The 57,671-nt window shown below is 58.5% G+C and carries 42 protein-coding genes (2 of these 42 running past the window's edge); 18 read left to right on the top strand and 24 right to left on the bottom strand.

The genetic code is table 11. From position 1 onward, the window contains the following. The 3 genes from ACIOMO_RS08660 to ACIOMO_RS08650 all read left to right on the top strand — a co-directional run. Positions 1-695, top strand: the end of a protein-coding gene (locus tag ACIOMO_RS08660; protein ID WP_401239957.1) for a SpvB/TcaC N-terminal domain-containing protein. The gene continues 3,913 nt to the left of window position 1, outside the view; only the last 695 of its 4,608 coding nucleotides appear in the window; its start codon lies off the left edge, out of view; it ends in the stop codon at positions 693-695. Continuing rightward, on the top strand, positions 692-3,562 hold the full coding sequence (locus tag ACIOMO_RS08655) for an RHS repeat-associated core domain-containing protein (RefSeq protein WP_401239954.1): 2,871 nt from the start codon (positions 692-694) through the stop codon (positions 3,560-3,562). The genes ACIOMO_RS08660 and ACIOMO_RS08655 overlap by 4 nt, the downstream gene beginning before the upstream one ends. A gap of 128 nt (positions 3,563-3,690) precedes the next feature. Then, entirely contained in the window at positions 3,691-6,438 is a 2,748-nt protein-coding gene (locus tag ACIOMO_RS08650) for an RHS repeat domain-containing protein (RefSeq protein ID WP_401239951.1), read from the top strand. A gap of 208 nt (positions 6,439-6,646) precedes the next feature. On the opposite strand, the gene ACIOMO_RS08645 is transcribed toward ACIOMO_RS08650, so the two are convergent. From ACIOMO_RS08645 to ACIOMO_RS08620, 6 genes are all read right to left on the bottom strand, one after another. Further along, positions 6,647-7,027, bottom strand: coding sequence for a DUF6124 family protein (locus ACIOMO_RS08645; RefSeq protein ID WP_401239948.1), 381 nt, complete (start codon positions 7,025-7,027; stop codon positions 6,647-6,649). A gap of 461 nt (positions 7,028-7,488) precedes the next feature. Next, a complete protein-coding gene (locus ACIOMO_RS08640; RefSeq protein ID WP_212551201.1) occupies positions 7,489-7,821 on the bottom strand; it encodes a DUF2790 domain-containing protein in 333 nt (110 codons plus the stop codon). Positions 7,822-7,887: 66 nt separating this feature from the next. After that, entirely contained in the window at positions 7,888-8,088 is a 201-nt protein-coding gene (locus ACIOMO_RS08635; RefSeq protein WP_212551202.1) for a co-regulatory protein PtrA N-terminal domain-containing protein, read from the bottom strand. 226 nt (positions 8,089-8,314) lie between these two features. Continuing rightward, positions 8,315-11,464, bottom strand: a complete 3,150-nt coding sequence (locus ACIOMO_RS08630; RefSeq protein ID WP_401239944.1) for a CusA/CzcA family heavy metal efflux RND transporter — start codon at positions 11,462-11,464, stop codon at positions 8,315-8,317. A 14-nt stretch (positions 11,465-11,478) separates the two neighbouring features. Continuing rightward, positions 11,479-12,666 (bottom strand): efflux RND transporter periplasmic adaptor subunit, encoded by a 1,188-nt coding sequence (locus ACIOMO_RS08625; protein ID WP_401239941.1) that lies wholly within the window; start codon positions 12,664-12,666, stop codon positions 11,479-11,481. Positions 12,667-12,715: 49 nt separating this feature from the next. Next, complete coding sequence (locus tag ACIOMO_RS08620) at positions 12,716-13,963, bottom strand: TolC family protein (protein WP_401239939.1); 1,248 nt, start codon at positions 13,961-13,963, stop codon at positions 12,716-12,718. A gap of 535 nt (positions 13,964-14,498) precedes the next feature. On the opposite strand from ACIOMO_RS08620, the gene ACIOMO_RS08615 reads away from it, so the two are divergent. The 4 genes from ACIOMO_RS08615 (at position 14,499) to ACIOMO_RS08600 (ending at position 17,546) form a co-directional block, all read left to right on the top strand. Next, positions 14,499-15,173 (top strand): heavy metal response regulator transcription factor, encoded by a 675-nt coding sequence (locus tag ACIOMO_RS08615; RefSeq protein ID WP_053121655.1) that lies wholly within the window; start codon positions 14,499-14,501, stop codon positions 15,171-15,173. Further along, complete coding sequence (locus ACIOMO_RS08610; protein ID WP_401239936.1) at positions 15,170-16,576, top strand: heavy metal sensor histidine kinase; 1,407 nt, start codon at positions 15,170-15,172, stop codon at positions 16,574-16,576. The genes ACIOMO_RS08615 and ACIOMO_RS08610 overlap by 4 nt, the downstream gene beginning before the upstream one ends. Positions 16,577-16,833: 257 nt before the next feature. After that, on the top strand, positions 16,834-17,172 hold the full coding sequence (locus tag ACIOMO_RS08605; protein WP_256671872.1) for a type II toxin-antitoxin system Phd/YefM family antitoxin: 339 nt from the start codon (positions 16,834-16,836) through the stop codon (positions 17,170-17,172). Beyond that, complete coding sequence (locus tag ACIOMO_RS08600) at positions 17,169-17,546, top strand: type II toxin-antitoxin system VapC family toxin (RefSeq protein WP_401239934.1); 378 nt, start codon at positions 17,169-17,171, stop codon at positions 17,544-17,546. The genes ACIOMO_RS08605 and ACIOMO_RS08600 overlap by 4 nt, the downstream gene beginning before the upstream one ends. A 1,026-nt stretch (positions 17,547-18,572) precedes the next feature. Here ACIOMO_RS08600 and ACIOMO_RS08595 read toward each other — a convergent pair. Genes ACIOMO_RS08595 through ACIOMO_RS08570 form a run of 6 tightly spaced genes read right to left on the bottom strand, consistent with a single transcriptional unit; the run spans position 18,573 to position 24,526 of the window. After that, positions 18,573-20,315, bottom strand: coding sequence for an ABC transporter substrate-binding protein (locus tag ACIOMO_RS08595; protein ID WP_053121662.1), 1,743 nt, complete (start codon positions 20,313-20,315; stop codon positions 18,573-18,575). A gap of 48 nt (positions 20,316-20,363) precedes the next feature. After that, entirely contained in the window at positions 20,364-20,636 is a 273-nt protein-coding gene (locus tag ACIOMO_RS08590; protein WP_053121664.1) for a DUF2160 domain-containing protein, read from the bottom strand. Positions 20,637-20,646: 10 nt separating this feature from the next. Next, positions 20,647-21,447 (bottom strand): carbohydrate ABC transporter permease, encoded by an 801-nt coding sequence (locus ACIOMO_RS08585; RefSeq protein WP_008083745.1) that lies wholly within the window; start codon positions 21,445-21,447, stop codon positions 20,647-20,649. Between the two features lie 9 nt (positions 21,448-21,456). Then, positions 21,457-22,323: a carbohydrate ABC transporter permease gene (locus ACIOMO_RS08580; protein ID WP_007912484.1), complete on the bottom strand. Its 867-nt coding sequence runs from the start codon at positions 22,321-22,323 to the stop codon at positions 21,457-21,459. Beyond that, the gene (locus tag ACIOMO_RS08575; RefSeq protein ID WP_282357960.1) at positions 22,320-23,432 is read right to left on the bottom strand and encodes an ABC transporter ATP-binding protein; all 1,113 of its coding nucleotides are present in this window, start codon (positions 23,430-23,432) and stop codon (positions 22,320-22,322) included. The genes ACIOMO_RS08580 and ACIOMO_RS08575 overlap by 4 nt, the downstream gene beginning before the upstream one ends. Further along, positions 23,432-24,526 carry an ABC transporter ATP-binding protein gene (locus ACIOMO_RS08570; RefSeq protein ID WP_401239929.1) on the bottom strand — a complete coding sequence of 365 codons (1,095 nt, stop codon included), beginning with the start codon at positions 24,524-24,526 and terminating at the stop codon, positions 23,432-23,434. Before ACIOMO_RS08570 ends, ACIOMO_RS08575 begins: the two co-directional genes overlap by 1 nt. Positions 24,527-24,908: 382 nt before the next feature. Here ACIOMO_RS08570 and ACIOMO_RS08565 point away from each other — a divergent pair, with 382 nt between their 5' ends. Further along, the gene (locus ACIOMO_RS08565) at positions 24,909-26,747 is read left to right on the top strand and encodes a sigma-54-dependent Fis family transcriptional regulator (protein WP_401239926.1); all 1,839 of its coding nucleotides are present in this window, start codon (positions 24,909-24,911) and stop codon (positions 26,745-26,747) included. Between the two features lie 84 nt (positions 26,748-26,831). Here ACIOMO_RS08565 and ACIOMO_RS08560 read toward each other — a convergent pair whose 3' ends face one another. From ACIOMO_RS08560 to ACIOMO_RS08550, 3 genes are all read right to left on the bottom strand, one after another. Continuing rightward, positions 26,832-28,037 (bottom strand): MFS transporter, encoded by a 1,206-nt coding sequence (locus ACIOMO_RS08560; protein ID WP_401239923.1) that lies wholly within the window; start codon positions 28,035-28,037, stop codon positions 26,832-26,834. A 467-nt stretch (positions 28,038-28,504) separates the two neighbouring features. Beyond that, entirely contained in the window at positions 28,505-29,887 is a 1,383-nt protein-coding gene (cysS, locus tag ACIOMO_RS08555; RefSeq protein WP_401239922.1) for a cysteine--tRNA ligase, read from the bottom strand. Between the two features lie 22 nt (positions 29,888-29,909). Beyond that, the gene (locus ACIOMO_RS08550) at positions 29,910-31,607 is read right to left on the bottom strand and encodes a glutamine--tRNA ligase/YqeY domain fusion protein (protein WP_401239919.1); all 1,698 of its coding nucleotides are present in this window, start codon (positions 31,605-31,607) and stop codon (positions 29,910-29,912) included. Between the two features lie 249 nt (positions 31,608-31,856). Here ACIOMO_RS08550 and ACIOMO_RS08545 point away from each other — a divergent pair, with 249 nt between their 5' ends. Both ACIOMO_RS08545 and lpxH read left to right on the top strand, forming a co-directional pair. Further along, positions 31,857-32,363, top strand: coding sequence for a peptidylprolyl isomerase (locus ACIOMO_RS08545; protein WP_053121679.1), 507 nt, complete (start codon positions 31,857-31,859; stop codon positions 32,361-32,363). Next, the gene (lpxH, locus tag ACIOMO_RS08540) at positions 32,360-33,106 is read left to right on the top strand and encodes a UDP-2,3-diacylglucosamine diphosphatase (RefSeq protein WP_401239916.1); all 747 of its coding nucleotides are present in this window, start codon (positions 32,360-32,362) and stop codon (positions 33,104-33,106) included. The genes ACIOMO_RS08545 and lpxH overlap by 4 nt, the downstream gene beginning before the upstream one ends. 168 nt (positions 33,107-33,274) lie before the next feature. Here the strand turns inward: lpxH and ACIOMO_RS08535 are convergent, their stop codons facing one another. The 7 genes from ACIOMO_RS08535 to ACIOMO_RS08505 all read right to left on the bottom strand — a co-directional run bounded on the left by ACIOMO_RS08535 (position 33,275) and on the right by ACIOMO_RS08505 (position 44,859). Then, on the bottom strand, positions 33,275-34,804 hold the full coding sequence (locus ACIOMO_RS08535) for a DHA2 family efflux MFS transporter permease subunit (RefSeq protein ID WP_053121684.1): 1,530 nt from the start codon (positions 34,802-34,804) through the stop codon (positions 33,275-33,277). 138 nt (positions 34,805-34,942) lie between these two features. Further along, positions 34,943-36,145 carry an efflux RND transporter periplasmic adaptor subunit gene (locus tag ACIOMO_RS08530; RefSeq protein ID WP_212544715.1) on the bottom strand — a complete coding sequence of 401 codons (1,203 nt, stop codon included), beginning with the start codon at positions 36,143-36,145 and terminating at the stop codon, positions 34,943-34,945. A gap of 15 nt (positions 36,146-36,160) precedes the next feature. After that, the gene (locus tag ACIOMO_RS08525) at positions 36,161-37,630 is read right to left on the bottom strand and encodes an efflux transporter outer membrane subunit (protein WP_401239912.1); all 1,470 of its coding nucleotides are present in this window, start codon (positions 37,628-37,630) and stop codon (positions 36,161-36,163) included. Further along, positions 37,620-38,102 (bottom strand): MarR family winged helix-turn-helix transcriptional regulator, encoded by a 483-nt coding sequence (locus tag ACIOMO_RS08520; RefSeq protein ID WP_212551215.1) that lies wholly within the window; start codon positions 38,100-38,102, stop codon positions 37,620-37,622. Before ACIOMO_RS08520 ends, ACIOMO_RS08525 begins: the two co-directional genes overlap by 11 nt. A 641-nt stretch (positions 38,103-38,743) precedes the next feature. Further along, the gene (locus tag ACIOMO_RS08515; protein ID WP_401239908.1) at positions 38,744-42,418 is read right to left on the bottom strand and encodes a translocation/assembly module TamB domain-containing protein; all 3,675 of its coding nucleotides are present in this window, start codon (positions 42,416-42,418) and stop codon (positions 38,744-38,746) included. Then, positions 42,415-44,142 carry an autotransporter assembly complex family protein gene (locus ACIOMO_RS08510; RefSeq protein ID WP_401239905.1) on the bottom strand — a complete coding sequence of 576 codons (1,728 nt, stop codon included), beginning with the start codon at positions 44,140-44,142 and terminating at the stop codon, positions 42,415-42,417. Before ACIOMO_RS08510 ends, ACIOMO_RS08515 begins: the two co-directional genes overlap by 4 nt. Before the next feature lie 66 nt (positions 44,143-44,208). Next, positions 44,209-44,859 (bottom strand): N-acetyltransferase, encoded by a 651-nt coding sequence (locus tag ACIOMO_RS08505; RefSeq protein ID WP_053121694.1) that lies wholly within the window; start codon positions 44,857-44,859, stop codon positions 44,209-44,211. Positions 44,860-45,159: 300 nt separating this feature from the next. Here ACIOMO_RS08505 and xthA point away from each other — a divergent pair, with 300 nt between their 5' ends. Both xthA and ACIOMO_RS08495 read left to right on the top strand, forming a co-directional pair. Further along, positions 45,160-45,972, top strand: coding sequence for an exodeoxyribonuclease III (gene xthA, locus ACIOMO_RS08500; RefSeq protein ID WP_401239902.1), 813 nt, complete (start codon positions 45,160-45,162; stop codon positions 45,970-45,972). 154 nt (positions 45,973-46,126) lie between these two features. Beyond that, entirely contained in the window at positions 46,127-47,461 is a 1,335-nt protein-coding gene (locus tag ACIOMO_RS08495) for a substrate-binding domain-containing protein (RefSeq protein ID WP_401239899.1), read from the top strand. Positions 47,462-47,664: 203 nt separating this feature from the next. On the opposite strand, the gene ACIOMO_RS08490 is transcribed toward ACIOMO_RS08495, so the two are convergent. Continuing rightward, a complete protein-coding gene (locus ACIOMO_RS08490; protein WP_159815580.1) occupies positions 47,665-48,894 on the bottom strand; it encodes an acyl-CoA dehydrogenase in 1,230 nt (409 codons plus the stop codon). A gap of 185 nt (positions 48,895-49,079) precedes the next feature. On the opposite strand from ACIOMO_RS08490, the gene ACIOMO_RS08485 reads away from it, so the two are divergent. From ACIOMO_RS08485 to ACIOMO_RS08475, 3 genes are all read left to right on the top strand, one after another. Further along, positions 49,080-50,015 (top strand): LysR family transcriptional regulator, encoded by a 936-nt coding sequence (locus tag ACIOMO_RS08485; RefSeq protein WP_007917233.1) that lies wholly within the window; start codon positions 49,080-49,082, stop codon positions 50,013-50,015. Positions 50,016-50,166: 151 nt separating this feature from the next. Next, on the top strand, positions 50,167-50,565 hold the full coding sequence (locus ACIOMO_RS08480; RefSeq protein WP_007917234.1) for a MerR family DNA-binding transcriptional regulator: 399 nt from the start codon (positions 50,167-50,169) through the stop codon (positions 50,563-50,565). Between the two features lie 146 nt (positions 50,566-50,711). Further along, positions 50,712-51,611 carry a hydroxymethylglutaryl-CoA lyase gene (locus ACIOMO_RS08475; RefSeq protein WP_401239895.1) on the top strand — a complete coding sequence of 300 codons (900 nt, stop codon included), beginning with the start codon at positions 50,712-50,714 and terminating at the stop codon, positions 51,609-51,611. Positions 51,612-52,279: 668 nt separating this feature from the next. Here ACIOMO_RS08475 and ACIOMO_RS08470 read toward each other — a convergent pair. After that, the gene (locus ACIOMO_RS08470) at positions 52,280-53,977 is read right to left on the bottom strand and encodes an AMP-binding protein (protein WP_401239892.1); all 1,698 of its coding nucleotides are present in this window, start codon (positions 53,975-53,977) and stop codon (positions 52,280-52,282) included. A gap of 372 nt (positions 53,978-54,349) precedes the next feature. On the opposite strand from ACIOMO_RS08470, the gene ACIOMO_RS08465 reads away from it, so the two are divergent. The 3 genes from ACIOMO_RS08465 to ACIOMO_RS08455 all read left to right on the top strand — a co-directional run. After that, positions 54,350-55,513 (top strand): isovaleryl-CoA dehydrogenase, encoded by a 1,164-nt coding sequence (locus tag ACIOMO_RS08465; protein ID WP_053121705.1) that lies wholly within the window; start codon positions 54,350-54,352, stop codon positions 55,511-55,513. Positions 55,514-55,610: 97 nt separating this feature from the next. Next, complete coding sequence (locus ACIOMO_RS08460; protein ID WP_401239889.1) at positions 55,611-57,215, top strand: carboxyl transferase domain-containing protein; 1,605 nt, start codon at positions 55,611-55,613, stop codon at positions 57,213-57,215. 118 nt (positions 57,216-57,333) lie between these two features. Further along, on the top strand, positions 57,334-57,671 hold the 5' portion of the coding sequence (locus ACIOMO_RS08455; RefSeq protein ID WP_401239886.1) for a gamma-carboxygeranoyl-CoA hydratase. It continues 478 nt past the right edge of the window; only the first 338 of its 816 coding nucleotides appear in the window; the start codon lies at positions 57,334-57,336; its stop codon lies beyond the right edge, outside the window.

Raw genomic sequence — 57,671 nt, 5'->3', positions numbered from 1 at the left:
CCTCACCGCCCTCCCCTGAATGGCAGGCATGGGCCAGACGTGAAGGATTCATCCTGCCCGGCGGCCACTTCTGCGACAGAGCGCGGCAGCATCTTGCCGCCGTGCAAACCCCAGACGCAAACGAGAAAATCCTCAAGGAACAACTCGACGCGGCCCACCGCGAACCGATCCATGCCGTCGCGATGTTGGCTGACCGCTACCCCGGTGATCCGGAGATGCAAGTGCGGGTCAGCATCGCCTGCTGGGACGGCTTCGGTCGGTCGCTGCAAACCAAACAGGAAGTCGAGCCAGGCAAGTCGTGGCAGGTCGGGGAAAACGGTGAATTAATCCTCGACTCCGACGGCAAGCCTGTCGAGGCCGATGTGCCACGCCGCTGGCGTGTCAGCGAGCCGGTCGAGTACAACAACAAGGGCGAAAAAGTACGCATCTACCGACCCTACTTTGCCGATCAACCGCGCTACATCAACGATCATTCAATGCGCGTGCATGCCTTCCATGATCAGCAGTTTTACGATGCGGCCGGTCGCCAGACCGAAACCATACTGGCGAAAAACATGCTCCAGGGTATTCCGCCGCAAATGAAGCCGTTACGGCGGGAGACGTGGTACTGGATCTGGTGCAACGTGGCGTTTGATGAAAACGATTTGTTTGAGCCGCCGCCGGAACAACCGCGCAAGAAGTTTCCATTCATATGAGTTCAGGGATTGATGCTTTTACCCCGAATCTCACTGCCACCGATAGCCGTGGTTTGCCAGTACGGCAGATTGCCTATTGGCGGCAGGATGTCAGCCAGCGTGAAGCGCGAGCCACGATTCAGCAGCATGACGCTGTTGGTCGCCTGGTGGCGCAACAGGATCCGCGACTGTTGGTGCATGCTTCGGCACCGGCCAATCTTGTGTCGATTTATTCGCTGTCCGGGAAGGTATTGAGCACGGTCAGTGTGGATGCCGGCTGGCGGCTCAGCTTGTCGGGTGAAGCGGATCAAGCGTTGTTGGGATGGGATGGTCGGGGGAGTCAGCGCTGGACGGAGTATGACGACCAAATCCGGCCAATCGCGGCGTTTGAGCACGCAGTTGATGCTGGTTTTTTGTGTGCCGAGCGTTTTGCCTATGGCGACGACGATCCGGCATTTTCCGCGCGAAACCAGTGCGGGCAACTGATTCGCCACGACGATCCCTCAGGTACGCAATTGTTCGAACAGTTCGGTTTGGCGGGTGAGGTGTTACAGCAGACACGCCATTTTTTGCAGACGCTGAAGTCCCCCGACTGGCCGGCGTCCGTTTCCGAGCGAGACACGTTGCTTGAGCCCGGTGCCGGATTCACGGCCCGCGCACGTTTTAACCCGCTGGGCGAGGCCATCGAACAAACAGACGCCAAAGGTAACCGGCAGATGATCAGCCACGCTGTCGACGGCCTGTTGCGCGAGGTTCGTTGGCAACTGGCAAAGGACGTCGCGCCGAAGGTATTGGTCAGCGCCATTCAGTACAACGCCCACGGTCAGACTGAGCGGGAAACGGCCGGCAATGGCGTGATCACCTCGCTGGAATACGCCGCGCAGAGTGGTCGCCTGACACGACTTCAGGCCAAACGTGGCAACGACGCTTTGCAAGATTTGCGCTATGGCTACGACCCGGTAGGCAACGTAGTCAGCATTGAAGACGCCGCTCTGCCCATTCGCTACTTTGCCAATCAGCAGATCGAACCGATCAACCGTTACGTTTACAACAGCCTCTATCAGTTGATCAAAGCGACGGGATGGGAGGCTGGCGGTTCTGATCAAGGCCCGGCATTTTCGCGGTTTGACGATCCGGCATCGTGTGCCAATTATTCGCAAACCTACCGCTATGACCATGGCGGTAACTTGCTGGAACTGACGCATGACGGGCCGCAAGGTCACGGTCATCGACTGGTGGCGGCTGCGCAGAGCAATCGGTGTTTGCCGGTGATCAATGGCATGGAACCGAGCGAAGAGGACTTTCGCAACAGCTTTGATAACAGCGGCAATTTGCTCAACCTGCAACCGGGGCAATCTCTACGCTGGGATCTGCGCAACCAATTGCGCGAAGTCAGCCCCGTGGCGAATGACCGTGAGCGTTACGTTTACGGCGCCGACGGTATGCGCGTTCGTAAAGTGCGCTCTACACAGACCAACGCCCGAACGCTGATTTCGGAAGTTCGTTATCTGCCAGGTCTGGAACTGCGCACCCACAGCGGCACGGGGGAAGCGTTGCAGGTGATCACCGTTCAAGCCGGACGCAGCAGCGTGAGGGTTTTGCATTGGGAATCCGAGCCACCCAAAGACATCGCCAACGATCAATATCGCTACAGCCTTAATGATTATCTCGGTTCCTGCGCGCTCGAGCTGGACAGCTCAGGCGACATCATCAGCCAGGAGCGCTATCACCCGTTTGGCACGACCGCATGGTTTGCCGGGCGCAGCGAAATCGAAGCGGGTTACAAAACCATGCGTTATTCGGGGCAAGAGCGGGATGCCACGGGGCTTTATTATTATGGGTTCAGGTATTACGTGCCGTGGTTGCAGCGCTGGCTTAATCCTGATCCGGCGGGATACATAGATGATTTAAATATGTACAAAATGGTAAGAAACAATCCTATTGCAATGGTAGATCATCAAGGCCTTCAACCGGAATACGTCGATCACGGTCATGTATGGGCCCGCGATAAATGGGACAAGGCTATTGCTGACAGGTGGCCAGTCAGGGTAAGAACGATCGCCCCTGGAATGATCTACGTGAGTATTGCTGCGCCCGAGAAGACTTTGGCTTCTATGGGTATCAATTTGGAAAGGCAAGCATTGACTTTACGTAAAATTGACTATCTTTCGATAGATTGCAGTTATCAAAGTAAACTTGCAGGTAAAGATTCGCTACTTCCCCTGAAGGCCATGACTCCGAGTGATATCCACGCCGCAACGGGTACAGGAAATTCTCAAAATATAGCTTTCATAAATGGTGCCTTTTTTAACATGTTAAACAGGGTCAGCGCTTCCGCCCCCGAACATGCCACCATCGGAAAGAGTATTATTGATGGACGGCACATGCCGGAATTGCCTATCCCCCGAGCCTATGCGGACAAATATACCTCAGTTACCATGAGCGACGGGTCGATGTTTCATTCAGCACCACAACTATCGGGTAGCGGCAGACAGTTGTTCACAAGCGACGAACTTCTAGAACCAAGATTTAAATTTGATCCCGACGACAATCTTCCAGGAAATCTTGGTCACGCGGGCGATCCCAACTCAAGATCAGCGATCAGTTTCGCGGGAACTGGCTCAACAAACCCAAGGACTCGATTGATCCTCGGGCGAGTCCCCGGAGGGAAGGAGTACGACGTTGCAGGCTACACCCTAACTGAATGGGCGCACGTCACTAATAGACTGGATTCATTGAATTCTGTTCCAGGAAGATCAGTAAATTTGGATGGCGGCGCCTCAACAGTTTTAGGTGCAATCAATCGTGACCGTGGCTTTATGGCCGACTTAAAAACAGCTCGCGACCTACAAAGAGGCATGGCTAACTTCTTGGTGTTTTACAAATAGCTATTGTGTAAAGCCCCAACATGCGCGCCACTCTTTAAGCTGTAGCAATACTCCATTGATCGATAGATTTCCGAGTGTTCTTTACGTTCGTATTATTTAGATGTGGCGCACTTCAATAAGGGTAAACGATGAGCATCGATTCAGTTACCCCAAACGTCGTAGTAAATGACAGTCGTGGCTTGCTGGTGCACCAGATTGCGTATTGGCGCCAGGATCTTAACGAGCCTGAGGCGAGGGTGACGATTCAGCAGCATGATGCAGCTGGTCGTCTGGTGGCGCAGCGGGATCCGCGGTTGATGGCGGATGCTTCGGCACCGGCCAATCTTGTGTCGATCTATTCGTTGTCCGGGAAAGTATTGAGCAGTCTCAGCGTCGATGCCGGGTGGCAAGTCAGTTTATTGGGTGGGGCCGATCAGACTGTGTCGGGATGGGATGGTCGGGGGCGTCAGCGCAGGACGGAATATGACGATCAGGTTCGACCGCTGGCGGTGTTTGAGCAGGGGGTTGATGGCGAGTTGTTGTGTACCGAGCGTTTTGACTATGGCGACGACGATCCGGCATTTTCCGCGCGTAACCAGTGCGGACAACTGATTCGCCACGATGATGCGGCGGGTACACAGCTGTTCGAACAGTTCGGTTTGGCGGGTGAGGTGTTACAGCAGACACGCCATTTTTTGCAGACGCTGGAATCACCCGACTGGCCGGAGCCCTTTGCCGAGCGTGACACGTTGCTTGAACCCGGTGCCGGATTCACGGCCCGCGCACGGTTTAACCCGCTGGGCGAGGCCATCGAACAAACAGACGCCAAAGGTAACCGGCAGATGATCAGCCACACCGTTGACGGCCCGTTGCGCGAGGTTCGTTTGCAACTGGCAAAGGACGTCGCGCCGAAGGTATTGGTCAGCGCCATCCAGTACAACGCTCACGGTCAGACTGAGCGGGAAACGGCCGGCAACGGCGTGATCACCTCGCTGGAATACGCCGCGCAGAGTGGTCGCCTGACACGACTTCAGGCCAAACGTGGCAGCAACGCTCTGCAAGATTTGCGTTACGTCTACGACCCGGTCGGCAACGTGCTCAGCATTGAAGACGCTGCCCTGCCCGTTCGCTACTGTGCTAATCAGCGGGTTGAGCCGGTTAATCGCTACGTTTACGACAGCCTCTATCATCTGATCAACGCGACAGGATGGGAGGCTGGCGGTTCTAATCAAGGCCCGACATTTTCGAGGTTTGACGATCCGGCGTCGTGCGCCAACTATTCGCAATCCTACCGCTATGACCGTGGCGGAAACCTGCTGGAACTGACGCATGACGGGCCGCAGAGTCACGGTCATCGACTGGTGGCGGCTGCGCAGAGTAATCGGTGTTTGCCGGTGCTCAATGGCGTGGAACCGAGCGAAGGGGACTTTCGCAACAGCTTTGATAGCAGCGGCAATTTGCTCAACCTGCAACCGGGGCAATCTCTACGCTGGGATCTGCGCAACCAATTGCGCGAAGTCAGCCCCGTGGCGAATGACCGTGAGCGTTACGTTTACGGCGCCGACGGTATGCGCATTCGTAAAGTGCGCTCTGTGCAAACTAACGCCCGAACGCTGATTTCGGAAGTTCGTTATCTGCCAGGTCTGGAACTGCACACCCACAGCGGAACGGGGGAAGCGTTGCAGGTGATCACCGTTCAAGCCGGAAGAAGCAGCTTGCGGGTTTTGCATTGGGAATCCGAGCCACCCAAAAACATTTCGAACGATCAATATCGTTACAGCCTTAATGATCATCTCGGTTCCTGCGCGCTCGAACTGGACAGCTCAGGCGACATCATCAGCCAGGAGCGCTATCACCCGTTTGGCACGACCGCATGGTTTGCCGGGCGCAGCGAAATCGAAGCGGGTTACAAAACCATGCGTTATTCGGGGCAAGAGCGAGATGCCACGGGGCTTTATTATTATGGTTTCAGGTATTACGCGCCGTGGTTGCAGCGATGGCTGAATCCGGATCCAGCAAAAACAGTTGACGGGCTGAATCTTTATTTATTCGCAAAGAGCAATCCCTCCAGCGGGTATGACTATCAGGGAATGGTATATATCGGAAAAGGCGACGATATTGAAAACGAGGTACTCAAAGAAGGATCCTATTCAATCAAATACAGAGGAAACAGTGACGCGCTTAAATCAGACAATACAGAGTTCGCGCAAACGAATGAAGCCGCGATGGAACTGAGCATTCATCTTATACAAAGAAGCATCAACGAGTTAGAGGCAAAACAAACACAAAAGCTAACTCGTTTTTTAAGAGGAAAAAATGCAAAAGACCACCCAAATTATTTAATCAAAGAAACGGCAAATACAGCTCTAAACATCTACAGGACTACACATCAAGAAGCACTCCGGTACCAGAAAACAGGAGATCGACACGACCAAATCGTGTACCTGGCAGGCGAGTCGGATCAATTGAAACCTAGTGCACTCACCAACCCCCGAGATCCACATGGACGAATTTTCGTGACAGAAGAGTTTGCGCAGAGGAACATAATCGGAAAGGCCTTTACTTTCATCCACGAGCTAACTCATCTTGCCGAAGATACACCGGATCATTTCCCCTACCCTGTCCACCTCAGTAAATTTGTTTCAAACAAAGAAGCACAGCTTGAGATCGCCAACCTGAAAAAAGTGTCTGACAGCGTTCATAACATTAAAAGAAATGACTTCAACACCCTTGAAGATTTTGAGCCTCACCAGATAACTAATGCCGACACATTAGCAATGTATCCACTTCTACAACTGAAAGACTCCGAAGTTAAACGCATCCTCGAAAAACCCACTTTTTCTCATAGTGGCAAGCCAACGATAATTCAAACCATCAAGAAGAACCTGAAACTGTAAACTACCGATTCGATTTTCAATCACCTCAACCTTAGTATGCCGCGCCTCCCGGCCTTGTCGTCGGCTGTACTAACGTCTTGTTACTACAGAAGCTGCAATCTGACTGCAGTTGAAGTCTGGTAGCAAGGCTGCTCGCGAATGTTTCGCACAGGCGACATCTTCATCGCCTGACGCATAGCCATCGCGAGCAGGCTCACTCCTACAGGGGTTACGCGGTGGGATCGACGTTATCCAGTGCCTTGTTTACCGCCAATTCACCGAGCATGACCAATTGCGCAATACCCAGCAGGGTCTTTCGATGCGTGCCTTCGAGCATGGCTGCGAAGTCGCCGAGCATGACGGTGGCGGAGGCGAGGGATTCGCAGGCGTTGGCCAGCAGGGATTCGGTGTCGGCTTTGGGATTGACGTAGAACATGTCGTTTGGCGTGTAGGGCGTGGACATGATCTGGGCCGCAGGATTGAGGTAGAAATCGAGCGCGCGTTCGGCGGCGGCGTGGAGCTTTTTGGTGTCGACGGCGGCGTAGGGGGATGTTGAATGCGTGTCCGGAACGGGATCGGTTTCGGGCGGGTTTGGTGTTGGTTTTATCATGATGTTTTTCTCCTTCGGAACATTGAAGCTGCCCCATTCGGTTCCACGCGAAGGGGTGGCAGCTGTACGCAGGTTGGAACCCGGGGAACGGAGAAACCCGGCAGACTCGAAAGTCTCCCGCGCACAGCCGCCATAACAAGCTGCACACCATGAAAGTGCGCAAGCATACGTCATGAAAGACGCGATGGCGCTGATACGTTCTCCGGGGTTCCAATCCCGATCGCTGAATTGGCAGCGACCGACACAGGCTAGAGGGCCGACGTCCGACGGACAACCTGAAAACAGTGTGGGAAGGTTCGACTTTTCCCAAACAGGTTTTAAACATCACGAATTGAAATACGCACCGTGATTGTGAAATCCGTCCCTGTAGGAGCTGCCGAAGGCTGCGATCTTTTGATCCTGGTTTTTAAGATCAAAAGATCGCAGCCTTCGGCAGCTCCTACAGGGGATTGTGGTTTTTTTCAGGTTCCGCCGTTGCGACACACGCCCGCCACGCTGTATTTGATTGTGTTGAGCTGTCCCTTCGAATCTTCGTATGTCATCGCCGTCGGCACCACTGCGCAGGCCGCTTCGGGCTTGACCACGCTCACCACTTTGACCACGTCGAGCTTCATCCCGTACGCGTAATCCTTCACCACCGGCGGCGCTTTGCCTTGGCTGGCGGCGTACTGTTCCATGGCTTTGGTGTTGGCGCTGAGCGCGCGTTCGAAGGTGCGATCACCGCCACCCTCGGCCAGTGCATTCACCGACACTGCCATCGCTGCAGCGAACGCCATCCGTTTAAAAATCTTCATGTCCATTGCCTCATCGAAAAGCCCGGCATCGGCAGTCGATGACAGGCTTGCTCATTTTCCGAACGCTTACAGCGCTTTGGTTTTCTCGTCTTTTTTCTCGTTCAACACGACAGGGTCGCGGGCCTGTTCCTTGGCGACGAAGAGTTCGACGGAGCGGTCGTTGGCGGCCATCATTTTTTCGAAAGTGCGGTCACCGCCACCTTCGGCCATGACCAGGGAAGACACCGCGAGCGCGGCTGCGAAGGCACTGAGTTGGGCAAGTTTCATGGTTGATTCCTCGTTTAAGTAGCTGACGGGATCAAGGTAACAAGGTGAACCTTTCGTGACGGTGGCGGGGAAATTACAGATCCGTTATCTGCCGAAACAGCCTTTTAAGTCCGCACACAAAACCAATGTGGGAGCGGGCTTGCTCGCGAATGCGGTGTGTCATTCAAATAATGTTTTGACTGATACACCGCTTTCGCGAGCAAGCCCGCTCCCACAGGGGGATTACCTATTTAGTTGGAACGTCGTCCTCATCCCGGCGATGCGCGAGCTGGTAGAGAGCCGGCAAGATCAGCAGTGTGAGGATGGTCGAGGAGAGGATCCCGCCGATCACCACGGTCGCCAGCGGACGCTGCACTTCAGCACCGGTGCCAGTCGCGAGCGCCATTGGAATGAACCCCAGCGACGCCACCAGCGCTGTCATCAACACTGGCCGCAAGCGTGTCAGTGCGCCTTCGTTAATGGCATCGGAAAGCGAACGCCCCTCCTCGCGCAAATTACGAATAAACGCGATCATCACCAACCCGTTCAACACCGCCACACCCGACAACGCGATAAACCCCACCCCCGCCGAAATCGACAGCGGAATATCCCGCAGCCACAGCGCCATCACGCCGCCGGTCAGCGCAAACGGGATCCCGGTAAACACCAGCAGACCATCCTTCAGATTTTTGAACATCATGAACAACAACCCAAACACCAACAGCAACGCCACCGGCACGACAATCTGCAAACGCTTGGCCGCCGATTGCAGTTGTTCGAACTGCCCGCCCCAACTCGTCCAGTAACCAGCGGGCACCTGCACGTCACGCTCAATCACTGCGCCGGCTTCGCTGACAAACGAACCGATGTCACGCCCACGCACGTTGGCGCTGACGATCACCAGGCGTTTACCGTTTTCGCGGCTGACCTGATTCGGGCCGAGCACCAGGTCAAGGCTGGCGACTTCCTTGAGGGCGATAAAACCAATCTGACTTGCCGAGCCGTTCACTGAAGGCACCGGAATCAGCAGCGCCGAGAGCCCGTCGATGTCCTTGCGCATCGCATCGGACAAACGCACAACCATGTCGAAACGCCGATCGCCCTCATACAAAATCCCCGCCTGACGCCCACCCACCGCAACGGCGATCGTGTCCTGCACATCCCCCACATTCAGCCCATAACGCGCCGCTTTATCGCGATCAATATTGATGGTCAGCACCGGCAAGCCAGTGGTTTGCTCGACTTTGACTTCAGACGCGCCGTTGACCTTTTGCATCGCTGCGGCAATTTTCGCGGCGGTGGCATTGAGCACGTCCATGTCATCGCCAAACACCTTCACTGCGACATCGCTGCGTACGCCGGAAATCAGTTCGTTGAAGCGCAACTGAATCGGCTGCGACAGCTCATAGTTGCTGCCCGGCAAGGTCGCGGCAGCGGCTTGCAACTCGGCCATCAAGGTTTCGCGCGACTTGCGCGGATCCGGCCACTGCTCTTTCGGCTTGAGCATCACGTAGCTGTCGGAGATGTTCGGCGGCATCGGATCGGAAGCGATTTCGGCAGTACCGGTACGGGCAAAGACGCGTTCGACTTCCGGCACTTTCGCCAGAATCACCCTCTCCAGTCGCTGCTGCATGTCCACCGATTGCGTCAGGCTGGTGCCCGGCACGCGCAGCGCTTGCAGGGCAAAATCCCCTTCGCTGAGGCTCGGCACAAACTCGCTGCCCATGCGACTGGTGAGCACGCCGCTGAGCACGATCACGGCCAACGCAGCGCTCACCGCGACAGCGCGATGACTCATCCCCCAGGCCAGCGCCGGCGCATAAACGCGGCGTGCACCGCGCATCACCGCGCCCTCTTCTTCCTTGACTTTGCCGGTCACGAACAACGCAATCGCCGCCGGCACAAAGGTCACCGACAACAGCATCGCGCCAAGCAAAGCGATGACCACGGTGAACGCCATCGGATGGAACATTTTCCCTTCGACGCCGCTCAACGCGAAGATCGGCAGGTACACGACCATGATAATCAACTGCCCGAAAATCAGCGGTCGCCGCGCTTCTTTCGCCGCCGCAAACACTTCCTTGAAACGCTCGGCGCGCGTCAATAAACGCCCATGATGCTGCTGCGCATGGGCCAATCGCCGCAGGGTGTTTTCAACGATTACCACCGCACCGTCGACAATAATCCCGAAGTCCAGTGCGCCGAGACTCATCAGGTTGGCGCTGACTTTGTTGCTGAACATCCCGGTGAAGGTGAACAGCATCGACAGCGGAATCACCATCGCAGTAATCAGCGCCGCGCGGATATTACCGAGGAACAAAAACAGAATCGCGATCACCAGAATCGCGCCTTCAATTAGGTTCTTTTTCACCGTGGCGATGGCTTTTTCGACCAGGTGTGTACGGTCGTAAACCGGCACGGCTATCACGCCTTCCGGCAGTGATTTATTGATCTGTTCAAGCTTGCTGGCCACCGCTTGCGAGACCGTTCGACTGTTCTCGCCGATCAGCATGAACACCGTGCCGAGCACCACTTCGCGACCGTTTTCCGTGGCCGCCCCGCTGCGCAGTTCACGACCAATTTCTACCGTCGCCACGTTCTTCACGCGGATCGGCGTGCCGTCGACATTGGCCATGACGATATTGGCGATGTCCTCGGTGCTCGCCACTTGCCCCGGTGCGCGAATCAGCAATTGCTCGCCGCTGCGCTCGATGTACCCGGCGCCGACGTTGGCGTTGTTGCGCTCCAGCGCGGTGACCAGATCAGTGAGCGTCAACTTGTACGCCGCCAGCCGTTTCGGATCCGGCGCGATCTGATATTCCTTGGCGAAACTGCCGATGGTGTTGATCTCGGCCACACCCGGCACGTTGCGCAATTGCGGCTTGATGATCCAGTCCTGAATCACCCGCAAATCGGTCGGCGTGTAGCTTGTGCCATCGTCCTTGAGCGCGCCCTCCTTGGCTTCAACCGTCCACAGAAAAATCTCGCCGAGCCCGGTGGAAATCGGCCCCATCATCGCTTCCGCGCCTTCGGGCAATTGCTCCTTGGCGATCTGCAAACGCTCGTTGACCAACTGACGGGCAAAGAACAGGTCGGTGCCGTCCTTGAAGATCACCGTCACCTGCGACAGGCCCGAACGCGACAGCGAACGGGTCTGTTCCAGTGCCGGCAAACCGGCCATTGCCGTTTCAATCGGGAAGGTGATGCGCTGCTCGGTTTCCAGTGGCGAGAACCCGGCAGCGCCGGTGTTGATCTGTACCTGGACGTTGGTGATGTCGGGCACGGCGTCGATCGGCAGTTTTTGATAACTGGCGATGCCGAGGCCGGCCATAAGCAGAACGGCGAGCAGGACGATGATGCGCTGCTCGATGGCAAACTGGATCAGGCGTTCGAACATGGGATTCTTCCGGATCAGTGGCTATGCTCGGCTGAGGCTTTGCCCAGTTCCGATTTGAGGACGAAGCTGCCGGCGCTGGCGACTTGCGCGCCCGGCTCCAGCCCTTGGGTGATTTCCACCTGGCCGGCTGCGCGACTGCCCAACTCCACCGGGCGCGCTTCGAAACCATCGTCGGTGCGCACGAACACCGTGGGTTTGTCCTCGACGGTCTGGATTGCGGTTTCCGGTACGGCGACTTTCGCTTCGCGGCTTTCGGTAGCGACCAGCGCGGTGACGAACAGACCGGGGCGCCATGAGCCTTGCGGGTTTTCCAGGGTCACGCGAACGGTTGCAGTGCGGGTTTGTTCGCCGAGCAAACTGCCAACATAAGCCACGCTGCCGACGACTTCCGCGTTCAATTCCGGCGCACTGACGGTGACCGCTTTACCCACTTGCACCTTGGTCAAATCCTTCGGTGAAACGCCGAACGTCACCCACACCCGCGACAAATCCGAGAGCGTGAACGCTGCCGTGGTTTCATCGACCACTTCGCCAGGCGTCAGGTGTTTTTCCACCACGACACCGTCGAACGGCGCGCGCAGTTCATAGCGATTGCCGCCGGTGGCGACCACGCTGCCGCTGAGCACGCTGATCTTTTGCCGCGCATTGCTTACGGCGATTTCGGCTTCTTGCAGAGCCTGACGCGCCTGGAGGAAATCCTGCTCGGCGGAGATCTTGTCCTGCCAGAGTTTTTTCTCCCGTTCATAGGTCGTGCGCGCCAATGCCAAACGCCGTTGCGCCGCCGCTTGTTCGCTGCGCTGATCGGAGATCTGCTGACTGGCGATCACCGCGAGCAGCTGGCCCTTCTTCACCGTCTGCCCGAGGTTGACCGAGACCGCCTCGACCACCCCCGGCACACGCGGCACCACATGAGCGGTGCGGTCTTCGTCGAAACGCACTTCGCCGGGGAACGGCAAGCCGAGGCTGATGTTTTGCGGTTTCGCTTCAGCCAATTGAATGCCGGCAGCGGTGATTTGCTCGGCGCTCAATTCGATGTGCCCTTCTTCGCCATGCTCAGCCGCAGCGCCTTCTTCAGCGTGATCGGCGTGATCCGCCGCTTCATCGGCATGCGCGTCGATGGAGGCAGTGCCCGACCACATCGAGCCCACACCAATGCCCAACGCCAATGTCGCCGCAGCGACCACAATCAATTTTTTATCCATGGAAACTCCTCTGCGCCGTGCCATCGCGCAGTGCTCAAAAAGATGAAATTCAAGGGCTGACGGCGAGCTCGCCGAAGATCCGTTCGATGCGTACGCGGGCGTCGGTGGCTTCGCTGACGGCCTGGATGTATTGGCTGCGCGCGGCGATCAGCGTGCGCTGCGCATCGAGCACATCGAGGAAGCCGAACTTGCCCATTTCAAAGCCGCGCGTGGCGCTGTCGACCGCACGTTGCGCGGCGGGCAGGATGGTCTGGTTGAACGCTTTGACTTCACCGTTAGCGGTCTGCCATTGCTCGAGACTGGTCTGGATTTCAGTGCGCAAACGCAGTTCGGTAGCGTTGCGCAGATCCCGTGCCTGATCGGTGCGACGCGCGGCGGCGAGCACGTTGCCTTGATTGCGATTGAACAGCGGAATCGGCATCGACAGCCCGACCACGTTGACCCGTTCGCGCTCCGTTTCGCTGTATTGGCTGCCCACGCTCACGGTCAGATCGGGGATGCGCTGGGACTTCTCCAATCCCAATGAGGCTTCGCGCTGATCGATCTGCAACCTGGCCAGACGCAGTTCAGCGGTCTCGTTCAGACGCTCGAGTAATCTTGTCGGCGGTGGAACAGCCATCAGGCTTTTCGTCGGTGCCTGCACCTTGGTCGATGCCGGCAAAGGCGCGCCCATCACCTGCGCCAATTGTTGGTAAGCGTTGGCCTGATCGCGCTCGGCGCGGCTCACTTCAAGACGTACTTCCGAGAGCTGCACTTGCGCCCGCGTGCCTTCAACCGGCGACGATTTACCGGCCTCAATGCGCCCGTCAGCCACGCGCAAACCCTTTTCGGCGAGTTGCAGCGATTGTCGAGACAGATCCAGGCGTTGCTGTGCGGTTTGCGCACTGTTGAATGCTTGAATCACATCGGCGCGCAAGGCATTGCGCTTGCGCTCCAGCTCGATACCGGCGGCGTCCTGCGCGCGGCTGGCGACGTCGATCCGTGCACCGCGTTTACCGCCCAGTTCAATCGGTTGGCTGAGCATGATCGTCGTGGTGCGCGAATCGCGGCGAGTGTCTTCGGCCTCCCAGGAAACTTCGGGATTGGGGATCAAACCAGCCTGCACACGATCGCCTTCAGCAATGCCGATTTCCCACTGCGCGGCGGCCAGATCGGGGTTACCGGCGAAGGCGCTTTGCAGGGCTTGATCCAGCGTCAGCGTCGAGGCATTCGCCAGGCTGGCACTGGCCAGTAACAGCAGGCCGCCGAGTGTTTTTTGCAGGCGTGATCGCGCCGTCAGTTCAATTAAACCGGGCAATGGCAGACTTCCTTTATTCAAGAATCTTTGATGCCGCCACGGTAGGGTTTTGAACTTATCGACAAGGTGACTGGAACATTACAAATCCGTTATCCACGGTTTGAACTAGTTGTTTTGTTCTAGGATGCGAAGTGCGAACGCTGTTGTCGTAATACATGGAAAAAAATGCGGGTTAGATATCTGCTGAACAGCACTTGTGTAGATCAATGTCATGGGGGTTTTGCAGTTTGTGCTGCGACAGGCTGTCGCAGAGCGCCGTTTTAAAGCGCTTGGCGGTTGACCCTGTAGCCACTACAACCTTTATTGTGCGACTTCCCCTCACCCCAGCCCTCTCCCGGAGGTAGAGGGAGCCGATCGAGTTGTCTGGCGTTATTTATCGACCTGTTACATCAAGCCGATTATGGATTCATCAAAGCTTTTTCACGTCGGCGTAGTTCTGAAATATCCCCCATTCAATCCCCTCTCCCTCCGGGAGAGGACTAGGGTGAGGGCCCTTTTAAATTAAATACCCATTAAATATAAGTGGTGAAAGATCATGCGAATCCTTGTCGTCGAGGACGAGCTCAAAGCTGCCGAATACTTGCATCAGGGATTGACCGAAAGTGGATATGTGGTGGATCACGCCGCCACCGGCGCCGATGGTTTGCACCTGGCGCAACAACAGGCCTATGACCTGATTATTCTCGATGTGAACCTGCCCGAACTGGACGGCTGGGGCGTGCTGGAACAACTGCGCAAAACCCACGCCACGCGGGTGATGATGCTCACCGCGCGGGGACGTCTGGCCGACAAGATTCGCGGCCTCGATCTGGGTGCCGATGACTATCTGGTCAAACCGTTCGAATTCCCCGAACTGCTCGCGCGGGTACGCACCTTGATGCGTCGCAGCGAAAACATTCCGCTGCCGCAGGTGCTGAAAGTCGCCGATCTGGAACTCGACCCGGGCCGCCATCGCGCATTCCGTGGCGAGCAACGCATCGACCTGACCACCAAGGAATTCGCCCTGCTGCACCTGCTGATGCGCCAGTCCGGCGAAGTGCTGACGCGTACGCAAATCATCTCGCTGGTGTGGGACATGAATTTCGACTGCGACACCAATGTGGTCGAAGTGTCGATCCGCCGCTTGCGCGCAAAAATCGACGACCCGTTCGACAGCAAACTGATCCACACCCTGCGCGGTGTCGGCTACGTGCTGGAGGCGCGCGAATGAAACCGGCCAGCCTGTCGATGCGCCTCGGTTTGACGGTGAGTATTCTCGGCGCGCTGCTGGTGGTGTTTCTGGCGATCCTTGCCTATTTCGCCCTGACCCATGAGCTGAATGCGCTTTCCAGAGACAGTCTGGAAAAGAAGATGCAACAGGTCGAGCACAGCCTGTCGTTGTACGTCGACGCCAATGAAATCAGCGGTAAACCACATATTTTGCTCGATCAGGTGATGGGCCATGACAACCTCACGCTGACCATTTACGACCGCCTCAATCAACGCTCGCCGCTGCTCAAATCCGGCTCGGGACTGGCCGAGCCACGGGTTGAATTGAAGGCGGTTCGCGCCACCACAGATCAGTTGACCTACAGCGACAGCACCGACGCTGACGGCAAGAAATTCCTCACTGCCTCGAAACTGATTCGTCTCAAGGACGGCAACAGCGTGCCCGTGCTGCTGTCGGTGGATAACGCCCACGATGAGGCGTTGCTCAGCGCCTACTTGCGCTCGACGCTGATTGCCTTGCCGCTGTTGCTGGTGTTCATCGGCCTCACGGCGTGGGGCGCGGTGCAGCGCGGACTGGCACCGATGCGCGAGTTTCGCAAGGTCGCGGCGATGGTCTCGACCCAGGATCTGGATCATCGCCTGTCGGTGGTGAACATGCCGCAGGAGTTGAGTGAACTGGCGCAAGGCATCAACTTCATGCTGCATCGACTGGACGCCGGGGTACAGCAGCTGTCGCAGTTCTCCGACGATCTGGCGCATGAATTGCGCACGCCGATCAACAACCTGATGGGCAAGGCGCAAGTGACGCTCTCACGCGAACGCAGCGTGGAGGAATACAAGGATGTGCTGGTGTCGTGCACCGAAGAACTGGAGCGCGTGGCGCGGATTGTTTCCGACATGTTGTTTCTGGCGCAAGTGAGTCATCCGTCAGCGCTGGCGCCGTTTGAATCGGTGGCGCTGGAGGTTGAAGTGACGAAGGTGGCGGAGATGTTTTCGCTGTCGGCGCAGGACAAGGGCATTCATTTGAACGTGGTCGGGAGCGCGACGGTGCTGGGTGATCGGCTGATGATTCAGCGGGCGATTTCGAATTTGTTGTCGAATGCTTTGCGGCACTGCCCGAACGGGAAAACCGTCACGTTGTTGATAGAACAAGGTGCGACGCAGACGTCGTTGCTAGTGAGCAATCCCGGCGCCGGGATCGAAGAGGCGCATTTGCCGTATCTGTTTGACCGCTTCTACCGCGTTGATAGCAGCCGCTCGAGATCGCAGGGCAGCACCGGGTTGGGGTTGGCGATCGTGCGCTCGATCATGAGCCTGCATCAGGGGGTGGCGGAGGTGAAGAGCTTGCCGGGGGTGATGACGGTGTTCCGCCTGGGCTTCCCCACCACCGAATCCTCCCTGTAGGAGTTGCCGCAGGCTGCGATCTTTGCTCTTTTTTTTTAGATCAAGATCAAAAGATCGCAGCCTGCGGCAGCGCCTACATAGATTTTCGGAGGTCGTGTCGGTCGATATTTTCGTACGACTTTTTACCGGTTTGCTCCCGTCCCTACGCAAACACCGAAAGCTCTCGCCGCAACCTCCGTTTTGTCCTACAGCCAGATTTGAGTAGGTAGTTCTATGGTGGTGGCCTTGGCAGATGGAATATCGACGAGAGGCAACAAATGAACAGGGATATCGTTTGCGAATGGGCTGAAGAAGTCTATGAATTGGCAGTGCTGAAATATTCTGGCTATATTTGTCCAGAATACAGGGGTGAGCCGATGATCATCGTTCCGCTGGCTGAAGCAAAAAACAATTTATCCAAACTCGTCGATGATGCCGCTGCTGGCAAAGTCATTACGATTGCCAAGCATGGCCGAGCGATGGCTCGCCTCGTTCCCGTAGGAAAACCCAGCGCACAGCGAATTGGCGCAATGAAAGGCAAACTGGTGTTGCCCGACGATTTCGACTCACCATTGCCCGATGACATGCTTGATGCATTTGAGGGCACTCAAGCATGAGGCTTCTGCTCGACACGCACATTTTGCTCTGGACGCTCAGTGATGACGCGAGACTGTCCGGCAAAGCCAGAAAACTGATTGAGAACGCTGCCGATGTCTACATCAGCGCCGCCACCTTTTGGGAAATGGCGATCAAGGTCGGGCTCGGCAAGCTGAATGTTGATCTGGAAGAAGTCCGCCAATCTTGCCTTGATAGCGGCTTCATCGAACTGCCGGTGACTGCAGAACACGCCATCGCCGTGAAGGATCTTGAGCACCATCACCGGGATCCGTTTGACCGCATTATCGTGGCCACAGCAATGACCGAACCGATGAAGTTGCTCACGGCTGATCCTTCGGTTGCTCGGTACACCGACCTGGCTGTTTTGGTTTGACCTGATACCCCAGAAGCCTCAGGGCAGATGGCCTGCAAGCGATAGCGGTGGGTCAGTTGATTTCGATGGTGAATGGTAGGCCGCAATCGCTTGCAGGCAAGCTCCCACAGTAATTTGCGGCGTGCGCGGAGTCTGTGGTCACCGCAGAAAAATGTGGGAGCCAGCCTGCTGGCGATGGCGGTGGGTCAGTCAATTTTGATGTTGGATGGTAGGCCGCAATCGCTTGCAGGCAAGCTCCCACAGTAATTTGCGGCGTGCGCGGAGTCTGTGGTCACCGCAGAAAAATGTGGGAGCCAGCCTGCTGGCGAAAGCGGTGGGTCAGTCAATTTTGATGTTGGATGGTAGGCCGCAATCGCTTGCAGGCAAGCTCCCACAGTGATTTGCGGCGTGCGCGGAGTCTGTGGTCATCGCAGAAAAATGTGGGAGCCAGCCTGCCGGCGAAAGCGGTGGGCCAGTCAATTTTGATGTTGGATGGTAGACCGCATTCGCGAGCAAGCCCGCTCCCACAGTGGTTTGTGGCGTACCCAAATTTTGTGAACACTGCAAAAACCTGTGGGAGCCGGCTTGCTCGCGAATGCGGTGGGTAAGTTGATTTCGTTGTTGAATGTGAGGCCGCTTTCGCGAGCAAGCTCAGCTCCTACAAAAGCAAGATCAACAGATCGCAGTCTTCGGCAGCTCCTACATGGAATCGCGTTGAACCCAATTAGGCCGAGTGTCAGCTCGCCTGCTTTTGATCTTAGAGCCCGTCGGGAGGCTGAGTGGAGGGATTCATACGGGGAAAGCATCGAGAGGAGGTGCAGCGAAGCAAACCGTAGGCGATGCCCCCGGATGAACCCGGAGCGAAGGAACCCGAGCCTTAGCGAGGGCCGGACGTCAGGGCAAAGCGTTTTGGTTACTTTTGGGCGTCTGCAAAAGTGACCCGCCGTAAGGGCGGAACCCTAACCAGCCACCCCCGCAGCAACGGATATGTACACCACCAGCCAAAAAAAAACGGCACCTCCCAGTGCCGTTTTCCAGCTTCAATGTTTACTTCCGCGCATCCGCCCAAGATTTCAGCAGCTCGTTATAACTCACCGTCTCCCCCTTAGGCTTCTCATTCGCCAACTTAGGCTTCGGCGCCCCCGGCTGATCAAACCAATACTGCGCATCCCGCTCCGGATTCATCTTCGGCGCACACACCGCCTGCGCCTTCGAACGCTCCAGACGCGTCATGATCGCATCCTGATCCTTGGCCAACCCATCCAGCGCCTGCTGCGGCGTCTTCTCACCACTCGCCGCCTCAGCAATATGACTCCACCACAACTGCGCCAGACGCGGATAGTCCGGCACGTTAGTCCCGGTCGGCGTCCACTGCACCCGCGCCGGGCTGCGATAAAACTCAACCAGACCACCGAGCTTCGGCGCCAGATCAGTCATCGCCTGCGAGTTGATGTCCGACTCACGAATCGGCGTCAGCCCGACAATGGTTTTCTTCAGCGACACGGTTTTCGACGTCACAAACTGCGCATACAACCACGCCGCGAGTTTCTGCTTCTCAGGCGTCGACTTCATGAACGTCCACGAACCCACGTCCTGATACCCGAGCTTCATGCCTTCCTCCCAATACGGCCCGCGTGGCGATGGCGCCATCCGCCACTTCGGCGTGCCGTCGGCGTTGACCACCGGCAGGCCCGGTTTGGTCATATCGGCGGTAAACGCGGTGTACCAGAAAATCTGCTGGGCGATATTGCCCTGCGACGGCACCGGCCCCGACTCGGAGAAGGTCATGCCTGCCGCTTCCGGTGGCGCATAAGCCTTCAGCCAATCGACATATTTCTGCGTGGCGAACACAGCGGCCGGGCCGTTGGTGTCGCCGCCACGGGTCACGCTGGAACCGACCGGATGGCAGTCCTCGACGCGAATCCCCCACTCGTCCACCGGCAAACCGTTGGGCAAGCCCTTGTCGCCGCCACCGGCCATGGAGAACCAGGCATCGGTGAAGCGCCAGCCCAGCGACGGGTCTTTCTTGCCGTAATCCATGTGCCCGTAAACGCGCTTGCCGTCGATTTCCTTGACGTCTTCGCTAAAGAATTTGGCGATGTCTTCATAGGCCGACCAGTTCACAGGCACGCCCAATTCGTAGCCGTACTTTTCCTTGAACTTGGCTTTCAGATCGGCGCGCTCGAACCAGTCAGCGCGGAACCAGTAAAGGTTGGCGAATTGCTGGTCAGGCAGTTGATAGATCTTGCCGTCCGGCGCGGTGGTGAACGAAATGCCGATGAAGTCCTTGATGTCGAGGGTCGGCGAAGTGAAGTTCTTGCCTTCGTTGGCCATCAGGTCGGTGATCGATTCGGTCTTGCCGTAGCGAAAGTGCGTACCGATCAGGTCCGAGTCGTTGACCCAGCCGTCATAGATATTTTTGTCGGACTGCATCACCGTCTGCATTTTCTCGACCACGTCGCCTTCTTGCAGCAGGTCGTGGGTGAGCTTGATCCCGGTGATTTCGGTGAAGGCCTTGGCGAGCACTTTCGACTCGTATTCGTGGGTGGTCAGGGTCTCGGAAACGACCTTGATTTCCATGCCGCGAAACGGCTCGGCGGCCTTGATGAACCACTTCAATTCTTCGAGCTGCTGTTCAGCCGTCAGGGTCGACGGTTTGAATTCACTGCCGATCCATTTTTTCGCCGCGTCTTCGTAGGCATCGGCCCACGCGGCGGCGCTCAAACCGCTGAGTGCCAGCATGGCTGCCAATGAAATGCTATGTCGCAGCTTATTGTTTTTGTCGAACATAGAGACCTCCTGTTTAGGATTTCGGAGCACGGTTGCCGATTGACTCGACTAGCCCCAACGCATCACAGCCAACAGCCACACCAGGGACAACGCGGACGCCACCCAGATGCTCCAGTCGGTGGCGCCGATCACCAGCAAATGCAGGTAGGCGCTGCCGAGAAGACCGATAAACAAACGATCGCCACGGGTGGTGGCAATCGGTAGAAAACCTCGCCGCAAGATGCTCGGCGAACGCAATTCCCAGGTGGTCATGCCGACCAGCAGCAGACCGATGACGATGAAAAATGCTGCGGTGGGCGTGGTCCAACTCATCCATTCCATCATCAGCTCCTCAGACCCGACCGAGGGCAAAGCCCTTGGCCACGTGGTTGCGAACAAACCAGATCACCAGCATGCCCGGCAGAATGGTCAACACCCCCGCCGCCGCCAGCACGCCCCAATCGATACCCGATGCTGAAACCGTACGCGTCATCACCGCCGCTATCGGCTTGGCGTTGACCGAGGTCAACGTGCGCGCCAGCAGCAGTTCGACCCAGGAAAACATGAAGCAGAAAAACGCCGTGACACCGATACCGGAGCCGATCAGCGGGATGAAAATTTTCACGAAAAATTTGGGGAAACTGTAGCCGTCGATGTAGGCGGTTTCATCGATTTCCTTGGGCACGCCAGACATGAAACCTTCGAGAATCCACACCGCCAGCGGCACGTTGAACAGGCAGTGCGCCAAGGCCACGGCGATGTGCGTGTCGAACAGCCCAATCGACGAATACAACTGGAAGAACGGCAGCAAAAACACCGCCGGTGGCGCCATACGGTTGGTCAGCAGCCAGAAGAACAGATGCTTGTCGCCAAGAAAACGGTAGCGCGAAAACGCATACGCCGCCGGCAGCGCCACGCTCAGCGAAATCACCGTGTTCAGGCTCACGTAATACAGCGAGTTGAGATAGCCGTTGTACCAACTCGGATCGGTGAAGATCACTTTGTAGTTCGCCAGCGTGAAGTCCTGTGGGAAAAGTGTCAGGCCGCCGAGGATTTCGGTGTTGCTCTTGAAGGACATGTTCAGCAGCCAGTAGATCGGCACCAGCAGGAACAGGATGTACACCAGCAACGGAATAAGCTTTCTTTTGCTCATGGCCGGGCCTCAGCGGTTGGCGTCGGAGTGCGTCATGGCGGTGTAGAACAGCCAGGACACCAACAGGATGATCAGGAAGTACACCAGCGAAAACGCCGCTGCCGGACCGAGGTCGAATTGCCCTACGGCCATCTGAGTCAACGTCTGACTCAAGAAGGTCGTGGCATTACCCGGCCCGCCGCCGGTGAGCACGAACGGCTCGGTGTAAATCATGAAACTGTCCATGAAGCGCAGCATCACTGCGATCAGCAGCACGCTCTTCAACTTGGGCAACTGAATGTGCCTGAACACCGCCCAGGCCGAAGCGCGGTCGATGCGTGCGGCTTGGTAATACACGTCGGGAATCGCGCGCAAACCGGAGAAGCACAGCAACGCAACCAGTGAAGTCCAGTGCCAGACATCCATCACCAGCACCGTCACCCAGGCGTCCATTGTGTTCGCCGCGTAGTTGTAGCTGATGCCCATCGCGTTGAGGCTCGACCCGAGCAGACCAATGTCCGCACGGCCGAATATTTGCCAGATGGTGCCGACCACGTTCCACGGGATCAGCAACGGAATCGCCAGAATGATCAGCACCACCGACGACCAACGGCCCTTGGTCGGCATGGTCAGCGCGACGGCAATGCCCAGCGGAATTTCAATCAACAACACGCACGCCGAGTAGATGAACTGACGCAGCAACGAGTCGTGCAGACGCGGGTCGAGCAGCACTTGCTTGTACCAGTCAGCGCCGACGAAGTAGCGGCTGGACTGGTCGAAGATGTCCTGCACCGAATAGTTGACCACGGTCATCATCGGGATCACCGCACTGAACGCCACCAGCAGGAACACCGGCAACACCAGCCACCAGGCCTTGTTGTTCTGCACCTTGTTCATGGCTGCACCTCGCCGCTGTCGGCTTCAAGCAGAAACTCATCGGCATAAACCATCAGCCACTGCGCCGGAAAACTGATGTACGCGGTGCCCTGCGGCACCGGTTTGTCTTCGGCCAGACGCACTTTCAACGGTGCGCCGTCGAGGTCGAGGGTCATGATCTTGTAGGTGCCGAGGTCTTCGACGTGTACGACGTTTGCCTGCATCGCGTCATCAAACGGCTCGTCCCACACGTGAATGAATTCAGGACGGATACCGACCTTCAGATTTTTCCACTGGCCGTGCTCGATATGTCGCTGCATGGCGTCGGACAACGGCAAGTGCGTCGAGGCAAAACCGACGCCACCGGGTTGCGGCTGCACTTCGATCAGGTTCATCCCCGGGCTGCCGATGAAATAGCCGACAAAGGTGTGGCTCGGCCGTTCGAACAATTCCCGTGGTGTGCCGAACTGCACAATTTGGCCGCCGTACATCACCGCGATCTTGTCGGCGAAGGTCGAAGCCTCGAGTTGATCGTGGGTGACGTAGACCATGGTGATATTGAACTGCTCGTGAATCTGCTTGAGCTTGCGCCGCAGTTTCCACTTCAGGTGCGGGTCGATCACCGTTAGCGGCTCGTCGAAAAGGATCGCCGAAACGTCATCGCGCACCAGACCACGGCCCATCGAGACTTTCTGTTTTTCGTCGGCGGTGAGGTTGCGCGCCTTCTTGCTCAGGAGGTTTTGCAGGTCGAGCACTTCGGCAATTTCCTGCACCTTGCTGTGCACTTTCGCCTCGGCCATGCCCTGATTTCGCAGGGGGAAGGCGAGGTTATCGAACACGGTCATGGTGTCGTAAACCACCGGAAACTGGAAAACCTGGGCAATGTTGCGCTTCTCCGGCGTCAGGTCGTTGACCGCTTTGCCGTCGAACAAGACGTGGCCCTGCGAGGGGCTGAGCAATCCGGAAATGATGTTGAGCAACGTCGACTTGCCGCAACCCGATGGGCCAAGCAAGGCGTAAGCGCCGCCCTGCTCCCAGACGTGATCCATCTCGCGGATCGCGTAATCCTCCGCGCCGCTCGGGGTTTTGCTGTAGCTGTGGGCGAGGTGCTGCAAACGGATTTCGGCCATCAGGCAACCCTCGCGACACGCCGGCCCGGTGCTTGCACCAGACGGCCCTGCGCATCGAAAACGAACAGTTTATGGGTCGGGATGTAAATGCGGATCGGCGCATCGACGTCGTATTCGTGAACGCCGGGCAGGTGCAGCACCAGCAGAAAATGCTCGTTGCGCACGTGCAGGAAGGTTTCCGAACCGCTGATCTCGGCGACTTCGACGGTGACCGCCAGTTCGAGATCGTCATCGTTGCTCGGCACCAGCGAGATGTGGCTGGGGCGCACACCGAATCGGAACTCGCCCTCGCCTACTGGACGCAGATCGACGTTTAACGGGAAATGCACATAATTGGCGAAGCTGACTTCGTTGCCGGCGATGCGCCCCGGCATCAGGTTGATCGGTGGCTCGGAGAACAATTCGGCAGCGAGCACGGTTTGTGGCTGGTGATACACCGAGGTCGACGGGCCGCTCTGAATCACTCGGCCTTCGTGGAGGATGGTCGTGGTGCCGCCGAGGGCCAGTGCTTCGTTGGGCTCGGTGGTGGCGTAAATCGCAATGGTGTGGCGCGCCTTGAACAGCTCGCGCATTTCCTGGCGCAGTTCTTCACGCAGTTTGTAATCGAGGTTGACCAGCGGCTCATCGAACAGAATCAGCTCGGCGTCTTTGACCAAGGCGCGGGCCATGGCGGTGCGCTGCTGTTGTCCACCGGACAGCTCCAGCGGATAGCGCTGCAGAAACTTCTCGATGCGCAACATCCGCGCGGTTTCCTGCACTTTGCTGTGGATGATCTCTTTCGACACACCGGCCTGCCGCAGCGGCGAGGCGATGTTCTCGAACACGGTCATGGTCGGGTAGTTGATGAACTGCTGATAGACCATCGACACGTTGCGCAAACGCACCGGACGCTGGGTGACATCGACGCCGTTCATCAGGATGCGGCCGCTATCGGGCTTGTCCAGACCAGCCATCAAGCGCATGAGGCTGGTTTTGCCAGACAGGGTGCGACCGAGCAAAACGTTGAACGAACCGGCTTCGAATTTCAGGCAGGCATCGTCGATCCAGGTCTGGCCCTCGACGGTGCGGCTGACGTGCTCCAGGGTGAGTGACATGGCTCGGCCTTTTTATTATTGGAGTCAAGCGACCTGTGCACGGGAGCGAGTTTCGTGCCAGAAATGGCAAGTGATTGATTAGTCGTGAAAATCGTTGAAAGCGTGGCGAACGAGCGTTCATTGCTGAACACATTTGAACAGTCGGGCGATTGACAATGAACAATAGTGAACAACACTCTATGAACGCTTTTTACCCAATTCTGTGAACGCCGTAGATCCATTGTAGGAGTGAGCCTGCTCGCGATAGCGGTGAGTCAGTCGATGCAATTTTGTCTGATAGACCGCTATCGCGAGCAGGCTCACTCCTACAGGGGATCTGTGCAGGTTCCGAAGATCGGGCCCATAACAACAATAAAAATCGCTGCATCAGAGGCTGACTGCCATGGCCGCACCTGCCCCGCCGCTGTCCCACGACGCGATCGTCCAGAATTCCTGGCAACGTTGCCGCGCGTTCGGTCTCGACCACCAAACCACGCCCGCCTTCGACCAGTTGCCCGCCGCCGGCATCACGCACCTGCTCGACCGCCATCATTCACTGGTGCAGACCACGCATCAGGAAGTCCTGCCCTATTACGAAAACATCCTCAGCAACTCCAACTGCCTGATCATGCTCGCCGACAATCAGGGCCAGGTGCTGACGTCGTGGGGCACGCAGCGCTTTATCGAGCCGAATCTGGCCCGGGGTTTTCAGGCTGGTGCGAGCTGGATGGAGCGCTGCAGCGGCACCAATGCGATCGGCACAGCGCTGGCCTGTGAGCAGGCGGTACACATCGAACACGACGAACATTTTCTGAAAGCCAACCGTTTCATGACCGGTTCCGCCGCGCCGATTTTCGATGCCGAGCGCAAGGTGATCGCCGTGCTCGATGTGTCCAGCGACAGTTATCTGCCTCCGTCGCACACCTTGGGCATGGTCAAGATGATGAGCCAGACCGTGGAAAACCGGCTGATCCTCAACCTGTTCCATGGCCAGCATTTTCAACTGACCTTCAACACCGGATTGAACAACCTCGACAGCCAGTGGGCCGGGTTGTTGATTTTTGATGAGAGCGGGCAAGTGCTGTCGGCCAATCGTCGGGCGGATAACCTGCTCGGTGTGCGCTTGTCGCGGGTCAGTGTTGAGAGTTTGTTTAATGTGTCGTTGCTGGAATTGCTCAATCAGCCGGATGATCTGCCGTTTGCCTTGCAGACCTCTGGGCGCAACCGTTTTCAGTGTCTATTGAAACGGCCGAAGCAGGCGTTGGTTCAGCCACGGGTGTTTGTTGCGGAGGCCAAAGCGGCCGCACCATCGGGCATCAGCCTCAACACCTTGCACTTCGGCGACAGTCGCGTGGAAAAAGCTGTACGTCAGGCTGAGCGTTTGTTGGAGAAAGACATTCCACTGCTGATCCACGGTGAAACCGGTGTAGGCAAGGAAGTCTTCGTCAAAGCCCTGCATCAAGCCAGTTCGCGCAGCAAACAGGCCTTCATCGCCGTCAACTGCGCAGCGATCCCCGCCGAACTGGTCGAATCCGAACTATTCGGCTACGAGAAAGGCGCGTTCACTGGAGCCAATCAAAAAGGCAGCATCGGCCTGATTCGCAAGGCGGACAAAGGCACGCTGTTCCTTGATGAAATCGGTGACATGCCGCTGCCGACGCAGGCGCGGTTGTTGCGGGTTTTGCAGGAGCGTTGTGTGCAACCGGTAGGGAGTAGCGAGTTGTTCCCGGTGGATTTGCGGATTATTTCGGCGACTAATCGCTCTTTACGTGAACAAGTGCAATTGGGCCTGTTCAGGGAGGATTTGTATTACCGCATTGGTGGGCTGACGCTTGAGTTGCCGCCGCTGCGGGAGCGCAGTGATAAAGAGGCGTTGTTTAAACGCTTGTGGGAGCAGCATCGCGAGCCGACGCAATGGGCGGGATTGAGCCAGGAAGTGCTGGATTTGTTTGATCGGCATCCGTGGCCGGGCAATTTGCGTCAGGTCAGCAGTGTGATGCAGGTGGCGCTGGCCATGGCCGAGGAGCAGCCAGTAAGACCGGAGCATTTGCCGGATGATTTTTTTGTCGATCTGGAGATGGAGCCGGTGGAAACCTGCGCCCCGTTAGGGATTGATCTGAACGATGTCGAGGCGTTGAACCGGGAGCTGAAGGCTTCCGGGGGCAATATCTCGCATTTGGCGCGGCGGTTGGGGGTGAGTCGCAATACGCTTTATAAGCGGTTGCGGCAATTGGGGGGTTAGCAGCGCAGATCAAAAGATCGCAGCCTTCGGCAGCTCCTACAGGGATCGTATGTAGGAGCTGCCGAAGGCTGCGATCTTTTGACTTTAAATGGCTGGCTCAACCTGCACAGCCGAAGCCGCCGCCAATGTGCGCAACCCCACCCGCACAACGACCACCATCATCAAACCCGCACCAATAGCCACCGCAAATCCCGCTCGCGCGCCAAAGGCATCAATCACTATCCCCGCCAGCATGCCGCCGAGCGCAACACCCACGCTGATACCGGTAGTCATCCACGTCAGCCCCTCGGTGATCCGCGACGGCGGGATAATGATCGTGCCCATTTTCATCACCACAACCATCGTCGGCGCAAACGAGATGCCGGCGATAAACAGCGCGGCGGTCAGCACATAAACGTCCGTCGCAAAAACCGGCAGCACACCGGTAAACGCCGTGACCAATATCCCGATCAGGAACTGTTTTTCAATCGCCAGGGAAACCCTCATCGCCCCGAACGTCAGGCCTGCCACCAGCGAACCAAAGGCATAAGCCGCGAGAATGAATGTCGCCGACGCTGGCCAGCCTTGCGCATTGGCGAACGCAACGACGGCGACATCGATTGCCCCGCCGATAACGCCCATCGCCAGCAGCGCCAAAACAATGGTGCGGACGCCAGGGATCAGCAAGGTTGAGCCGGCATGACTGCTGTGGCCCACGACAACCTTGGGTTCGGTCTGGCGTTGCAGTACAAACGCCGTGACCCCGATGGCCAGCAATCCGACCGCGACCAGCGGCCCCGCTTCGGCGAAAAAGCTCACGCTCAGTCCGATTGCCAGTGGCGGGCCGACGATGTAGGCCATTTCGGTCAGAACCGTATCCAGCGAAAACGCCGTGTGTAACTGCGGCTTGCCCCGGAATAGCTGCGTCCATCGGGCGCGGATCATCGACGGCATGCTCGGCATCGTCCCCGCCAGAGCCGCCAGAATAAACAGCCATGCGGCGGGCGCGCGAATGTACACGGCGATGATCAACGCCAACAGCATCACGATGCTGAAAGCCGTCACGACCGGCAGCACGCGGCTCTGGCCGCGCTGGTCAACGAGTTTCGAGATATACGGGCCGAGCATTGCATTGGCCAGGGTAAAAGTGCCGGCGACTGCACCGGCCAGCCAGTACACACCGGTTTGCTGAACCAGCATGGTGATGATGCCAATGCCGATCATCGCCTGCGGCAACCGCGCGATGGAGCTCGCGAGCACTAACCCGGTGGCGCCGGGGGTCGCGAACAGTTCGCGGTAGTGATTGGCCATGATTTCTCCGTTGCAGAATCGTCATCGACGCAGCATCCGGCTGCGTCAGACATCAAGACCTACGCGCAGAGCAAAAGCAACCTCGGCTAAAAGCACAGATCAAAAGATCGCAGCCTTCGGCAGCTCCTACATGAGACGCGATTTCTGTAGGAGCTGCCGAAGGCTGCGATCTTTGATCGTTCCCACGCTCCGCGTGGGCATGCAGCCGGGGACGCTCCGCGTCCCTGCAAAACCGAACGCGGAGCGTCCGAAGAGGCATTCCCACGCAGAGCGTGGGAACGATCAAAACCAGTCGATTACGGATTCGGTACAGCACGTTCACGTCGGCGTATCTCGTGAGCATCCCCCACTCAGTCCCCTCTCCCTCCGGGCGGTCCGACGTTTCGGGAGGGTTAGGGTGAGGGGCTCTTCTCGCGGCCAAACAAAAACCCGCACAAGGCGGGTTCTGTTTTGCAGCAATCAAGCTATCAGTCAGCCAGACGCCAGGTAGTCCCACCCTTGCCGTCTTCCAACACAACACCCATCGCCGTCAACTGATCACGAATCCGGTCCGACTCAGCCCAATCCTTCCCGGCCCGAGCCGCCAGACGCGCCGCAATCAGCGCATCAACTTCAACCGCATCGACACGCCCTTCGGCGCCCGCCTGCAGGAAGTCATCGGCTTCCAACTGCAACACACCCAACACGCTCGCCAGTTCTTTCAAACGCGCCGCCAGACCCGCCGCCGCATCGAGATCGCTCTCACGCAGACGGTTGATCTCCCGCACCATCTCAAACAGCACCGCGCACGCTTCCGGGGTACCGAAGTCGTCGTTCATCACGGTAGTGAAGCGTTCAACAAACGCTTCGCCGCCCGCCGGTGCAACGGTCGGCAAGCCTTTGAGCGCGTGGTAGAAACGCTCGAGTGCGCCTTTGGCGTCCTTGAGGTTGTCTTCCGAGTAGTTGATCGCGCTGCGGTAGTGGCTCGACACCAGCAGGTAACGCACGACTTCCGGGTGGTATTTTTCCAGCACGTCGCGGATGGTGAAGAAGTTGTTCAAGGACTTGGACATCTTCTCGCCATTGATGCGAATCATGCCGCAATGCATCCACGCGTTGGCGTAGGTCTTGCCGGTCGCCGCTTCGCTCTGGGCGATTTCGTTTTCGTGGTGCGGGAACTCGAGGTCGCTGCCGCCGCCATGAATGTCGAAGGTCTCGCCGAGGCAGCAGGTGGACATCACCGAGCACTCGATGTGCCAGCCCGGACGCCCGGCGCCCCACGGCGATTCCCAGCTTGGCTCGCCCGGTTTGGTGGCTTTCCACAGCACGAAGTCCAACGGATCCTGCTTGGCTTCGTCGACTTCGATGCGCGCGCCGATACGCAGGTCTTCGATCTTCTTGCGCGACAGCTTGCCGTAGCCCATGAATTTGGCGACGCGGTAGTACACGTCGCCATTGCCCGGGGCGTAGGCGTAACCCTTGTCGATCAAGGTCTGGATCATGCTCAGCATGCCCGGAATATGATCGGTGGCACGCGGCTCCATGTCCGGTTTGAGGATGTTGAGACGCGCCTCGTCCTCGTGCATCGCGGTGATCATGCGCTCGGTCAGCGCGTCGTACGGCTCGCCGTTTTCGCGGGCACGATTGATGATCTTGTCTTCAATGTCGGTGATGTTGCGCACGTACGTCAGGTTGTAACCGCTGAAGCGCAACCAGCGGGTCACCAGGTCGAACGCGACCATGCTGCGGCCGTGGCCGATGTGGCAGTAGTCATACACGGTCATCCCGCAGACGTACATGCGCACATTGTTGCCATCCAGCGGTTTGAAGACTTCTTTGCTCTTGGTGAGCGTGTTGTAAATCGTCAGCACTTTTAATTTCCTTGACGCTGAATCACTGGCCCCACGAATCACGCAGGGTCACGGTACGGTTGAATACCGGCTGACCTGGTTTCGAGTCCTTCAAATCGGCGACGAAGTAGCCTTCGCGCTCGAACTGGAAACGGTCTTCCGGCTGCGCATTGCCAAGCGATGGCTCCGCACGACAACCGGTGAGCACCTGCAGCGAATCAGGGTTGATGTTGTCGAGGAAACTTGCGCTGTCTTCAGCCTTCTCAGGGTTCGCCGAACGGAACAGACGATCGTACAGACGCACTTCGCACTCGACGCTGGCCGCAGCCGGTACCCAGTGGATCACGCCCTTGACCTTGCGGTCTTCAGGGTTTTTACCGAGGGTTTCCGGGTCGTACGAGCAACGCAGTTCGACGATGTTGCCGTCAGCGTCCTTGATCGCTTCGTCGGCACGGATCACGTAGCTGCCGCGCAGACGTACTTCGCCGGCCGGTTCCAGGCGCTTGTAGCCCTTTGGCGGCTCTTCCATGAAGTCGTCACGGTCGATGTAGATTTCCCGGGCGAACGGCAGCGCGCGCAAGCCCATGTCTTCTTTCGGGTGGCGCGGCAGTTCGAGGTTCTCGACCTGGCCTTCCGGGTAGTTGGTGATCACGACTTTTAGTGGACGCAGCACGCACATGGCACGCGGCGCAGTGTGGTCGAGGTCATCACGGATGCTGAATTCGAGCATGCCGAAGTCAACCACGCCGTCGGAACGGTTGGTGCCGACCATTTCGCAGAAGTTGCGGATCGATTTCGGCGTGTAGCCACGGCGGCGGAAACCCGACAGCGTGGACATGCGTGGATCGTCCCAGCCATGCACGTGCTTTTCATCGACCAGTTGCTTGAGCTTGCGCTTGCTGGTGATGGTGTAGTTGAGGTTCAGACGGCTGAACTCGTACTGACGCGGGTGCGCCGGCACTGGCAGCGCGTCGAGGAACCACTCGTACAGCGGACGATGGCTTTCGAATTCCAGGGTGCAGATAGAGTGGGTGATGCCTTCGATGGCGTCCGACTGACCGTGGGTGAAGTCGTAGTTCGGGTAGATGCACCACTTGTCGCCGGTCTGGTGGTGATGAGCGTGGCGGATGCGGTACATGATCGGGTCGCGCAGGTTCATGTTCGGCGAGGCCATGTCGATCTTCGCACGCAGCACGCGGGCGCCGTCCGGGAACTCACCGGCGCGCATGCGGGCGAACCAGTCGAGGTTCTCTTCGACGGAGCGGTCGCGGAACGGGCTGTTTTTGCCCGGCTCGGTCAGGCTGCCACGGTATTCCTTGGCTTGCTCCGGCGTCAGGTCGTCGACGTAGGCCTTGCCAGCCTTGATCAGCTCAACGGCCCAATCGTGCAACTGGTCGAAATACTGCGAGGCGTAGCGCACTTCGCCGGACCATTCGAAGCCCAGCCATTTGACGTCGGCTTCGATCGCGTCGATGTATTCCTGGTCTTCCTTGGCCGGGTTGGTGTCGTCGAAACGCAGGTGCGTGACGCCGCCGAACTCCTGGGCCAGGCCAAAGTTCACGCAGATCGACTTGGCGTGGCCGATGTGCAGGTAGCCGTTGGGCTCAGGCGGGAAACGCGTGACGATCTGGGTGTGCTTGCCCGAGTCCAGGTCTGCCTGGATGATCGGCCGCAGGAAATTGACCGGCACGGCGGGGCCGGACTTGGCATTCGAGGTAGGGTCGACAGTGGGCTTGCTCATAGGATCCTTGACTTACAGGTGCGCGGCCGCAGTGGGGGCCAGACAAAACAAAGCCGCTATCATAGCCGATGCTGTCAAGGGGCTGACAGAGCAGGCCCTATAAAGGCATGCATTTAATCGCCGGGATTTGAAAAACTGCCTCGAAATTCGCGCCTGTCACGCTAAACTGCGCACCTTGGCCCACGCTGGCTGAACCGGTTTGGGGGCTCGATGTCCCAAAACCACGAATTCCTCTAAAGAGAAGCGATCATGACTCAAGTCAAACTGACCACCAACCATGGCGACATCGTCATCGAACTGAACGCTGACAAGGCGCCGATCACCGTCGCCAACTTCATCGAGTACGTGAAAGCCGGTCACTACGAAAACACTGTTTTCCACCGTGTCATCGGTAACTTCATGATCCAGGGCGGCGGTTTCGAGCCAGGCATGAAAGAAAAGAAAGACAAGCGTCCAAGCATCCAGAACGAAGCTGACAACGGTCTTTCCAACGACAAGTACACCGTTGCCATGGCTCGCACCATGGAGCCGCATTCGGCTTCCGCGCAGTTCTTCATCAACGTTGCCGACAACTCTTTCCTCAACCACAGCGGCAAGAACACTCAGGGCTGGGGTTACGCGGTATTCGGTAAAGTGACCGCCGGCACCGACGTTGTCGACAAGATCAAAGGCGTGTCGACCACCATGAAGTCCGGCCACCAGGACGTACCAGCAGACGACGTGATCATCGAGAAAGCCGAGATCATCGAAGCGTGATATTGCTGATTTCAGACTTGCATCTGGAAGAGGAGCGCCCGGACATCACCCGGGCGTTTCTGGATTTGCTCGCCGGACGCGCCCGCTCGGCGAGTGCGTTGTACATTCTTGGCGACTTCTTTGAAGCGTGGATTGGCGACGACGCCATGACGCCCTTCCAGCGTTCCATCTGCCAGGCCCTGCGCCAATTGAGCGACAGCGGCACGGCGATTTTTCTGATGCACGGCAATCGCGATTTCATGCTCGGCAAGGCGTTCTGCAAAGAAGCCGGCTGCACGCTGCTGAAAGACCCGAGTGTCGTGCAGTTTTACGGCGAGCCGGTGCTGTTGATGCACGGCGACAGCCTCTGCACCCGCGACGTCGGCTATATGAAGCTGCGCCGCTATCTGCGCAATCCGGTCACGCTGGTTATCCTGCGCAATCTACCGCTGAGCAGCCGCCATAAACTGGCGCGCAAACTGCGCAGCGAGAGCAAGGCGCAGACGCGGATGAAGGCCAATGACATTGTTGATGTCACGCCGGAGGAGATTCCGCGGATCATGCAGGAGTTTGGGGTGAAAACCCTGATCCACGGCCACACCCATCGCCCGGCGATTCACAAGTTGCAGATTGGTGATGAAGCGGCAAAGCGGATTGTGCTGGGAGATTGGGATCGTCAGGGTTGGGCGTTGCAGGTGGATGAGAGCGGCTATGCGCTGGCGCCGTTCGATTTCGCCCCACCGCTGGCATTGCCGCACGGCTGAAGATCGCCACCCCCTCACCCCAACCCTCTCCCGAGGGAGAGGGAGCCGATTTGTGGGCTTTTCAAAACCTGAGTTCGACTCGGTATTGCAAGTCGGTGTAGTTCAAACATCCATCTCGGTCAGTCCCCTCTCCCTCCGGGAGAGGGTTAGGGTGAGGGGCTTTTGACCTCAGTGCCCCGAAGCGGCAGGGCCTGCCTTCGCGGCAAACGGCGGCTTCGCCAGCCACACAATCAAAATCAACCCCATAAACCCCCACCCCAGCAGCGTGAAGTAATCCACGGTCGACAGCATATACGCCTGACTGGTCAGCACATGATCCAGTTGCGCATACGCCGGGTTGCTCGCCCCGCCCAACTGGTTCAGCGCCTCCCGCGTCGCCGGTTCATACGTGCTGATGCTCTCGCTCATATACGCATGATGCTGGTCAGCCCGACGAATCCAGATCCACGTAGTCAGCGAAGCCGCGAAGCTGCCGCCCAACGTCCGCAGGAATGTGGCAAGACCGGCGCCGTCGGCGATCTGGTTCGGCGGCAAGTCCGACATCAGAATGCTCAGGGTCGGCATGAAGAACAGCGCCACGCCAATGCCCATGAACAGTTGCACCAGCGCGATATGCTGGAAATCGACTTCGTTGGTGAACTCGGCGCGCATAAAGCAGCTCAAGCCAATCGCCAAAAACGCGATGCCGGCGAGTAATCGCAAGTCGAACTTGTGCGCGTATTTGCCGACAAACGGCGACAGCAGCACCGGCAGAATCCCGATCGGCGCCACGGCCAGACCGGCCCAGGTCGCGGTGTAGCCCATTTGCGTTTGCAACCACTGCGGCAGGATCAGGTTGATGCCGAAGAAGCCGGCGTAACCCAACACCAGCACCAGCGTGCCGATGCGGAAGTTGCGGTAAGCGAACAGCCGCAGATTCACCACCGGGTGGCGGTCGGTCATTTCCCAGATCACGAACACCGCCAGCGCCACCACGGAAATCGCCGCGCCGATGATGATGAAATTCGACTCAAACCAGTCGAGGTCGTTGCCCTTGTCGAGGATCACCTGCAAGGCGCCGACGCCGATGATCAGCGTGATCAGACCGACGTAATCCATCGGCTGACGGCTGGTTTCCACCGGCCGTTTGGCCAGTTGCGAACGCACCACCATCACCGCAAAAATCCCGATCGGCACGTTGATGAAGAAGATCCACGGCCAGCTATAGCTGTCCGTAATCCAGCCACCGAGAATGGGGCCTGCAATCGGCGCAACCACCGTGACCATCGCCAGTAACGCGAGGGCCATGCCTCGCTTCGCGGGGGGATAGACCGCGATCAACAGGGTTTGCGTCATCGGATAGAGCGGCCCGGCGACCAGGCCTTGCAGGACGCGGAAGCCGATCAGTTCCGGCATCGACGTCGAGATACCGCAGAGAAACGAGGCCAGCACGAACAGAATCGTGGCCCAGAGAAACAGTTTCACCTCACCGAAACGCCGACTGAGCCAACCGGTCAACGGCAGCGCAATCGCGTTACTCACGGCGAACGAAGTGATCACCCAAGTGCCCTGCTCCGAACTCACCCCGAGGTTGCCGGAAATCGTCGGCAACGCCACGTTGGCGATGGTGGTGTCGAGCACTTGCATGAACGTCGCCAGCGACAGACCGATGGTGCTGAGCAACAGGCTGGGCGGCGTGAAAGAAGCGTTATTGCTCATTGTGAATCCTATGGAACCTGATGGTCGCCGCAGCCCTGTAGGAGTGAGCCTGCTCGCGATAGCGGTGTATCAGTCGAGGAAATTGGGTCTGACACACCGCTATCGCGAGCAGGCTCACTCCTACAAAGTCAGTGCAGGTCAGCGTTGCGCGGTTTTGCTCGCCGCGGCGCTGTTGTCGTGGATCAGTTGCGCGATCATCGCGTCGGCGTCGGCCAGTTGCTGATCGTAGATATTGGTGGTGAACGAGGCCTTTTGCGGTGGCTGCTGCGCCAGCATCGGGCCGCTCTGGTCGTGCAGGTTCACTTCAACGTTGGTCGACAGACCGACGCGCAGCGGATGCTTGGCCAGTTCTTCGGCGTTGATGTGGATGCGCACCGGCACACGCTGAACGATCTTGATCCAGTTACCGGTGGCGTTCTGCGCAGGCAGTAGCGCAAACGCACTACCGGTACCCGCGCCGAGGCTGTCGACGGTGCCGCTGTATTTCACATCGCTGCCGTACACATCGGATTCGATATCCACCGGCTGACCGATACGCATGTCGCGCAGTTGGGTTTCCTTGAAGTTGGCGTCGATCCACAGTTGATCCAGCGGAATCACCGCCATCAGCGCAGTACCCGGTTGCACACGCTGACCAAGTTGCACGGTGCGCTTGGCCACGTATCCAGTGACCGGCGCGATCAAGGTGCTGCGCGCATTGGTCAGGTACGCCTGACGCAATTCAGCCGCGGCCTGCATCACGTCCGGGTGCGAGGAGACCACGGTGTCATCGACCAGCGCGCTGGTGGTTTTCAATTGCTGTTTGGCGTTGGCCAAGGCGTTTTGCGCCGAGGTCAGGTCGTCGCGAGCGTGGGACAGTTCTTCCTGAGAAATCGCGCCACCAGCGGCAAGGTTCTTCCGGCGATTGAAGTTGTCCTGGGCCTTCTGAACTTCGGCCTGTTGCGCGTTGACCTGGGCTTTCATGCCATCCACGTTGCTGTACAGACCGCGCACCTGACGCACGGTGCGCGCCAGTTTCGCTTGCGCACTTTGCAGGCCGACTTCGGCGTCGTTGGGGTCGAAGTTGATCAGCACCTGACCTTCGTGAACCAGATCACCGTCGTCAGCACCGATGCTGACCACGGTGCCGGTGACCAGCGGGGTGATTTCCACAACGTTACCGTTGACGTAGGCGTCGTCGGTGCTTTCATTAAAGCGCCCGATGAACTCGTGATACGCCCACACGCCAGCGCAGGCGAGCAGGACGACAACGGCCAGCACCACCAGCATCACTTTGCGTTTGCGCGGGTTGCCGTTGTCCGGGGTGTTGTCTTGAGCTTGAGTGTTTTCGGCAGTGGCCATGACAATTACCTTGAATTAGTTGTGCGGCGTGGCTGGGGTGGCGTTGGCTGCGGTCAGGGTCTGCCCCTGGAAGCCGCCGCCCAGCGCTTGCATCAGTTGAATCGACAGGTCGATCTGCTCGGCATTGAGGTTGGCCAGTTGACGCTGGGCCTGCAGCAATTGCTGCTCGATGCTGAGCACGTCCAGGTAGTTGCCGATGCCGGAACCGTAACGCTGGACGACGGTGTTGTAAGAATCCTGAGCAATCTCGGTGGCGTGTTGCTGCGCGCCGATCTGCCGGCCGATATCACGCAACTGGTTGATCGTGTCGCTGACATCGCCCAGTGCTTGCACCAGATTTTTGTTGTACTGCGCCACTGCCAGATCGTAATCGGCGTCGCGCGCGTCGAGGTTGGCGCGCAGGCGTCCGCCGTCGAAGATCGGCACCGAAATGGTCGGGGCAATGTTGAAGAATCGACTGGCCGAACCAAACATCGCGTCACCCAACAAAGATTCGGCACCGGCCGAGGCCGACAGGTTCAAGTTGGGATAGAAGCGGGTTTTCGCCGAGTCGATGTCTTTGCTCGCGGCTTCTACGCGCCAACGTGCGGCGACCAGATCCGGACGACGACCGAGCAGCTCGGCCGGCAATACCGACGGCACCGCGACGGCGCTGGCTTGCAGGACTTTCGGCCGGGCAATTTCATTGCCGCGATCCGGGCCTTTGCCGAGCAGCACGGCCAGCGCAATTTTGGCGCTGTTCAGGCGTTTTTCCGCGTCGATCAGGTTGGCCTCAGACGTGGCTTCCAGACTTTGCGTTTGTTGGTATTGATACTGGCTGTCGATCCCCGCACTCAAGCGACGCTGGCTCAGGTCGAGCATTTGTTTGGTGCGTTTGAGGTCGTCGTTGGACAGGTCATAAACGATGTGCGCCTGACCGAGATCGCTGTAAGCGCGAGCGACGTCGGCAGCGAGGGTCAACTGTGCCGCCTGACGATCGACTTCGGCGGCGCGGGCCTGACCGAGTGCAGCTTCCCAGGCATCGCGCTGGCCGCCCCACAGATCGAAGTTGTAATTGAAGCCGGCGCTGACATTACGCACGGTGGCGTAGGCATCGCCCTGCCCCAGCGGATCCTGATCCTTGGCCAGACGCGAGCGGCTGATGCCGGCGCTGGCGTCGAGGGTCGGATAGCGTTCGGCATCGGCGGCATAGGCGGCGGCGCTGGCCTGGTGGGCGCGTGCTGCGGCGATCTGCATGTCCGGGCTGTCGTGCAGGGCTTCGCGGATCAAGCCGTCGAGTTGCGGATCGCCGAGGCTGGTCCACCAATCGCTTTTCGGCCATGCGGCTGGCGACAGGGTCACGCCGTTGAGGGATTGGCCGACTTTCAGGCTTTTCGCATCAAGGTTCTGGCCTTGAGTGTCGAGGCCGCTGTAGTTGGCGCAACCGGCGAGGATCATCGCCGACAGCACCAGCGTCAGGCTGCTGCGCAAGGTTTTACCGCTCATTGTGTTCACCTAACCGCTGGATAGTGATCGGGTCACCGGCTGCCAGCAGGATTTTCTTGAGGATGTATTCCAGGGTCTTCAACTCGTCCGGAGTGACGGCGCCCGCCAGTTCATTCATCGCGTCGGCGCCGATGTGCGGCAGGCGATCGGCCAGTAACTGGCCTTGCTCGGTCAGGGTCAGTTGCACCTGACGGCGGTCGCCTTCGCTGCGTTGGCGAGCCAGAAAACCTTTCTGCTCCAGACGATCGAGCATGCGCGTCATCGAACCGCTGTCGAGCGACAGATGCCGGCACAGTTCGGCCGGGGTATCGACGCCGTACTGGGCCATGATGATCAACACCTTGAACTGCGCGGCGGTGATGCCGTGGGGTTCCATGTGGGTGTCGATGATCCGGTCTTTGAGCAGCGCAGCACGGCCAAGCAACAGGCCGAGATGGCAGTGTTTGAATTCGTCCGGGGTGAAATGCTTCATTTGCTCACCTAATAACTGCCTAGGCAGTGAATGTATGTCGAGATGTTACTGCCTAGGCAGCGAATGTCAACGCAATAGTTAGGTTGCTTAGCAATTAGTTGACCAGTGGGCTTGGTTTTTGTGTTGCCCCGTGCGGACGCCTTCGCGAGCAAGCCCGCTCCCACACTGGATCTCCGTTCGATGCAAATTTTGCGTCTGTTGGAGACCCAGTGTGGGAGCGGGCTTGCTCGCGAAGGGTACAACTCGGTTTAGGAGGAAGCGCGGTCTAGAAATCGCGCTTGTAGAAGATATGGCTTGGTCTTTGTGCTGCCTGCGCGGACGCCTTCGCGAGCAAGCCCGCTCCCACACCGGATCTCCGTTCGATGCAAATTTTGCGTCTGTTGGAGATCCCCTGTGGGAGCGGGCTTGCTCGCGAAGGGTGCGACTCGGTTTTGGAGGGAGCTCGGTTAGAAATCGCGCTTGTAGAAGATATCCAGCGAACTCGCGGCTTGGTTTTTGTGCTGCCCGCGCGGACGCCTTCGCGAGCAAGCCCGCTCCCACACTGGATCTCCGTTCGATGCAAATTTTGCGTCTGTTGGAGATCCCCTGTGGGAGCGAGCCTGCTCGCGAAGGAAGCGACTCGGTCTAGGAGGGAGCGCGTTCTAGAAATCGCGCTTGTAGAAGATATCCAGCGAACTCGCGACGCCACTCGCCGCTTCGACGTAGACCTTTTTGCTCAGCTTGTAGCGCAAGGCAATGGTGCTGGCCGGTTCAAACACGCCAACGCCATAACGCAAACTGAGCTTCTCGGTAATATTGCCGCTGGCCACTACGCTGGTGGCATCGCCGCTGCCCGCCGTGTCGAGCTGGAAGTCCTGAATCCCCAGATCTTTAGCCAGGCTGCTGGTCACCCCGGCACTGCCCATCAAGCCCAACCCCAACGCCGCTTGCGCGAGCATGTTGTTGTCTTCGCCGTTGGTGCTCAGCGGACGGCCGAGTACCAGATAGGACAGCGCCTGCTCCTGGCTCATCGCCGGTTCGGAGAAGACCTGCGTGGTCGGCTGTTCGGCGCTGCCGCTGAGGCGGATACCGGCGATCACGTCGTCGGTCTGGCGAATCGCTTCGATGTCCAGGTATGGCTGATCGATGGGCCCGGCGAACAGCAGGCGAGCACGCCGCACGGACAAGCGCTGACCGTAAGCACTGTATTTGCCATCGTTGAGCCACAGTTCGCCACGGGTGTCCATGTTGTCGCCGATGTGCACATGACCCTGCACGTTGGCGGTCAGGCCAAAACCGGCGAAGGCGAGTTTGTCGTCGCCAACCTCCACGTCGATGTCCATTTTCATCGCGACTGGCGGCTTGCCCTCTTCGGTCTGCGCGCCGACGATGATCGTGTCGTCAGAGACTTTCACCGTCGATGGCGGCAGTTCACGCACGGTGATTTCGCCTTTCGGCACCCGCACTTTACCGGCGATTTTCAGCTCATCGCCGGCCATGGAAATTTTCAGATCCGGCGCCATTTCGAGTTTGGCGTACGGTTCGACAGTGACCGGCAACTGCGTGCCTTTCAGCGCCAGATCGACCACCAGCGCCTGACCCCAGGCGACGTTACCGTTCAAGCTGCCCTGCCCGCTCTTGCCGCTTTTCCAGCCGCCGTCCAGACGCACCGATTCACCGGCGATCAATGCGGTGAGTTGCAGATCCTGCAGCTCCATCGGCAACTCGGCGCCGGACACTTCGCCGTCACTGAGTTGCACCGTGCCGTTGACCAATGGCGCCAGCAGGCCACCGGAGATCGTGCCGCTGCCGTTCAGGCGCCCGGTGAGTTTCTCGACCATCGGCACAAACGGCCGCGCCACCGACAGATCCAGACCGGTGAGGCGGAACGAGCCGCTTAGCGGTTTGTTTTTCGGCAGCGGGTTGAGCTGCGCCTGCACCATCAGTTCGCCGAGCTTGCCGCCGACGAAGTTGAGGTCGGTGTCGACGCGCTTCGGCGTGAGTTTGCTGGTGAGCTTGAGCGTCTGGTACGGGAAGTCCAGCCACTGATCCTTTTCTTTCATGCGCAAAGTGCCGCCGCTGGCGTCGATGCTGACCACGCCGTTCGGGCCGCTGGCCGGCAGATCCAGTTGCAGATCGGCGTTGAGCTTGCCCTGCCAGGCGAAATCCTTCGGCAGCCATTGCGCGAGGCTTTCGATCGGGAACTGCTTGAGGTGATAGCGCAGTTTCGGCTCGGGCATCAGGCGCTGATCTTCGCCGCACAGGCTCGCGCCGCCGGACAGCCAGCAATGCGCGCCGAAGTTGATTTTGCCGTCAGCCAGACGCTCGAGTTTGGCCGGGTTTTGCAGCTTCCAGTCCTGGCCACCGGCCTGAATATCACCGCTGGCCAAACGGCCGCGCCAGTTGCCCTTATCCAGATTGCCGTCGAGACCGAGGGCCAGTTTCAACTTCGGCCCAAGCAGGTCGAGGCTGAGTTTCTGGCTCTTGATGTCGCCTTGAGCGCTGGCGGTCAGCGTGCCCAAAGACGTATCCCCGGCCTGAATGCCACTGCCCTTGAGGTCGATTTTCGCCCGTTGCGCACTGTCGAGGGTGGCGTCGAGGTTGAGGCTTTGCAGGCGATTATCCTGGAACGCCAGTTGTGAACCTTGCAGACCGAGTTTGCCCTGCGGGGCTTTCAGCGTGCCGGCGACGTCGACGCGGCCATTAATCTGCCCGCGCAGTTCTGGCCAGAGCTGGGCCAGACGCGCCAGTTTGATGTCGATCTGCCCGGTGAGTTTCTGTTGCAGGCTGCCCTTGCCGTTGATGCTGTTGTCGCCGAGGCGAATTTGCAGGGCATTCAGGTTCCACTGTTCGCCAGCGCCGTCGGCCTTGGCTTGCAGGATCGCCGGTTGCCCGCGCAGTTTGCCTTTGAGGTCGAGATCAGCGGTCAGGCTCAGACGCTCATTCTTCATCTCGCCTTCGCTTTTCAGCGGCCCGGCCAAGGTGCCCGGTAATTCGGCAACCCAGTACGCCGGGTTCAGCGCCGAGAGATCCAGCGCGGTGTCCCAGGCGATGCCGTCGGCGAACTGCACGTTGACGTGCCCTTCAGCCTTGCCCTGCCCGGCTTCCATTTTCAATTGCGGCAAAGCGATCTGCTTGAGGTTGCCGCTGAACGGACTGCTCAGAGTGAACGCGCCCGCCGGGCCATCCAGTGCGGCGGCGAAGTTGCCGAGGTATTGACCGTCGGTGTAGGAGACTTCGCCAGTGAAGGTACGTAAAGCGACTTGTGGCTCGTCGATTTCGTTATAGAGCCGGTGCCACGGGAAGTCCTGCCAATTGATGTTGGCTTGCGCCATGAGGCCTTTGCTCCAGTCGACGCTGCCGGTGAGCTTGAGGCTTTGCTTGTCGTTGGCGCTCAGGTCGAGGCCGGCGATTTGCGCGCCACTGGCGTCAACTTTGCCTTTGAGTAACAACGCGACCGGGCCTTTATCGGCGGGCAGCGCAGCGTTGCCGTTTAACTGGTAACCGTTTTTCAGGTCGCCTTCGGCGGTCAGCAGCAGTTGATTAAGTTGCAGGGTGTCCGGCAGATCGGCGCTTGGTTTGAACGCGTCGCTGGTGATACGCAGCTTGGCCGGCAGGTTTTCCACCAGCGGTTGCAACTCGCCGCTCAATTGGCCGTCGAGGTAGCCACGACTGTCGGCGTGCAGGTTGAGGGTTTTCAGCAGGTCGCCGTCGATTTTTAGCGCCAGCGTCCATGGGCCCTTATCCGGCGATGGCAACGTCAGGTCACCGGCGATGTTCAACGGCCAGTTACCGGTCGGCGCGAGGGTGCCGGACAGGTTCAGGCTGAGGTCGTCGCGCTGCAATTTGATGCTGTCGATCTGCATGCCTTGCGCCGTCCAATACGCCGCCAGTTGCAAACCTTTCAGTTGCTCGCTGCCGTTAAACAGCAGACTGCCGACCTGCACGTCGCCCAGCTCGATCGCTACCGGCAATTGCAGATCCGGCAGTTTGATCGGGCCGCTTTCAGTGGTTTCTTCACTTGGCGGAAATTGCAGGATGACCTGATCAGCCTTGAGCTGTTCGATGCACAACGTCATGCGCGTCAGGCACAGCGGCGACCAGGCGAAAATCGCCTTGTTCAGCTCGACGCGGCTGGTGTCTTGCTGCCAGAGCAGATGATCGGCGCTCCACTGGCCACCGAGACGACCCTGAAAATTCTCGACGCTGAGGCCCGGCACCAGACCCAACACCCAACGGCTGCCGGCCTGTGTGCCGAGCACCGTGGCGACGCTCAATACAATCAACAACACCAGCGCCGATAGCGTGAGTGCCGTTATTTTCAAACCACGCTTCACAGCTCAGGCCCCATGGAAAAGTGCAGCCGGATGCCGCCGTCGTCGTCGAGTGCGTGGGCCAGATCGAGGCGGATCGGCCCGACCGGCGAGACCCAGCGCACACCAATACCGACCCCGGTCTTGAGGTTCGGCAGTTCGAGTTTATTGAAAGAGTTGCCCTGATCGACGAAGGTCGCCACGCGCCATTTTTCCGCGATCGAGTATTGATATTCAACGCTGCCGGCGACCATGTAACGGCCACCGATGCGATCGCCCTCGGAGTTTTCCGGGGACAGGCTCTGGTAGTCGTAACCGCGCACGCTCTGATCGCCACCGGCGAAGAAGCGCAGCGACGGCGGCATCGATTTATAGCCGTTGGTGGCGCTACCGCCGACCTGCACGCGACCGAGCAAGCGGTGTTTGTCGAACACCGTGGTCAGGCCTTTGACCAGCGCGGTGCCATATAGAAGGTTGTTATCCGAACCGAGGCCTTCTTTCGCCACTTTGCTTTCGAAGCTCAGGCGATAGCCGTTGTGCGGGTCGATGCGGTTGTCGCTTTTCAGGTACGAGTAGCTGATGCCAGGCATCAGCAAAGTACTCAGGCCTGAGTCGTCACCGAGTTCGTACTCTTCGCGCTGCCATTTCAGGGAGATCACCCGCTGCCAGCCGCTCGGCAATTTGCTGTGCCATTCCGGTCCGAAGGTCAGCAGCTTGCTCAACGTGTCGGAGCCGTCGATGTCTTCAAATTGATAGCCGCCGGCCCAGCGCAGTTTGTCGGTCAGTGGCGGGTCGAGCGGGATATCGTAGAACAGCCCGACGTTTTGCCGTGGCGCCGAGAGTTCGGCCTCCCAGCCATAACTGTCGCCCTGCGGGTTGACCCAGTGGCGCGTCCAGTTGGCTTTGATACGTGGGCCGACGTCGGTCGAGTAACCGAGGCCAAGGCCCATGGTGCGCGGTTTGCGTGTGTCGAGTTTGACGTCGACCGGGATCACATCATTCTTCGCGGCAGTCGGTGCGGCATCGACGCGCACGCCTTCGAAATAGCCGCTCGATTGCAGGTCGCGGTTGAGTTCGGCGATCAGCTCCGAGTCGTACGGCTCGCCTTCCTTGAACGGCACCATTCGTTGCAGTAGGTCTTCGTCGAACGGCGTGTCGCCTTCGAATTTGACGCGGCCCAGCGCATAACGCGGGCCGCTGTCGTAGATCAACTCAACATCGGCGACACCCGCGCGCGGGTCGACCAGGAGTTTTTGGCTGGTGAAGTGGCCGCTAAAGAAACCGAAGCGTGAAGCCTGATTCTGAATAATTCTTTTGGCGTCTTCATAACGCCCATGATTGAGCACCGCGCCGGACTTGAGCACGTCGCTTTTCGGTACACGAAAGGATTTGAGGGAGGCAGCCGGGCCGTCGACACGGATGGTGACGTTGCGCAGACGAATCGGTTCGCCGGGATCGATGTTCAGCACCAGGCGCGGTTTTTCGCCGCCCTTCACGTCACTTTCAATCTGCGGCTGGTAGTAGCCCAACGCCTGGGCCGCTTTGCGCGCCTGCTCTTCGGCACCGCGACTGAAGCGCAGCAAGGCTTCTTCGTCACGGTCACCGAGGCTGCCGATATAGCCTTCTATATTGGCCTTCAGTTCATCGTTGGACGGTTTGATCCGCACATCCAATTCACTTTGCGCCAGCGCCGCGCAGCTGGATAACAGCATGAGCACGCCACTGGTAAATCTTCCTGGAAACTTCATAGGCGCGGATGCTATCACGAGCTTGGGAGCGTGATAGATCAAGACTTGTCTCGAAAAGTTCGACGCTTAAGCAGTCGCCGTTTGTAACACTTGCGGATTGGCGTGGAAAAATACGTGTTCTCGCACCGGGCCGACGGCAACCTCGCCGATCTCCTCGTAACCCTGCCTTTTATAGAATTCCAGATAACGTGGATTGCCGGTGTCGAGCACCACGCCTTGCGAGGTTTCATCGACGGCGCACCAGTTGTGCACGGCGGTCAGCAGTTGCTCACCAAAGTGTTTGCCCTGGAACTGCGGATGAATGCCCAGCAGCGGCAGCATGTGCACTGACTCGGTCGGCACGCACGCGGAAACGGCGTCGTGGTATTCGAGATAGCGGCGGGTGCAACGGAAACCGGTGCTGAGCACCATGCGCAGGCGCCAGGCCCAACTTTCGGTGATGCCCAAGCGTCGTTGCGGTGGCGCGATCAGGGCGATGCCGATCAAGCGGTCGTTGACCAACAGGCCGATGGCCGGCAAGTCCTGGAGGAAATGTTGTTTGACCAATTCACGCACGGTGGCGCGAACGCGTTGCTCGTAGCCTGGGCGCTCGGCTTCGAACAGGTAGCCGAAGGTCGGTTCGTGGCGATAGGCCTGATAAAGCAGCGATCGGGCTTCGCGGGAATAACCGCGGTCGAGCATATGAATGTCGGCGATGGCGGTCTGGGTTTCAGGCATGACAGTGATTCTCCCCGGGGCGCGTCAAATGGCGGCGCTCTTGTTGGTACGAACCTTTTGGCGTTGGCACAGTTCCCCACAGGTATAGACCAAGCTTGGATCTTCATCGACCGGGCGGACCCTATCGCGAGCAGGCTCACTCCTACATTTGGAATGAGTTCCCCTGTAGGAGTGAGCCTGCTCGCGATGGCGCCTTTGCACACACCACAAATCCCACAGCCAAAAATGATTTCTCCCACCCCACACTGGCCCATCTCCCCCATGTCAGCTAGCATCGCCCTTTTGCCAGGACTGCCGACCATGAAGATCGTTTCCTTCAACATCAACGGACTGCGCGCCCGTCCGCATCAGCTGGCAGCGCTGATCGAAAAACACCAGCCGGACGTGATCGGCCTGCAGGAAACCAAAGTCCACGACGACCAGTTCCCGCTCGAAGAAGTCCGCGCCCTCGGCTACCACGTGTATTTCCACGGGCAGAAAGGTCACTACGGCGTAGCGATGATGTCGCGTCAGGAACCGATCGCCATTCACAAGGGTTTCGCCACCGACGACGAAGACGCCCAGCGGCGCTTTATCTGGGGCACCTTCGCCGACGCCAATGGCGTGCCGGTGACGATCATGAACGGCTATTTCCCACAGGGCGAAAGCCGCGACCACCCGACCAAATTCCCCGCCAAGCAGCGTTTCTACAGCGACCTGCAAGCACTGCTGGAAAGCCAGTTCCACAACGAACAACCGGTCGTGGTGATGGGCGATGTGAACATTTCCCCGGAAGACTGCGACATCGGCATCGGCCCGGACAACATGAAGCGCTGGCTGAAAACCGGCAAATGCAGCTTCCTGCCGGAAGAGCGCGAGTGGATGGCGCGCCTGAAGAACTGGGGCCTGACCGACAGCTATCGCCACCTGAACCCGGACGTGACCGATATGTTCAGCTGGTTCGATTACCGCAGCCGTGGTTTTGAGGATGAGCCGAAGCGCGGGCTGCGCATTGATGTGATTCTGGCGTCGCATGGTTTGTTGCCGCGGGTGAAGGCGGCGGGCGTGGATTATGAATTGCGCGGGATGGAAAAGCCGTCCGACCATGCGCCGATCTGGCTTGAATTGAGCTAAAAATCAAAAGATCGCAGCCTGCGGCAGCTCCTACAATTGGAATGCGTTCCCCTGTAGGAGCTGCCGCAGGCTGCGATCTTTTGATCTGTCATCTTTTGGTCATGCGCCTGACTTAATCTCCCCGGCAATCCCCTTGGCTTGATTCGGTGCCGGCATGACCCTGCGTGTTCTGTGCGTCTTTCTCTTGAGTGCGTGGCTGACGGTGTCGGCCGCCGGTTTGCCGGTGCCCGACGACGGCCCGGCGTTGCGCATTCAGGGTTCCAACACCATCGGCGCCGAACTCGGCCCAGCATTGGTCGAAGGTCTGCTGCAACAGCAAGGCCTGCTGAAGATCCACCGCGAAACCCCGGGCACCGCCAACGAATTGCGCATTGTTGGCCAGACGGCTGAAGGCAAACGCGTGCTCATCGACGTCGCCGCTCACGGCTCCAGCACCGGTTTCACCGCCCTGAAAAACGCCAGCGCCGACCTCGCCGCCTCCTCCCGCGAGATCAAGGACAGCGAGCTGCTCAGTCTGCAATCCCTCGGCGATCTGAAAAGCGCCGCCGCCGAACAAGTCATCGCCATCGATGGCCTGGCGATCATCCTTCACCCCGAAAACCCGTTGCAGCAACTCGACACTGAGCAACTGGCGCGGATCTTCGCCGGCGAAGTGAAAACCTGGGAAGACCTCGGTGGTCGCGGCGGTGCTATTCATTTATATGCACGGGATGATCAGTCCGGCACCTATGACACGTTCAAGGAATTGGTGCTCAGTCGTCGTGGGAAAACCCTGAGCAGTGCGGCGAAACGTTTCGAATCCAGCGAGGAATTATCCGACGCGGTGAGTAGTGATCCGCAGGGCATCGGTTTCATTGGGTTGCCTTACGTGCGTCAGGCCAAAGCCGTGGCGATTGCCGATGGCGCGTCGCAATCGATGCTGCCGCTCAATAGTCTGATCGCCACCGAGGACTATCCGCTGTCTAGGCGACTGTTCTTTTATCTGCCGCCGGACAGCAGCAATCCATGGGCAAAAGCGCTGGTGGCGTTTGCGCAAAGTCGTCAGGGTCAGGAGATTGTTGCGCGCAACGGTTTTATCAGTCAGACCGTGCACGCCATGACGGTCGCGCCGAATGCGCTGATGCCCGAGGGTTATCAATCCCTCAGCCGTCACGCCCAACGTCTGACGGTGAACTTCCGTTTTGAAGAAGGCAGCGCGAGTCTGGACAACAAGGCGCGTCAGGATCTGGCGCGGGTGTTCGACTATATAAAGCGCCATGACAAGACCGATCGTGCGGTGACGCTGGTGGGCTTTGGTGATGTAAAGGACGACCCGGCGCGTGCGGATTTGCTGTCGAAATTGCGGGCGATGGCGGTGCGACGGGAGTTGGTGAAGAGCGGCGTGGTGTTGCGCGAGGTGCGCGGGTTTGGCGCGCAGATGCCGGTGGCGACCAACAGTGCGGATGAGGGAAGGATCAAGAATCGGCGGGTTGAGGTTTGGGTGTATTGATATCCGCCAAATCGTTCCCACGCTCCGCGTGGTAATTCCGCCATGGACGCTCAGCGTCCATGGCGGAATTACCACGCGGAGCGTGGGAACGATCAAATGTTCAGGCCCTTTCGCGAGCAGGCTCGCTCCCACATTAAATGTGTGAACGCCACAGATCCTGTGGGAGCGAGCCTGCTCGCGAAGAACGATAACGCAGTGCTGGATCAGCGCTCGCTACGCAGCATTTCCTTCGGCACGTATTTGCCGATCTCAAACTTGCCAATCGCCGCACGGTGCACTTCGTCCGGGCCATCGGCCAGACGCAATGTCCGTTGCATCGCATACATATAAGCCAGCGGGAAATCGTTCGACACCCCTGCCCCGCCATGCATCTGGATCGCCCGATCAATCACGCGCAGCGCGACGTTCGGCGCAACCACTTTGATCTGCGCGATCTCGCTTTTCGCGATTTTGTTACCCACGGTGTCCATCATGTACGCCGCTTTCAGCGTCAGCAGACGCGCCATGTCGATCTCCATCCGCGAGTCGGCGATCTTGTCGATGTTCCCGCCCAGACGCGCCAGCGGTTTGCCGAAAGCAGTACGGCTTACCGAACGTTTGCACATCAATTCCAGTGCACGCTCAGCCATGCCGACCGAACGCATGCAGTGGTGAATCCGGCCTGGGCCAAGACGACCTTGGGCAATTTCAAAGCCGCGTCCTTCACCCAACAGTACGTTTTCGTACGGCACACGCACGTTGTCGAACAGCACTTCGGCGTGACCGTGCGGCGCATCGTCGTAACCGAACACTGGCAATGGACGAACGATTTTTACGCCCGGCGTATCGACCGGCACGAGGATCATCGAGTGCTGCGCGTGACGCGGTGCATCGGGATTGCTCAGGCCCATGAAGATCAGAATCTTGCAGCGCGGATCGCAAGCACCGGACGTCCACCATTTTTTGCCGTTGATCACCCACTCGTCGCCATCACGCACGGCGCGGGCGGCCATGTTGGTGGCGTCGGAGGAGGCAACATCGGGTTCGGTCATGGCGAACGCCGAGCGGATCTCGCCGCGCAGCAGCGGTTCCAGCCAGCGTTGTTTTTGCTCTTCGTTGGCGTAACGCACCAGCACTTCCATGTTGCCGGTGTCCGGCGCCGAGCAGTTGAACGGCTCCGGGCCGAGCAGTGAGCGGCCCATGATTTCCGCCAGTGGCGCGTATTCGAGGTTGGTCAGGCCGGCACCCAGTTCCGACTCAGGCAGAAACAGATTCCACAGGCCCTCGGCTTTGGCCTTGGCTTTGAGTTCTTCCATGATCGCCGTCGGCTGCCAGCGATCGCCTTCGGCAACCTGGCGCTCGAACACGGCTTCGGCCGGGTAAACGTAAGTGTCCATGAACGCGGTTACGCGCTCACGCAGTTCTTGCACCTTGGGCGAATAAGCGAAATCCATGAGCAGCTCCCGATGGTTAAGGCAGTTCTTGAGCAGAGGTTGTTTAGGTCATGCAATCGATGCTAGAACAGCGCTGATAATTTACCTAGCCTATTCTCGGCGTGTATAAACATTCATCACCGATATATGATCGGCTGATTGCCAGCCCCCCAAACACCGCACTAAATAACAAGAGAAGCCGCGTTATGAATCTGAGCAAGGTCGACCTCAACCTTTTCATCGTCTTCGACGCGATCTACACCGAAGCCAACCTGACCCGCGCCGGGCAGATTGTCGGCATCACCCAACCGGCGGTGTCCAACGCGCTGGCACGGCTGCGCGAAACCTTCAACGACCCGCTCTTCGTGCGCACCGCTCAGGGCATGGTGCCGACGCCGATGGCGCAGAACATCATCGGTCCAGTGCGTAACGCGCTGTCGCTGCTGCGCGTGTCAGTGCAGGAAAGTCGTATTTTCAACCCGGCGCAAGCGGTCAAGACCTACCGCATCAGCATGACTGACCTCACCGAAGCAGTGATTTTGCCGCCGCTGTTTCAACGCCTGCGCCGTCTGGCACCGACCGTGATTATCGAAAGTTTCCTGTCGAAACGCCGTGAGACCACCAAGGAACTGGCGGCCGGGCGTCTGGATTTCGCTGTGGATGCGCCGCTCAACACCGACCCACAAGTGCGCCACGTCAAGCTGATGGAAGACCGTTACGTCTGTGCGATGCGCAAGGGCCATCCGATGGCGGGCAAGGAAAAGCTGTCGCTGGATGATTATTTGTCGCTGACCCATATCCATATTTCCAGCCGCCGTAGCGGTCTGGGCTATGTCGATCTGGCACTGGGCAAAATGGGCATTCAGCGCAAGATCGCCCTGCGCTCGCAGCATTATTTGATGGCGTCGCAGGTGATGCAGCAGACGGATATGGTTATGACCGTGCCGGAACGCTTTGCCCGTCGGCATGAGCTGCAGGCGTTTAATCTGCCGGTGAATGATGTGCCGCCGGTGGAGACGCATCTGTATTGGCATGAAAGCACTGACCAGGATCCGGCGAATCGCTGGATGCGCGAGCAGATGATTGAGTTGTGCCAGCAGGTGACAGCGCAGGAGAAGAAGCTGGATAAGCAGGTGGTTTGAGGAAAGATCAAAAGATCGCAGCCTTCGGCAGCTCCTACATTTGGAATGCGTTTTACTGTAGGAGCTGCCGAAGGCTGCGATCTTTTTCTTGCTTGACGTAAACGTCAACCTGCCATTAGCTTAGCGCCAAGACCTTTTTCCGAGCGCTTCCATGAGCAGCCAGACTTACAGCATTTCCGACCTCGCCCGCGAGCTGGACATCACCACCCGGGCGATCCGCTTTTATGAAGAGCAAGGCCTGCTCAGCCCTGAGCGCCGTGGCCAGGAACGCATCTATTCGCCGCGCGACAAGGTCAGCCTGAAGCTGATCCTGCGTGGCAAGCGCATCGGTTTTTCGCTGGCCGAATGCCGCGAACTGATCGAACTCTACGACCCGTCCAGCGGTAACACCAAACAGCTCAACAGCATGCTGGCGAAAATCACCGAGCGCCGTGAGCAACTGGAGCAGCAGTTGCTGGATATCGAGCAGATGAAACTGGAGCTTGATACCGCTGAAGAGCGCTGCGTGCAGGCGCTTGAACAAACCCTCAAGAGCCAGCAGGCGATCTAACCGACAACACAAATCCCCTTGTAGGAGTGAGCCTGCTCGCGATAGCGGTGTGTCAGATAATATTTGTTCGACTGACACCCCGCTATCGCGAGCAGGCTCACTCCTACAAAGGATCTCCACGAATTCAAAAGAGCAGGTCAGCCGCCATGTCCCTCCCCTCCCAAGTACGCCTGATCGAAGTCGGCCCGCGCGATGGCCTGCAGAACGAAGCCCAACCGATCAGCGTCGCCGACAAGGTGCAACTGGTCGACGCGCTCAGCGCCGCTGGCCTTGGCTATATAGAAGTCGGCAGTTTCGTTTCGCCCAAATGGGTGCCGCAAATGGCCGGTTCCGCCGACGTGTTCGCGCAGATCCAGCGCAAACCCGGCGTGACTTATGGCGCACTGGCACCGAACCTGCGCGGTTTTGAGGATGCGATTGCTGCCGGAGTCAAGGAAGTCGCGGTGTTCGCCGCCGCGTCCGAAGCCTTCTCGCAGCGCAACATCAACTGCTCGATCAGCGAAAGCCTGGCGCGCTTCGCCCCGATCATGAATGCGGCGAAGCAACACGGCGTTACCGTGCGCGGTTACGTGTCCTGTGTGCTCGGCTGCCCTTACGAAGGCACGGTCGCGCCGGAGCAAGTGGCGATGGTGGCCCGCGAGCTGTACGCGATGGGCTGCTACGAAGTTTCGCTGGGCGACACCATCGGCACCGGCACTGCTGGCGCGACTCGCCGTTTATTTGAAGTGGTTTCGGCGCAGGTGCCACGGGACAAACTCGCCGGACATTTCCACGACACCTACGGTCAGGCGATGGCCAACATCTACGCCAGTCTGCTCGAAGGCATTTCGGTGTTCGACAGCTCTATCGCGGGCCTCGGCGGCTGTCCGTACGCCAAAGGTGCGAGCGGTAACGTTGCGACTGAAGATGTGGTGTACCTGCTCAACGGCCTCGGTATCAAGACCGGAATCGACCTGGACGCCTTGATTGCCGCGGGTCAGCGGATCAGCGCGGTGCTCGGTCGCCCGAGCGGTTCGCGCGTGGCGAAGGCGCGCAGCGCACAGTGAGGGGAGATGGTGTTACCGCTGTGTCCGGAATGTGGGCTCAAGCGAGTAACACGGAAACAAATTGTCTGGATTGGCCTGATCGAAAAATCCTACAAAATCACAAACCATTGATTTACAAGGCTTTTTAAAAGTTGGCACGCGTAATGCTATCTCTATGGCATAACAAGAATAAAAAGCAGCAAACCAATAAAAATAAGACGTACCGACTCTGACATAACAAAAACAACACGGCAGAGACGCAGCTAACAGATTTTTTTGGAGAAGGTGTGCTTTTCAGGGTGCTCTCAGGAGTGACCCGCAACCGGGCAGAGAACAATAAAACTACCTTCAGGTAGCTCCCGAATCGGTTGGATCGTTTAACGAGAAAGCAGATCAGCGCTCAAAAAAATACGTTTGCTCTTGACCCCGGATGGGGGTCGCCAAAAACAGCGGTAAAGGGCCACGGTTGCCAAAAACAACAACAGACCGACCCTCAATAATAAAAAAGAGCACGCGACGACAAAATTAAAGGGGAGCCTCGGCTCCCCTTTGTGCTTTCTGCAATTCCTCTTTTCAACGCATATCCCTTGTAGGAGTGAGCCTGCTCGCGATAGCGTCGTGTCAGTCGATGAAAATATTGACTGGGACACCGCTATCGCGAGCAGGCTCACTCCTACAGGGGTTTGGTGTCAGGCGTGCTTTTCGCGAAGCTCTTCGATGCTTATTTCACGCATCCTGAATTTCTGGATCTTCCCCGTCACCGTCATCGGAAACTCTTCGACGAACTTGAAGTGCCGTGGCGTCTTGAAGTGCGCGATGCGTTCCTTGCACCAGGTTTGCAACTCCAGCTCGGAGGCGTTGTGGCCGGGGTGAAATTTGATCCAGGCGACAATCTCCTCGCCGTAACGCGAGCACGGAATGCCGATCACCTGCACGTCCGCCACCGCCGGATGGGTGAAGAAAAACTCTTCCAGCTCACGCGGATAAACGTTCTCGCCGCCGCGAATGATCATGTCCTTGTTACGCCCGGCGATGTTGACGTAACCCTCCTCGTTCATGCTCGCCAGGTCGCCGGTGTGCATCCAGCCAGCCTCATCGATAGCTTCAGCGGTGGCTTGCGGGTTTTGCCAATAGCCGAGCATCACGCTGTAACCACGGGTGCACAGTTCGCCGATAGTGCCGCGCGGCACGAGGTTGCCGGCCTCGTCGATGATCTTGCTTTCCAGTTGCGGCTGGGTGCGGCCGACGGTGGTCACGCGCAGTTCCAGTTCATCGTTGGGGCCGGTTTGCAGCGACACCGGGCTGGTCTCGGTCATGCCGTAGGCGATCTGCACTTCGCTCATGTGCATCTCGCTGATGACCCGGCGCATCACTTCAATCGGGCAGGTGGCGCCGGCCATGATCCCGGTGCGCAGGCTCGACAGATCGAATTCGGCGCGTTGCGGCTGATCGAGCATGGCGATAAACATGGTCGGCACGCCGTAGAGGCCGGTGGCTTTTTCTTCGGCGACGGTCTGCAGGGTCAGCAACGGATCGAACGCATCGTTGGGGTAAATCATCGTGCTGCCGTGAGTGACGCAGCCGAGATTGCCCATGACCATACCGAAGCAGTGGTACAGCGGCACCGGGATCACCAGGCGATCGTGCGGGGTCAGGCCGATGCTTTCGCCGACCATGTAGCCGTTGTTGAGGATGTTGTAGTGGCTGAGGGTCGCGCCTTTGGGGAAACCGGTGGTGCCGGAGGTGTATTGAATGTTTACCGGTTGATCGAAGTGCAGGCTGTCGCTGCGTTCGTTGAGTTGTTGCGGGGAGATGCTCGCGGCCATATCAGTCAGTTGCGACCACGGCAGGAAACCTGATGGCGGTTGCGCTTCGAGACTGATCACCCCGCGCAATTCCGGCAGGCGCTCGCTGCGCAGTTGGCCAATGGATTGTTCGGCCAGTTCTGACACCAATCCTTGCAACATGCCGTGGTAGTTCGACGACTTGAACGCGCCGGCGCAGACCAGCCATTGGCAGCCGGATTGTTTGAGCACGTATTCCAGTTCGGAACTGCGGTAGGCCGGGTTGACGTTGACCAGGATCACGCCGATTTTCGCCGTGGCGAACTGGGTGATGCACCACTCAGCGCAGTTCGGTGCCCAGATGCCGAGGCGATCGCCGGCCTGTAAACCCAGGGCGAGCAGCGCTCTGGCGTGCACGTCGACGGCATCGGCCAGTTGTCGCCAGGAATAACGCAACTGCTGATGGCGCACGACGAGCGCTTCGCCGTCGGGATATTGCGCGACGGTCTGATCGAACTTCTGCCCGATGGTCATCGCCAGCAAGGCTTTGTCCTGTGAGCCACGGGTGTAGCTGCGCTGCGGGTTTGCACTGGGTTGATCCATGACGACCCCTATTGTCTTTATTAGTGGGTTTACCGGATTGCACTTTTTGTGGAGAGCTTTGTGGTTGGCCTTTGTGGCGAGGGGATTTATCCCCGATGGGTGGCGAAGCCGCCCCTGCATATCTCCTGACAAATCAGATTTACAGATTTCACGACTGCTTCGCAGCCGAACGGGGATAAATCCCCTCACCACAAAAGCCCGCTCCCACAAAAAAGCGATCCGTTTTCAATCTTGAACTGCCCCCTACTCTCGCTCAAGTTGACGTTAACGTAAAGGGTGATTGACAGCCATTCGTCACAGGCTTACGTTAACGTAAAGGTGAGAGCCGAGCGACCGCCCTCCCCACCCTACAAAAAAGCCAAAAGGTGACCCATGAGCTATCCATCCCTGAATTTTGCCCTCGGTGAAACCATCGACATGCTGCGCGATCAGGTTCAGTCCTTTGTCGCCAAGGAGATCGCCCCGCGTGCGGCGCAGATCGACAGCGACAACCTGTTCCCCGCCGACATGTGGCGCAAATTCGGTGACATGGGCCTGCTCGGCATTACCGTGCCAGAAGAGTACGGCGGTGCTGGCCTCGGTTACCTGGCACACGTCGTGGCGATGGAAGAAATCAGCCGCGGCTCGGCCTCGGTGGCGCTGTCCTACGGCGCGCATTCGAACCTCTGCGTCAACCAGATCAATCGCAACGGTAACCACGAACAGAAAACCAAGTACCTGCCGAAACTGATCAGCGGCGAGCACGTCGGCGCATTGGCGATGAGCGAACCGAATGCCGGTTCCGACGTGGTCTCGATGAAATTGCGCGCCGACAAACGCGGCGACCGTTACGTCCTCAACGGCAGCAAAACCTGGATCACCAACGGCCCCGACGCCAACACTTACGTGATCTACGCCAAAACCGATCTGGAAAAAGGCCCGCACGGCATCACCGCATTCATCGTCGAGCGCGACTGGAAAGGCTTCAGCCGCAGCAACAAGTTCGACAAGCTCGGCATGCGCGGCTCCAACACTTGCGAGCTGTTCTTCGATGACGTCGAAGTGCCGGAAGAAAACATCCTCGGCGTGCTCAACGGTGGTGTGAAAGTGTTGATGAGCGGCCTCGATTACGAGCGCGTGGTGCTCTCTGGCGGCCCGACCGGGATCATGCAGTCGTGCATGGACCTGATCGTGCCGTACATCCACGACCGCAAACAGTTCGGTCAAAGCATCGGCGAGTTCCAGCTGATCCAGGGCAAAGTCGCCGACATGTACACCCAACTCAACGCCAGCCGCGCTTATCTCTATGCAGTGGCGCAGGCCTGCGAACGCGGCGAAACCACGCGCAAAGACGCCGCCGGCGTGATCCTCTACACCGCTGAACGCGCCACACAAATGGCCCTCGACGCGATCCAGATTCTCGGCGGTAACGGTTACATCAACGAATTCCCGGCGGGCCGTCTGCTGCGCGACGCCAAGCTGTACGAAATCGGCGCTGGCACCAGTGAGATCCGTCGCATGCTGATCGGTCGCGAACTCTTCAACGAAACGAAATAAATTTCGTCAGCTGCGAGCTGCAAGTTTCAAGCTGCAAGAGAACAGCTTTAACTTGCCGCTCCAAGCTTGCAACTCGTAGCTGCTTACGGAGTAAGCCATGATTCTGCATACACAGCTCAATCCTCGTTCAGCGGAGTTCGCCGCCAACAGCGCGGCGATGCTCAAACAGGTCGACGCCCTGCACACCCTGCTCGCCCAAGTGGCGCAGGGTGGTGGCGCGAAAGCTCAGGAGCGTCACACTTCACGGGGCAAATTGCTGCCGCGTGAACGCATCAACCGTTTGCTCGATCCGGGCTCTCCGTTTCTGGAAATCAGCCAACTGGCGGCCCACGCCGTGTATGGCGAAGACGTGCCGGCGGCCGGTGTGATTGCCGGGATCGGCCGGGTCGAAGGCGTCGAATGCATGATCGTCGCCAACGACGCGACTGTTAAGGGTGGCTCGTACTACCCGCTGACTGTGAAAAAACATCTGCGCGCACAAACCATCGCGCAGCAGAATCGTCTGCCGTGCATCTATCTGGTCGACTCCGGCGGCGCCAACCTGCCGCGTCAGGACGAAGTGTTCCCGGATCGCGAGCACTTCGGGCGGATCTTCTTTAACCAGGCCAACATGAGCGCGATGGGCATTCCGCAAATCGCCGTGGTCATGGGCTCGTGCACTGCGGGCGGCGCTTACGTGCCGGCGATGGCCGACGAAGCGATCATGGTGCGCAATCAGGCGACGATTTTCCTCGCCGGCCCGCCGTTGGTGAAAGCCGCGACCGGTGAAGTGGTCAGCGCCGAAGACCTCGGCGGGGCCGACGTGCACTGCAAGATTTCCGGGGTTGCCGACCATTACGCCGAGAGTGACGAACACGCCCTCGCCCTCGCCCGCCGCAGCGTGGCCAACCTCAACTGGCGCAAGCTCGGCGAAGTGCAACAGCGCGCACCGATTGCGCCGCTGTATGCCAGCGATGAGTTGTACGGCGTGGTTTCGGCGGACGCCAAGCAGCCGTTCGACGTGCGCGAAGTGATTGCACGACTGGTCGACGGTTCGGTGTTCGATGAGTTCAAAGCGCTGTTCGGCGCCACGCTGGTTTGCGGTTTTGCGCATCTGCACGGTTACCCGATCGCGATTCTGGCGAACAACGGCATCCTCTTCGCCGAAGCCGCGCAGAAAGGCGCGCACTTCATCGAGCTGGCCTGTCAGCGCGGCATTCCGTTGCTGTTCCTGCAAAACATCACCGGCTTCATGGTCGGCCAGAAATACGAGGCCGGTGGCATCGCCAAGCACGGCGCGAAACTGGTGACGGCCGTGGCTTGCGCCAAAGTGCCGAAATTCACCGTGATCATCGGCGGCAGTTTCGGCGCCGGTAACTACGGCATGTGCGGCCGCGCTTACGATCCGCGTTTTCTGTGGATGTGGCCGAATGCGCGCATTGGTGTGATGGGCGCTGAACAAGCGGCCGGCGTGTTGGTGCAGGTCAAACGCGAGCAGGCTGAACGCAGTGGCCAAAGCTTCAGTGCCGAGCAGGAAGCCGAGATCAAGCAACCGATCCTCGACCAGTACGAAGAACAGGGTCACCCCTACTATTCCAGCGCACGGCTGTGGGACGACGGCGTTATCGACCCGGCGCAGACCCGCGATGTGCTGGCCCTGGCCTTGTCCGCGTCGCTGAACGCGCCAATCGAACCGAGCCGCTTCGGCGTGTTCCGGATGTGATTCGATCCTGTAGGAGCAAGGCTTGCCCGCGAAGGCGATGTGTCAGTCACATCAATGGTGGAATGACTACTTTCGCGGGCAAGCCTTGCTCCCACAAGAACCGTGGAGACGGAAGAATATGAGCGACTTCAACACCCTCGAACTGCAAAGCGACCCACGGGGTTTCGCCACCCTGTGGCTCAACCGCGCGGAGAAAAACAACGCGTTCAACGCCGAGATGATCCGCGAACTGATCCTCGCCCTCGACAAAGTTGCCAGCGACGCCAGCCTGCGTTTCCTGCTGGTGCGCGGGCGTGGCAAGCACTTCAGCGCCGGCGCCGATCTGGCGTGGATGCAGCAATCGGCCGAGCTCGATTACCACACCAACCTCGACGACGCCCGCGAACTCGCCGAGCTGATGTACAACCTCGCCAAGCTGAAAATCCCCACCGTGGCCGTGGTGCAAGGCGCGGCATT

The sequence above is a fragment of the Pseudomonas sp. NPDC087804 genome (assembly GCF_044742965.1).
In the GTDB taxonomy this organism is placed as follows: Bacteria; Pseudomonadota; Gammaproteobacteria; order Pseudomonadales; family Pseudomonadaceae; genus Aquipseudomonas; species Aquipseudomonas rustica.
This window is presented reverse-complemented; position numbering and strand designations above follow the sequence as displayed.

Excerpts from the sequence above, each read along its gene's own strand:
- ACIOMO_RS08630 (WP_401239944.1), bottom strand. The coding sequence starts at position 11,464 with ATGTTCGAACGCCTGATCCAGTTTGCCATCGAGCAGCGCATCATCGTC.
- ACIOMO_RS08600 (WP_401239934.1), top strand. The coding sequence starts at position 17,169 with ATGAGGCTTCTGCTCGACACGCACATTTTGCTCTGGACGCTCAGTGAT.
- ACIOMO_RS08495 (WP_401239899.1), top strand. The coding sequence starts at position 46,127 with ATGACCCTGCGTGTTCTGTGCGTCTTTCTCTTGAGTGCGTGGCTGACG.
- ACIOMO_RS08520 (WP_212551215.1), bottom strand. The coding sequence starts at position 38,102 with ATGAAGCATTTCACCCCGGACGAATTCAAACACTGCCATCTCGGCCTG.
- ACIOMO_RS08525 (WP_401239912.1), bottom strand. The coding sequence starts at position 37,630 with ATGAGCGGTAAAACCTTGCGCAGCAGCCTGACGCTGGTGCTGTCGGCG.
- ACIOMO_RS08645 (WP_401239948.1), bottom strand. The coding sequence starts at position 7,027 with ATGATAAAACCAACACCAAACCCGCCCGAAACCGATCCCGTTCCGGAC.
- xthA (WP_401239902.1), top strand. The coding sequence starts at position 45,160 with ATGAAGATCGTTTCCTTCAACATCAACGGACTGCGCGCCCGTCCGCAT.
- ACIOMO_RS08640 (WP_212551201.1), bottom strand. The coding sequence starts at position 7,821 with ATGAAGATTTTTAAACGGATGGCGTTCGCTGCAGCGATGGCAGTGTCG.
- ACIOMO_RS08625 (WP_401239941.1), bottom strand. The coding sequence starts at position 12,666 with ATGGATAAAAAATTGATTGTGGTCGCTGCGGCGACATTGGCGTTGGGC.
- ACIOMO_RS08650 (WP_401239951.1), top strand. The coding sequence starts at position 3,691 with ATGAGCATCGATTCAGTTACCCCAAACGTCGTAGTAAATGACAGTCGT.
- ACIOMO_RS08490 (WP_159815580.1), bottom strand. The coding sequence starts at position 48,894 with ATGGATTTCGCTTATTCGCCCAAGGTGCAAGAACTGCGTGAGCGCGTA.
- ACIOMO_RS08610 (WP_401239936.1), top strand. The coding sequence starts at position 15,170 with ATGAAACCGGCCAGCCTGTCGATGCGCCTCGGTTTGACGGTGAGTATT.
- ACIOMO_RS08480 (WP_007917234.1), top strand. The coding sequence starts at position 50,167 with ATGAGCAGCCAGACTTACAGCATTTCCGACCTCGCCCGCGAGCTGGAC.
- ACIOMO_RS08575 (WP_282357960.1), bottom strand. The coding sequence starts at position 23,432 with ATGGCCGAAATCCGTTTGCAGCACCTCGCCCACAGCTACAGCAAAACC.
- ACIOMO_RS08465 (WP_053121705.1), top strand. The coding sequence starts at position 54,350 with ATGAGCTATCCATCCCTGAATTTTGCCCTCGGTGAAACCATCGACATG.
- ACIOMO_RS08635 (WP_212551202.1), bottom strand. The coding sequence starts at position 8,088 with ATGAAACTTGCCCAACTCAGTGCCTTCGCAGCCGCGCTCGCGGTGTCT.
- ACIOMO_RS08565 (WP_401239926.1), top strand. The coding sequence starts at position 24,909 with ATGGCCGCACCTGCCCCGCCGCTGTCCCACGACGCGATCGTCCAGAAT.
- ACIOMO_RS08595 (WP_053121662.1), bottom strand. The coding sequence starts at position 20,315 with ATGTTCGACAAAAACAATAAGCTGCGACATAGCATTTCATTGGCAGCC.
- ACIOMO_RS08545 (WP_053121679.1), top strand. The coding sequence starts at position 31,857 with ATGACTCAAGTCAAACTGACCACCAACCATGGCGACATCGTCATCGAA.
- ACIOMO_RS08535 (WP_053121684.1), bottom strand. The coding sequence starts at position 34,804 with ATGAGCAATAACGCTTCTTTCACGCCGCCCAGCCTGTTGCTCAGCACC.
- ACIOMO_RS08655 (WP_401239954.1), top strand. The coding sequence starts at position 692 with ATGAGTTCAGGGATTGATGCTTTTACCCCGAATCTCACTGCCACCGAT.
- ACIOMO_RS08475 (WP_401239895.1), top strand. The coding sequence starts at position 50,712 with ATGTCCCTCCCCTCCCAAGTACGCCTGATCGAAGTCGGCCCGCGCGAT.
- ACIOMO_RS08605 (WP_256671872.1), top strand. The coding sequence starts at position 16,834 with ATGAACAGGGATATCGTTTGCGAATGGGCTGAAGAAGTCTATGAATTG.
- ACIOMO_RS08530 (WP_212544715.1), bottom strand. The coding sequence starts at position 36,145 with ATGGCCACTGCCGAAAACACTCAAGCTCAAGACAACACCCCGGACAAC.
- ACIOMO_RS08485 (WP_007917233.1), top strand. The coding sequence starts at position 49,080 with ATGAATCTGAGCAAGGTCGACCTCAACCTTTTCATCGTCTTCGACGCG.
- ACIOMO_RS08580 (WP_007912484.1), bottom strand. The coding sequence starts at position 22,323 with ATGAACAAGGTGCAGAACAACAAGGCCTGGTGGCTGGTGTTGCCGGTG.
- ACIOMO_RS08505 (WP_053121694.1), bottom strand. The coding sequence starts at position 44,859 with ATGCCTGAAACCCAGACCGCCATCGCCGACATTCATATGCTCGACCGC.
- ACIOMO_RS08590 (WP_053121664.1), bottom strand. The coding sequence starts at position 20,636 with ATGGAATGGATGAGTTGGACCACGCCCACCGCAGCATTTTTCATCGTC.
- ACIOMO_RS08510 (WP_401239905.1), bottom strand. The coding sequence starts at position 44,142 with ATGAAGTTTCCAGGAAGATTTACCAGTGGCGTGCTCATGCTGTTATCC.
- ACIOMO_RS08615 (WP_053121655.1), top strand. The coding sequence starts at position 14,499 with ATGCGAATCCTTGTCGTCGAGGACGAGCTCAAAGCTGCCGAATACTTG.
- ACIOMO_RS08470 (WP_401239892.1), bottom strand. The coding sequence starts at position 53,977 with ATGGATCAACCCAGTGCAAACCCGCAGCGCAGCTACACCCGTGGCTCA.
- ACIOMO_RS08585 (WP_008083745.1), bottom strand. The coding sequence starts at position 21,447 with ATGAGCAAAAGAAAGCTTATTCCGTTGCTGGTGTACATCCTGTTCCTG.
- ACIOMO_RS08560 (WP_401239923.1), bottom strand. The coding sequence starts at position 28,037 with ATGGCCAATCACTACCGCGAACTGTTCGCGACCCCCGGCGCCACCGGG.
- ACIOMO_RS08570 (WP_401239929.1), bottom strand. The coding sequence starts at position 24,526 with ATGTCACTCACCCTGGAGCACGTCAGCCGCACCGTCGAGGGCCAGACC.
- ACIOMO_RS08460 (WP_401239889.1), top strand. The coding sequence starts at position 55,611 with ATGATTCTGCATACACAGCTCAATCCTCGTTCAGCGGAGTTCGCCGCC.
- ACIOMO_RS08550 (WP_401239919.1), bottom strand. The coding sequence starts at position 31,607 with ATGAGCAAGCCCACTGTCGACCCTACCTCGAATGCCAAGTCCGGCCCC.